General features: G+C 63.8%; 57 protein-coding genes and 2 pseudogenes (1 of these 59 running past the window's edge). 25 read left to right on the top strand and 34 right to left on the bottom strand.

Features of this window, described 5'->3' with window-relative positions:
* Positions 1–1,535, top strand: partial view of a glycerol-3-phosphate dehydrogenase/oxidase gene (locus tag CH273_RS14135; protein WP_032395443.1) — the 3' portion only. The gene continues 172 nt to the left of window position 1, outside the view; 1,535 of the gene's 1,707 nt are visible here — the last part of the coding sequence; its start codon lies beyond the left edge, outside the window; its stop codon occupies positions 1,533–1,535.
* A 5-nt stretch (positions 1,536–1,540) separates the two neighbouring features.
* Here the strand turns inward: CH273_RS14135 and CH273_RS14130 are convergent, their stop codons facing one another.
* A complete protein-coding gene (locus tag CH273_RS14130) occupies positions 1,541–2,101 on the bottom strand; it encodes a TetR/AcrR family transcriptional regulator (RefSeq protein ID WP_032395442.1) in 561 nt (186 codons plus the stop codon).
* Positions 2,102–2,223: 122 nt separating this feature from the next.
* On the opposite strand from CH273_RS14130, the gene CH273_RS14125 reads away from it, so the two are divergent.
* Positions 2,224–3,657 (top strand): FAD-dependent oxidoreductase, encoded by a 1,434-nt coding sequence (locus tag CH273_RS14125; protein WP_032395441.1) that lies wholly within the window; start codon positions 2,224–2,226, stop codon positions 3,655–3,657.
* Here the strand turns inward: CH273_RS14125 and glgX are convergent.
* Complete coding sequence (gene glgX, locus CH273_RS14120; RefSeq protein ID WP_032395440.1) at positions 3,638–5,680, bottom strand: glycogen debranching protein GlgX; 2,043 nt, start codon at positions 5,678–5,680, stop codon at positions 3,638–3,640. The genes CH273_RS14125 and glgX overlap by 20 nt on opposite strands.
* Before the next feature lie 122 nt (positions 5,681–5,802).
* Between glgX and CH273_RS14115 the strand changes: the two genes are divergently transcribed.
* Positions 5,803–8,184, top strand: a complete 2,382-nt coding sequence (locus CH273_RS14115; RefSeq protein WP_032395439.1) for a response regulator — start codon at positions 5,803–5,805, stop codon at positions 8,182–8,184.
* Here CH273_RS14115 and CH273_RS14110 read toward each other — a convergent pair.
* Both CH273_RS14110 and CH273_RS14105 read right to left on the bottom strand, forming a co-directional pair.
* A complete protein-coding gene (locus CH273_RS14110; protein WP_032395438.1) occupies positions 8,178–8,564 on the bottom strand; it encodes a DUF5313 family protein in 387 nt (128 codons plus the stop codon). The two genes, CH273_RS14115 and CH273_RS14110, sit on opposite strands and share 7 nt — an antisense overlap.
* Entirely contained in the window at positions 8,561–9,013 is a 453-nt protein-coding gene (locus CH273_RS14105) for a MarR family winged helix-turn-helix transcriptional regulator (protein ID WP_032395437.1), read from the bottom strand. The genes CH273_RS14110 and CH273_RS14105 overlap by 4 nt, the downstream gene beginning before the upstream one ends.
* A gap of 261 nt (positions 9,014–9,274) precedes the next feature.
* Between CH273_RS14105 and CH273_RS14100 the strand changes: the two genes are divergently transcribed.
* On the top strand, positions 9,275–10,252 hold the full coding sequence (locus CH273_RS14100) for an alpha/beta hydrolase (RefSeq protein WP_032395613.1): 978 nt from the start codon (positions 9,275–9,277) through the stop codon (positions 10,250–10,252).
* Between the two features lie 6 nt (positions 10,253–10,258).
* Here the strand turns inward: CH273_RS14100 and CH273_RS14095 are convergent, their stop codons facing one another.
* Complete coding sequence (locus tag CH273_RS14095) at positions 10,259–10,372, bottom strand: helix-turn-helix domain-containing protein (RefSeq protein ID WP_082322475.1); 114 nt, start codon at positions 10,370–10,372, stop codon at positions 10,259–10,261.
* A 356-nt stretch (positions 10,373–10,728) separates the two neighbouring features.
* Between CH273_RS14095 and styD the strand changes: the two genes are divergently transcribed.
* The 7 genes from styD to CH273_RS14060 all read left to right on the top strand — a co-directional run bounded on the left by styD (position 10,729) and on the right by CH273_RS14060 (position 20,350).
* Complete coding sequence (gene styD / locus CH273_RS14090; protein WP_032395436.1) at positions 10,729–12,213, top strand: phenylacetaldehyde dehydrogenase StyD; 1,485 nt, start codon at positions 10,729–10,731, stop codon at positions 12,211–12,213.
* A 254-nt stretch (positions 12,214–12,467) separates the two neighbouring features.
* Positions 12,468–13,037: a TetR/AcrR family transcriptional regulator gene (locus CH273_RS14085; protein ID WP_082322493.1), complete on the top strand. Its 570-nt coding sequence runs from the start codon at positions 12,468–12,470 to the stop codon at positions 13,035–13,037.
* Between the two features lie 97 nt (positions 13,038–13,134).
* Positions 13,135–15,081 carry a primary-amine oxidase gene (locus CH273_RS14080; RefSeq protein WP_032395434.1) on the top strand — a complete coding sequence of 649 codons (1,947 nt, stop codon included), beginning with the start codon at positions 13,135–13,137 and terminating at the stop codon, positions 15,079–15,081.
* The gene (locus CH273_RS14075; protein ID WP_032395433.1) at positions 15,074–16,489 is read left to right on the top strand and encodes an APC family permease; all 1,416 of its coding nucleotides are present in this window, start codon (positions 15,074–15,076) and stop codon (positions 16,487–16,489) included. Before CH273_RS14080 ends, CH273_RS14075 begins: the two co-directional genes overlap by 8 nt.
* Positions 16,490–16,500: 11 nt before the next feature.
* Positions 16,501–16,986: a hypothetical protein gene (locus CH273_RS14070; RefSeq protein ID WP_143546234.1), complete on the top strand. Its 486-nt coding sequence runs from the start codon at positions 16,501–16,503 to the stop codon at positions 16,984–16,986.
* A 22-nt stretch (positions 16,987–17,008) separates the two neighbouring features.
* The gene (locus CH273_RS14065) at positions 17,009–18,718 is read left to right on the top strand and encodes an amidohydrolase (RefSeq protein ID WP_032395431.1); all 1,710 of its coding nucleotides are present in this window, start codon (positions 17,009–17,011) and stop codon (positions 18,716–18,718) included.
* A gap of 102 nt (positions 18,719–18,820) precedes the next feature.
* Positions 18,821–20,350: a GMC family oxidoreductase gene (locus CH273_RS14060; protein WP_032395430.1), complete on the top strand. Its 1,530-nt coding sequence runs from the start codon at positions 18,821–18,823 to the stop codon at positions 20,348–20,350.
* Positions 20,351–20,390: 40 nt separating this feature from the next.
* Here CH273_RS14060 and CH273_RS14055 read toward each other — a convergent pair whose 3' ends face one another.
* The 11 genes from CH273_RS14055 to CH273_RS14005 form a co-directional block, all read right to left on the bottom strand.
* Positions 20,391–21,296, bottom strand: coding sequence for an AraC-like ligand-binding domain-containing protein (locus CH273_RS14055; RefSeq protein WP_032395429.1), 906 nt, complete (start codon positions 21,294–21,296; stop codon positions 20,391–20,393).
* 1 nt (position 21,297) lies between these two features.
* Positions 21,298–22,605, bottom strand: a complete 1,308-nt coding sequence (gene paaK / locus CH273_RS14050; RefSeq protein WP_032395428.1) for a phenylacetate--CoA ligase PaaK — start codon at positions 22,603–22,605, stop codon at positions 21,298–21,300.
* A gap of 18 nt (positions 22,606–22,623) precedes the next feature.
* Complete coding sequence (gene paaE, locus CH273_RS14045) at positions 22,624–23,718, bottom strand: 1,2-phenylacetyl-CoA epoxidase subunit PaaE (RefSeq protein ID WP_032395427.1); 1,095 nt, start codon at positions 23,716–23,718, stop codon at positions 22,624–22,626.
* Positions 23,718–24,179: a 1,2-phenylacetyl-CoA epoxidase subunit PaaD gene (gene paaD, locus CH273_RS14040; protein ID WP_052049558.1), complete on the bottom strand. Its 462-nt coding sequence runs from the start codon at positions 24,177–24,179 to the stop codon at positions 23,718–23,720. The genes paaE and paaD overlap by 1 nt, the downstream gene beginning before the upstream one ends.
* A gap of 41 nt (positions 24,180–24,220) precedes the next feature.
* Positions 24,221–25,138: a 1,2-phenylacetyl-CoA epoxidase subunit PaaC gene (gene paaC / locus CH273_RS14035; RefSeq protein ID WP_032395425.1), complete on the bottom strand. Its 918-nt coding sequence runs from the start codon at positions 25,136–25,138 to the stop codon at positions 24,221–24,223.
* Positions 25,139–25,166: 28 nt separating this feature from the next.
* Entirely contained in the window at positions 25,167–25,529 is a 363-nt protein-coding gene (gene paaB, locus CH273_RS14030) for a 1,2-phenylacetyl-CoA epoxidase subunit PaaB (protein ID WP_032392874.1), read from the bottom strand.
* Complete coding sequence (gene paaA / locus CH273_RS14025) at positions 25,526–26,470, bottom strand: 1,2-phenylacetyl-CoA epoxidase subunit PaaA (protein ID WP_032395424.1); 945 nt, start codon at positions 26,468–26,470, stop codon at positions 25,526–25,528. The genes paaB and paaA overlap by 4 nt, the downstream gene beginning before the upstream one ends.
* Before the next feature lie 129 nt (positions 26,471–26,599).
* A complete protein-coding gene (locus tag CH273_RS14020) occupies positions 26,600–27,370 on the bottom strand; it encodes an enoyl-CoA hydratase-related protein (RefSeq protein WP_032395423.1) in 771 nt (256 codons plus the stop codon).
* On the bottom strand, positions 27,367–28,218 hold the full coding sequence (locus CH273_RS14015) for a 3-hydroxyacyl-CoA dehydrogenase family protein (protein WP_032395422.1): 852 nt from the start codon (positions 28,216–28,218) through the stop codon (positions 27,367–27,369). Before CH273_RS14015 ends, CH273_RS14020 begins: the two co-directional genes overlap by 4 nt.
* Complete coding sequence (locus CH273_RS14010; RefSeq protein ID WP_032395421.1) at positions 28,215–28,937, bottom strand: enoyl-CoA hydratase/isomerase family protein; 723 nt, start codon at positions 28,935–28,937, stop codon at positions 28,215–28,217. Before CH273_RS14010 ends, CH273_RS14015 begins: the two co-directional genes overlap by 4 nt.
* Entirely contained in the window at positions 28,934–30,133 is a 1,200-nt protein-coding gene (locus CH273_RS14005) for a thiolase family protein (RefSeq protein ID WP_032395420.1), read from the bottom strand. The genes CH273_RS14010 and CH273_RS14005 overlap by 4 nt, the downstream gene beginning before the upstream one ends.
* A gap of 110 nt (positions 30,134–30,243) precedes the next feature.
* Here CH273_RS14005 and CH273_RS14000 point away from each other — a divergent pair, with 110 nt between their 5' ends.
* The 5 genes from CH273_RS14000 to CH273_RS13980 all read left to right on the top strand — a co-directional run bounded on the left by CH273_RS14000 (position 30,244) and on the right by CH273_RS13980 (position 34,808).
* A complete protein-coding gene (locus CH273_RS14000) occupies positions 30,244–30,855 on the top strand; it encodes a TetR/AcrR family transcriptional regulator (RefSeq protein WP_032395612.1) in 612 nt (203 codons plus the stop codon).
* Between the two features lie 76 nt (positions 30,856–30,931).
* Entirely contained in the window at positions 30,932–32,959 is a 2,028-nt protein-coding gene (gene paaZ / locus CH273_RS13995) for a phenylacetic acid degradation bifunctional protein PaaZ (RefSeq protein WP_032395419.1), read from the top strand.
* Complete coding sequence (locus CH273_RS13990) at positions 32,956–33,273, top strand: EthD family reductase (protein ID WP_032395418.1); 318 nt, start codon at positions 32,956–32,958, stop codon at positions 33,271–33,273. Before paaZ ends, CH273_RS13990 begins: the two co-directional genes overlap by 4 nt.
* 23 nt (positions 33,274–33,296) lie before the next feature.
* Positions 33,297–33,665, top strand: a complete 369-nt coding sequence (gene paaI, locus CH273_RS13985; RefSeq protein WP_082074055.1) for a hydroxyphenylacetyl-CoA thioesterase PaaI — start codon at positions 33,297–33,299, stop codon at positions 33,663–33,665.
* A gap of 30 nt (positions 33,666–33,695) precedes the next feature.
* The gene (locus CH273_RS13980; protein WP_032395416.1) at positions 33,696–34,808 is read left to right on the top strand and encodes a helix-turn-helix domain-containing protein; all 1,113 of its coding nucleotides are present in this window, start codon (positions 33,696–33,698) and stop codon (positions 34,806–34,808) included.
* Here the strand turns inward: CH273_RS13980 and CH273_RS13975 are convergent.
* Positions 34,792–36,195, bottom strand: a complete 1,404-nt coding sequence (locus tag CH273_RS13975) for an FAD-binding oxidoreductase (protein WP_052049516.1) — start codon at positions 36,193–36,195, stop codon at positions 34,792–34,794. The genes CH273_RS13980 and CH273_RS13975 overlap by 17 nt on opposite strands.
* 299 nt (positions 36,196–36,494) lie before the next feature.
* Here CH273_RS13975 and CH273_RS13970 point away from each other — a divergent pair, with 299 nt between their 5' ends.
* Positions 36,495–37,796, top strand: coding sequence for an MFS transporter (locus CH273_RS13970; protein WP_032395610.1), 1,302 nt, complete (start codon positions 36,495–36,497; stop codon positions 37,794–37,796).
* Positions 37,797–37,989: 193 nt separating this feature from the next.
* Here the strand turns inward: CH273_RS13970 and CH273_RS13965 are convergent, their stop codons facing one another.
* The 4 genes and pseudogenes from CH273_RS13965 to CH273_RS13950 form a co-directional block, all read right to left on the bottom strand.
* Entirely contained in the window at positions 37,990–38,670 is a 681-nt protein-coding gene (locus CH273_RS13965; RefSeq protein ID WP_032395415.1) for a hypothetical protein, read from the bottom strand.
* A gap of 88 nt (positions 38,671–38,758) precedes the next feature.
* A complete protein-coding gene (locus tag CH273_RS13960; RefSeq protein ID WP_032395414.1) occupies positions 38,759–39,073 on the bottom strand; it encodes a winged helix-turn-helix transcriptional regulator in 315 nt (104 codons plus the stop codon).
* A complete protein-coding gene (locus CH273_RS13955; RefSeq protein ID WP_032395413.1) occupies positions 39,070–39,474 on the bottom strand; it encodes a VOC family protein in 405 nt (134 codons plus the stop codon). The genes CH273_RS13960 and CH273_RS13955 overlap by 4 nt, the downstream gene beginning before the upstream one ends.
* Positions 39,475–39,528: 54 nt before the next feature.
* Positions 39,529–40,173, bottom strand: a pseudogene (locus CH273_RS13950) (FAD-dependent oxidoreductase); the annotation flags it as partial.
* 9 nt (positions 40,174–40,182) lie between these two features.
* Between CH273_RS13950 and CH273_RS13945 the strand changes: the two are divergent.
* Positions 40,183–40,485 carry a hypothetical protein gene (locus CH273_RS13945; protein ID WP_230596796.1) on the top strand — a complete coding sequence of 101 codons (303 nt, stop codon included), beginning with the start codon at positions 40,183–40,185 and terminating at the stop codon, positions 40,483–40,485.
* Positions 40,486–40,550: 65 nt separating this feature from the next.
* On the opposite strand, the gene CH273_RS27720 is transcribed toward CH273_RS13945, so the two are convergent.
* A complete protein-coding gene (locus CH273_RS27720; RefSeq protein WP_179275475.1) occupies positions 40,551–40,712 on the bottom strand; it encodes a hypothetical protein in 162 nt (53 codons plus the stop codon).
* A gap of 412 nt (positions 40,713–41,124) precedes the next feature.
* Entirely contained in the window at positions 41,125–41,484 is a 360-nt protein-coding gene (locus tag CH273_RS13935) for a histone-like nucleoid-structuring protein Lsr2 (protein ID WP_032395411.1), read from the bottom strand.
* A gap of 225 nt (positions 41,485–41,709) precedes the next feature.
* Here CH273_RS13935 and CH273_RS13930 point away from each other — a divergent pair, with 225 nt between their 5' ends.
* The 5 genes from CH273_RS13930 (at position 41,710) to CH273_RS13910 (ending at position 45,685) form a co-directional block, all read left to right on the top strand.
* Complete coding sequence (locus CH273_RS13930) at positions 41,710–42,045, top strand: hypothetical protein (protein WP_179275482.1); 336 nt, start codon at positions 41,710–41,712, stop codon at positions 42,043–42,045.
* Positions 42,046–42,444: 399 nt separating this feature from the next.
* Positions 42,445–42,927, top strand: a complete 483-nt coding sequence (locus tag CH273_RS13925) for a hypothetical protein (RefSeq protein WP_143546233.1) — start codon at positions 42,445–42,447, stop codon at positions 42,925–42,927.
* A gap of 116 nt (positions 42,928–43,043) precedes the next feature.
* Entirely contained in the window at positions 43,044–43,763 is a 720-nt protein-coding gene (locus CH273_RS13920; protein ID WP_032395409.1) for a DUF6461 domain-containing protein, read from the top strand.
* A gap of 223 nt (positions 43,764–43,986) precedes the next feature.
* Positions 43,987–44,658, top strand: coding sequence for a hypothetical protein (locus tag CH273_RS13915; protein WP_032395408.1), 672 nt, complete (start codon positions 43,987–43,989; stop codon positions 44,656–44,658).
* A gap of 466 nt (positions 44,659–45,124) precedes the next feature.
* Entirely contained in the window at positions 45,125–45,685 is a 561-nt protein-coding gene (locus CH273_RS13910; RefSeq protein WP_032395407.1) for a hypothetical protein, read from the top strand.
* Between the two features lie 49 nt (positions 45,686–45,734).
* Here the strand turns inward: CH273_RS13910 and CH273_RS28465 are convergent, their stop codons facing one another.
* The 5 genes from CH273_RS28465 to CH273_RS13890 all read right to left on the bottom strand — a co-directional run bounded on the left by CH273_RS28465 (position 45,735) and on the right by CH273_RS13890 (position 48,602).
* A complete protein-coding gene (locus tag CH273_RS28465; protein WP_442981392.1) occupies positions 45,735–46,001 on the bottom strand; it encodes an Lsr2 family DNA-binding protein in 267 nt (88 codons plus the stop codon).
* On the bottom strand, positions 45,899–46,123 hold the full coding sequence (locus tag CH273_RS27715; RefSeq protein ID WP_179275474.1) for a hypothetical protein: 225 nt from the start codon (positions 46,121–46,123) through the stop codon (positions 45,899–45,901). Before CH273_RS27715 ends, CH273_RS28465 begins: the two co-directional genes overlap by 103 nt.
* 567 nt (positions 46,124–46,690) lie before the next feature.
* Complete coding sequence (locus CH273_RS13900) at positions 46,691–47,164, bottom strand: nuclear transport factor 2 family protein (RefSeq protein WP_032395405.1); 474 nt, start codon at positions 47,162–47,164, stop codon at positions 46,691–46,693.
* A 56-nt stretch (positions 47,165–47,220) separates the two neighbouring features.
* The gene (locus tag CH273_RS13895) at positions 47,221–48,120 is read right to left on the bottom strand and encodes an SDR family oxidoreductase (protein WP_179275481.1); all 900 of its coding nucleotides are present in this window, start codon (positions 48,118–48,120) and stop codon (positions 47,221–47,223) included.
* Complete coding sequence (locus tag CH273_RS13890; RefSeq protein ID WP_082322473.1) at positions 48,117–48,602, bottom strand: nuclear transport factor 2 family protein; 486 nt, start codon at positions 48,600–48,602, stop codon at positions 48,117–48,119. Before CH273_RS13890 ends, CH273_RS13895 begins: the two co-directional genes overlap by 4 nt.
* Positions 48,603–48,706: 104 nt before the next feature.
* Here CH273_RS13890 and CH273_RS13885 point away from each other — a divergent pair, with 104 nt between their 5' ends.
* Positions 48,707–49,375, top strand: a complete 669-nt coding sequence (locus CH273_RS13885; protein ID WP_032395404.1) for a winged helix-turn-helix transcriptional regulator — start codon at positions 48,707–48,709, stop codon at positions 49,373–49,375.
* Positions 49,376–49,707: 332 nt separating this feature from the next.
* Here CH273_RS13885 and CH273_RS13880 read toward each other — a convergent pair whose 3' ends face one another.
* Together CH273_RS13880 and CH273_RS13875 are read right to left on the bottom strand one after the other, a co-directional pair.
* A complete protein-coding gene (locus CH273_RS13880; RefSeq protein WP_094638012.1) occupies positions 49,708–50,826 on the bottom strand; it encodes a hypothetical protein in 1,119 nt (372 codons plus the stop codon).
* A 239-nt stretch (positions 50,827–51,065) separates the two neighbouring features.
* Positions 51,066–51,482 (bottom strand): PaaI family thioesterase, encoded by a 417-nt coding sequence (locus CH273_RS13875; protein ID WP_032395403.1) that lies wholly within the window; start codon positions 51,480–51,482, stop codon positions 51,066–51,068.
* A 114-nt stretch (positions 51,483–51,596) separates the two neighbouring features.
* Between CH273_RS13875 and CH273_RS13870 the strand changes: the two genes are divergently transcribed.
* Entirely contained in the window at positions 51,597–52,391 is a 795-nt protein-coding gene (locus CH273_RS13870) for a helix-turn-helix domain-containing protein (RefSeq protein WP_052049511.1), read from the top strand.
* 331 nt (positions 52,392–52,722) lie between these two features.
* Here the strand turns inward: CH273_RS13870 and CH273_RS13865 are convergent, their stop codons facing one another.
* The 4 genes and pseudogenes from CH273_RS13865 to CH273_RS13850 all read right to left on the bottom strand — a co-directional run.
* On the bottom strand, positions 52,723–53,196 hold the full coding sequence (locus CH273_RS13865) for a hypothetical protein (RefSeq protein WP_032395401.1): 474 nt from the start codon (positions 53,194–53,196) through the stop codon (positions 52,723–52,725).
* An 85-nt stretch (positions 53,197–53,281) separates the two neighbouring features.
* Positions 53,282–53,677, bottom strand: a complete 396-nt coding sequence (locus CH273_RS13860; protein WP_143546230.1) for a hypothetical protein — start codon at positions 53,675–53,677, stop codon at positions 53,282–53,284.
* 92 nt (positions 53,678–53,769) lie between these two features.
* Positions 53,770–55,155 (bottom strand): SMI1/KNR4 family protein, encoded by a 1,386-nt coding sequence (locus CH273_RS13855; protein ID WP_082322472.1) that lies wholly within the window; start codon positions 55,153–55,155, stop codon positions 53,770–53,772.
* Between the two features lie 523 nt (positions 55,156–55,678).
* Positions 55,679–56,166, bottom strand: a pseudogene (locus tag CH273_RS13850) (FAD-dependent oxidoreductase); the annotation flags it as partial.
* Positions 56,167–56,419 lie beyond the last annotated feature (253 nt).

The following is a 56,419-nucleotide window of genomic DNA, read 5'->3' as shown; positions in this document are numbered from 1 at the left end:
ACGCGGCCGGCACGTCCAGCCGCTCGAGCAAGCTCTTCCACGGCGGTCTGCGCTACCTCGAGCAGTTCAACTTCGCCTTGGTGTTCGAGGCGCTCAAGGAGCGTTCGCTGGTACTGAACAAGCTCTGCCCGCATCTCGCTCGTCCGGTGCCGTTCATCTATCCGCTGGAGAAGGTGATCGACCGCCCGTACGTCGGGCTCGGCATCGGCGTCTACGACGTCATGGGTGCCGGACGCGGCGTGCCGAGCCATCACAAGCACCTCGGCAAGAAGAAGACACTCGAGTCCTTCCCGTCCGGCAAGCGCTCGGCGATCCGCGGTGCGGTGAAGTTCTACGAGGGTCAGGTCGACGATGCTCGGCACACGATGATGCTCGCCCGTACGGCGGCCGCCTACGGTGCGTTGTGCGCCAACAGCACTCGCGTCACGGGCTTCCTGAGGGAGGACGACAAGGTCGTCGGCGTCGTGGCGAGCGATCTCGAAACGGGCCGCTCCTTCGAGGTACGGGCCAAGCAGGTCATCAATGCTGCCGGTGTCTGGACCGACGAGGTGCAGCAGATGGTCGGTGGGCGTGGACAATTCCAGGTTCGCGCGTCCAAGGGTGTGCACCTGGTGGTGCCGCGCAATCGCATCAACAGTGCCACGGGCATCATCACGCGAACCGAGAAGAGTCTGCTGTTCGTCATCCCGTGGGGAAGTCATTGGATCATCGGTACGACCGATACCGACTGGAAGCTCGATCTGGCTCACCCGGCCGCGAGCCAGAGCGACATCGACTACATCCTGGGCCACGTGAACAAGCTGCTCGCCGATCCGTTGGACCGAACCGACGTCGTCGGTGTGTACGCGGGACTGCGACCGTTGCTGTTCGGTGAATCCGATTCCACCAGCACACTCTCGCGTGAGCACGCGGTGTCCAGTCCGGTGCGCGGACTGACGGTGATCGCGGGTGGCAAGTACACCACCTATCGCGTGATGGCCAAGGACGCAGTCGATTCCGCAGTGCACGGGCTCGAGCGGACGGTACCGAAGTGCGTCACCGAGGACATTCCGCTCGTCGGTGCCGATGGCTACCTCGGGGCGTTCAACTCCCGTGCCCTGACGGCCGAGCGCACCGGTATGCGTGTCTCACGCGTCGAGCATCTGCTGGGTCGGTACGGCACTCTGATGGGTGAGTTGTTGGACTTGATCGACGGCAATCCCGAGCTCGGCGAGCCTCTCGAGAGTGCGCCGGAGTACCTGAAGGCCGAGGCCGTTTATGCCGCGAGTCACGAAGGCGCGCGGCACCTCGAAGATATTCTGACGCGTCGTACCCGCATCTCCATCGAGGTTCCCGATCGTGGTGAAGCGGCGGCCGACGAGGTGGCCCGGTTGGTGGCACCCATCCTGGGATGGGACGACCAGCACGTTGCCGAAGAGATCGAGCACTATCGGCTTCGGGTTCTGGCAGAACGGGATTCGCAGCAACAGCCCGATGACGACACTGCTGATGCAGCCCGTCTCGGGGCACCGGACGTGCGTGCCGGGGTGAGCTGACCTACTCAGTCGAGTGGTTCGGTGAGGTAGCGCCGCAGCGTCGGTCCTACCCACCGAACCAACTGCTCGTGGGTCATCTCGGCCAATGGAGGTACTGTGAGGATGTAGCGTGCGAACACCAGACCGAGTACCTGGGTTCCCACTAGGGCAGCCCGCTCCGCATACCGATCTGGCGAGACTGCGGCCAGCGCCGGCGCGACCTGGGTGGCGAACACCTGCTGCATGGTCGTTGCCGCCGCGGCATTGGTAGCCGCAGCGCGCATCAGGGCGAGGAACGTTCCGTCTTCCTCCCAGACCTGGAAGAACCTGGGCATCAACACTTCTGCGATGCGCTCGGGTTGGACGTGGGTCAGATCCGGAATGTCGAGTTCGAACGTGGCGGCCTCGGCGAACAACGCTTCCTTGGTTCGGAAGTACCTGACGACCATCGCCGCGTCGACGCCCGCGGTGGCGGCGACGGATCGCATGGTGGTGCGGTCGTAGCCGTCGGCCCCGAATTGGGCGCGGGCTGCGTCGAGAATGCGAGCCCGGGTGGCGGTCGCGGATCGAGGTTGTCGTTCGGTCATCTCCGTAGCCTAAGTCAACAACCGTTGACCACGGTGCTCGGTGGGTCTATCGTCGGAAGTCAACAGTCGTTGACCAAGAATTCGCTGACCCAGGAATTCGCTGACCACAGTGGGAGTGCGTCATGAACCATTCGGACGTGATCGTCGTCGGTGCAGGTCCGGCAGGCTGCATGCTGGCGGGGGAACTCGCGCGTGCCGGCCGCTCGGTGACGGTGCTCGAGAAACACGATGCACCATCACCGCTGTCGCGAGCTTTCGGAGTACATGCCCGCACGCTGGAGATTCTCGACAGTCGTGGTCTGGCCGAGGACCTGCTCTCCACCGGAGCGCACGCGCCGGGACTGAAACTCTGGAACGGACTGTCCCTCGACCTCGGCGCACTACCGTCGCAGTTTCCGTATCTGCTGGTCACGCCACAGACCAACGTGGACTCTCGACTCGAGGAGTACGCGCGGGCGTCCGGTGCGCGGATTCTGCGCGGGGTCGAGGTCACCGGTCTCGAGCAGAATGCCGACGGAGTAGTGGTGCGCGGGACGGTGGCCGACGGCAGCGCGCAGGAGTGGACGGCGTCGTATGCGGCCGGAACCGACGGAGTGCACAGTATCGTCCGCACGTCGATCGGACTCGACTTCCCCGGCAGGGAATTGCTGCGGTCGATCATGCTCGCGGATGTACGGTTGGTTGATCCGCCCAACGGTCTGATCAACATCGGCGCAGGCGAGGACTGCTTTGCGTTCGTCGCGCCGTTCGGCGACGGGTGGTTTCGAGTGATCGCCTGCGACCGTACCGACACCGCAGACGTAGCTGCGTCCGTCGACGAGACGCGGCTTCGTGACGTGGTGCGCCGCGCAATCGGAACCGACTACGGCTGGACCGACGTGCGATGGAGTTCGCGCTTCTCCTGCGACGAGAGGCAAGTCCGGCGCTACCGAGTGGGCCGGGTATTCCTGGCCGGCGATGCGGCGCACGTACATTCGCCTGCCGGGGGACAGGGCATGAACACCGGAATCCAGGACGCGATGAACCTCGGCTGGAAGCTGGCAGCCGTCCTCGGCGGTGCCGACGAGAAGATCCTCGACACCTATCACGACGAGCGGCATCCAGTGGGAAAGCTGGTGTTGCGCAGTAGCGGCGCGACGATTCGCATGTTGTTGCTGCGCTCGGTGGTAGCGCGGACGTTGCGCAACATCGTCTCCGCACGGGTGCTTCGTAGACAACGTGCCGTCGGCAGGATAGCCGGGATGTTTTCCGGTATTTCGATCTCGTATGCTCGCCGACGTGGCGAGCACCCGCTGGTTGGCCGGCGCGCCGTGCAGATACCCCTCATCGACGGCACCGTCACCACGGCGCTGCGCGACACCACTTTTCTGATGATCGGCGAGAACGATTGCAGCCGAACGGATATCCCCCGCCGAGCCGACCACGGTCCGGCAGTCCTCGTCCGGCCCGATGGATACATCGCATGGGCCGGACGATCGGACTCGAATCAATGGCAGGCTGTTCGAGACCGGTGGACAGCAGAGTGTTCCGCCTCGATCAGCCCTGCAGCAACGTGAACGAGTGCTCTCGGATCAGGATGGACGGGCCGCCGGCCTCGTAGTCCTGATCCGGGTCGCTCGAGATCGTCTGAGTCCAGGTGCCCTTCGGCAGAGTGAATTCCACGGCTCCGGGTGAGGCGTTGACCATCCACGCGAACGAGGCATCACTTTCCCCGGCGCGCATGAGGACCAGAATGCTGTGGGCGTTGCCGTCGGACCAATCCTCGTCGGACAGCTTCTCGCCGTCGGCGCGATAGAAGTCGACGGTGTCCGGGCCGGCTCCCTCCTCGTCGGAATCGCTGTCGTGCCGGAACCAGGTGGGGCGCAGTGCCGGGTGCTCGGTGCGAAGCGCGATGAGGTGCGTGGTGAAGTCGATGAGGTCCTGATCGGCTGTGCTCCAGTCGAACCAGGAGACCTCGTTGTCCTGGCAGTAGGCATTGTTGTTGCCGTTCTGCGTCCGGCCGAGCTCGTCGCCGCCGAGGATCATCGGCACACCGGCCGAGAGCAGCAGCGTCGCAAGGTGATTGCGTTGCTGGCGAGCTCGCAATGCGTTGACACCCTCGTCGTCGGTCGGGCCCTCGGCACCGCAACCCCACGAGCGGTTGTCGGATTCGCCGTCCTGGCTGTCCTCGCCGTTCTCCTCGTTGTGTTTGTCGTCGTAGGAGTTCAGGTCGGCCAACGTGAAGCCGTCGTGCGCGGTGATGAAGTTGACGCTCGCCAACGTGGGACGACGGGTGCTCTCGTAGACGTCCGGGCTGCCGGTGACACGTTGCGCCAGTGCAGGCAGCGCCCCGCTCTCGCCGCGCCAGAAATCGCGAACGTCGTCGCGGAACTTGCCGTTCCACTCCGACCAGCGCGCCGGGAAGCCGCCCACCTGGTAGCCCTGGGTGTCCCACGGTTCGGCGATGAGCTTGACCGGCGCGAGCGTCGGATCCTGATGCACGAGGCTGAGGAACGCACTGTGCACGTCGAGGTCCGAGTCCTGACGAGTCAGGGTGCTGGCCAGGTCGAAGCGGAAGCCGTCGACGTGCATCTCGGTCACCCAGTAGCGCAGTGAGTCGAGGATGAGTGCCAGGGCGGCGGGGTGACCGACGTTGAGGCTGTTGCCGGTACCGGTGGTGTCGTAGTACGCGCTCCGGTCGTCGTCGACGAGTCGGTAGTGCGAGCCGTTGTCGATTCCCTTGAGCGAGAGGGTCGGTCCGAGATGGTTGCCCTCGGCGGTGTGGTTGTAGACGACGTCGAGAATGACCTCGATGCCGTTGTCGTGCATGGCTTTGACCAGGGCCTTGAACTCGTCCACCTGGCCGCCGGTGTCGCCGGTGCTGCTGTACTCGTTGTGCGGGGCGAAGAAGCCGATGGAGTTGTAGCCCCAGTAATTGCGACGGCCCTCCTCCAGCAGATGCGAATCCTGAACGAACTGGTGGATCGGCAGCAGTTCCACTGCCGTGACGCCGATTCGCTTCAGATGTGCGATGGCTGCGGGGTGTGCCAGTCCGGCATAGGTGCCGCGAATGTCCTCGGGCACATCGGGATTGGTGGCGGTGAATCCCTTGACGTGCACCTCGTAGACGACCGTCTTGTCCAACGGTGTGTGCGGTGACTCGTCTCCCGACCAATCGAAGTTCGATTGCACAGCAACGGAGTACGGCATGTACGGTGCCGAATCCTCGTCGTTGCGGGTCTCCGGTTCCTCGTGCAGATGCGAGAAGACCGACTCGTTCCAGTCGACCTGACCGGTGATGGCGGTGGCGTACGGGTCGAGGAGCAACTTCGCCGAGTTGTGCCGCAGCCCCGACGCGGGGTCCCACGGACCGTCGACGCGCAGACCGTACCGCGCTCCCGGGGTGACGTCGGGAACCAGATCGTGAAAGACGTGACCGGTGCGCTGCGTCAAAAGCGTTGTACTGCGCTCTGTTCCGTCGTCGTTCAATACGACCACAGAGACCGAGTCCGCTGTTTCGGAGTAGACGGCAAGGTTGGCACCGTCGTTCGACAGACGTGAGACGCCCAAGGGGTACGGGAGACTGAATGAGGAGGGCATGGTCGCGGCAGTACCCCCGTAAGGCTCGAGCGAAACGCCTGCATACCGAGCGTTCGGCTAGTATCGACGGCGAGATTGCGGCCGCCGAGCACCAGCGGGCGCAAGTTACGAAGGACGATGCGATGAATTGCCCACGACCCGATGCCGGTTCGGCCCGCCTGGACGAGCTGTTTCCGGGTGACAACGCGACCGACGCCAGGTTTCGGGAACTGGACTGGGCGGCGACCGAGTTGGGGCCGGTGGACCAGTGGCCGCAAGAGTTGATCACCGCGATTCGCACCGTCATGCCGTCGACGATTCCGATGCTGATCTGGTGGGGTCCTCACCTGGTGCAGATCTTCAACCACACGTACACCGACTTCCTCGGGGACAAGTTCCCCGCGGCCGCAGCGCAGCCGGCCAAGGTCTGTTGGGCGGAGATCTGGGACGAGATCGGAGAGTTGGCCCGACAGGTCGTCGACGGCGGCACGGCAGTGCACGGTGCTCGCCAACGGTTCATGATGAACCGGTACGGATTCCTCGAAGAGACGTACTTCACTTTCTCCTACAGCCCGATCCACGGTCCCGGGCGCGCGGTCCTCGGCGTGTTCGTCGCCACGTCGGAGGTCACCCAGCAGGTGCTCGGTGACCGTCGTATGCAGGCGTTGTTGAGCCTGGGGACGCTGACAGGCATCGACACCGACGGTGCCGAGGACATCTGCCGGGCGGCCGTGGGCGCGCTCGCGGCCGAAGCATCGGAGTTTCCGCTCGTCTCCGGTTACCTCCGCGAAGGCATGAATGCGGACGGCCGCGTCGAGTGTGTCGTGACCGGCGGCGACGTCGGCTACGAGCGCTCGACGTGGGAGTGCGCCGATCTCGCCCGGGTCGCCGACGGCGCAGTGGCCGTGGCGACGGTCGGCGTGGACGGCAACGTTCCTCGGGCCGTCGTCGTGCCGTTGACGATGGCAGGCCGTGTGCAGCCGGTCGGTGCGCTGCTGATCGGGGTGAGCAGCCACCGAGTGATCGACGATGCCTTCACCTCGTTCTGTGGCGTCGTGGCCGAACGCGTATCGACTGCGCTGACCGCCTCCCAGGCCTTCGAGATGGAGCGGCAACGCGTCGTGGCGCTGGCCGAGGCCGATGCGGCGAAGACGCGACTGCTCGAAACCGTTGGGCACGAATTCCGAACACCGCTGACCCTTCTCGCCGGTCCGCTGGACTCGGTACGCGAGAGTGCTTCCTCGCAGTTGAGCGAACCCGATCGGCACTCTCTCGACGTGGTCCATCGCGCATCGGTACGACTACGCCGACTCGTCGACGATCTGATGGATGCCGTCAGCGCCGACGCGGGCCGACTCGAGGCCCGTCTCGAACCCACCGATCTCACGGCGGTGACGCGTGACTGCGCGACGCTGTTCGCGACGGTGGCGTCGGACCGCGGTCTCGACCTGGAAGTCGATACGTCCGAGGACGTCGTCGTGCTCAGCGACGGCGAGATGTGGTCGAAGATCGTGTTCAACCTCGTCGCGAACGCCATCAAGTACACCCCCACGGGCCGGGTGTCGGTGCGTCTGAGGGCCGAGACCGACACCGTTCGGCTCGTGATCGCCGATACCGGGCTCGGAATCCCCGAAGACGATCTGTCGCGCATCTTCGATCGATTCCACCGGGTCGAGCACGCGGGAGCGCGCAGTATCGAAGGGTTCGGCATCGGGCTCGCGCTGGTATCGGACCTGCTCACAGCCCTGAACGGGCATGTGGATGTCGCCAGCGAGGTGGGCATCGGGAGCACGTTCACCGTGGTCGTGCCCCGGGTGCCGGTCGAGGCCGCGGTGCCTGTCGACCGTCCGGCAACACCGACCGATTCGGTGTCGGCGATCTTCGTGGCCCACGAATCGACGCAGGCGACGCCCGATCGAGCGGACATTCTGCTCGTCGAGGACAACGTCGACATGCGCAACTACCTGCTGAGGCTGCTGACCGAGGAAGGGTGGTCGGTCGCCACCGCAGGCGACATCGAGACCGCACTCGATCTGGCACGGTCGACGCCGCCGGGCATCGTGCTCACCGACGTCATGCTCCCCGGGCGCAGCGGACTGGACCTGGTCGACGAGATCCGCCGCGACACCGGTCTGCAGCGTGTGCCCGTGATACTGCTGACCGCGCGAGCGGGAACGGACTTCGTGCTCGACGGCCTGGGCCGCGGGGCCGACGACTACATCGTCAAACCGTTCCACGATCGAGAACTCGTGGCCCGTGTGCGGGTACACCACGAACTCTCCCGTATGCGCGAACAGATCCTCGCCGAAAGTGACAACCAGGCCTCGACGCTGCGCACTGCCCTCGACACCCGCGGAACGATCGGCCGGGCAGTGGGAATTCTGATGTCGGTCTACCGCATCGACGAAGATGCCGCGTTCACCCAGCTGACCGAACTGTCGCAGAACTCCAACCGAAAGACCCGCGACCTGGCAACCATGATCGTCGACGACTTCACCGCCGGGCTCGACCGAGAGCGTCAGTGATTGCGGCGGTAATTCTCGCGTTCCCGTTCCATTTCGGCTGTCTTCTTCTCGCTCTTCAGATCGGCCGGGAGCCCGTGGATTTCCAGGCGTCGGGCACGGTTCTGGTCCATGTACGCCGCCGTGTAGAACAGCGCGAGCAGCAGGCTGAGCAACACCATCGAGGCGCGTAGCCAGATCGCTCCTGGGAACAGGACGAAAAATCCGATGAAGATCGGCAGGAACGGAATCATCGAGCGCAGGATGTGACGCGGCGTCGCTCCCGGACCGACGAGATCGCGTCGGACCCAGCCCTGGAACTCGTCGGGGAGTTTGCGGCCGAGGACGGCGTAGCCCAGCCATTGGCCGAGGGGCGGACGGGTGCGGGTCGGGCGAGCGTTCACGACAGTGCTCCTGCTGCGATGGCCGCGTCGTTGACGCGGGTGAGGACGCGTCGCAGTTCGTCGAGCTCGGCGAGTGACGCGCCGAGCTTCGCCACGACGGCGGGTGGAATTCTCTCGGCCTTCTTGCGGAGTGCGGCCCCGGCCGGGGTGAGCGCGACGAGCAGAACGCGCTCGTCCTCGACGCTTCGATTGCGGGTGAGCAACCCCATCGACTCCAGACGCTTGAGAAGCGGCGACAGGGTGGGGGAGTCGAGCTGCAGTGCCGATCCGATGGCTTTGACCGACATCGGCGACTCGCCCCACAGTGCCAGCATCACCAGATATTGCGGATGCGTCAGCCCCATCGGCTCGAGCAGGGGCCGATACACCGACAGCACGGCACGGTTGGCGACGGCGAGTGCAAAGCAGACCTGTCGATCGAGTGCGAGTGGATCTTCGGCGGTGGCCACGGTCCCAGGCTACCAGAATTGAGTAGTGCACTAACCATTAGTGGGCGATGCGATATCGAAAGTCGGTACTCGATGCCCGAAAGATGTTGCAAAGAAGGGCAAATGCTCGCGCGGCGAGGTGTTGCCAGAGTCCCGGTCGGTCCGAATCGGGCGGATCGACGTTCGGCATTCCATCCGGTCGGTTGCTGTGCAATGCTCCATGCAATTCGCCATTTCGTTGTGATAAATCCCGCCCTGCTGACACCTCCCGAGAGGATCGCCATGCGTCGTCGACGCATCTTCACCACGTTCGTCGTCGCCGCAGCTCTGTCGGTGTCCTCGGTAGGCGTCGCGACGGCCGATCCCATCGGGCCGGTCGCGCGGATCGTCGACACGTCCATCGCGTCGCAGACCCTGCGCACGCTGAGCGTGGAATCGCCAGCGATGGGGGCGGTCGTCGAGGTGCAGGTGCTCACCCCGGCAGCACGGTCCGGCTCGCGGCCGACGCTGTACATGCTCAGCGGCATCGGAGAAGAGGACCCCAACAACAGCATGTGGCTCCGCAAGGGCGGCGCGGCCGAATTCTTCGCCGACAAGAACGTCAACGTCGTCCTACCGTTGGCAGGCCCCGGCAGCTTCTACACCGACTGGCAACGGGACGATCCGAAACTCGGCCGATACCAATGGGAGACGTTCCTGACCGAGGAACTCCCCCCGTTGATCGACGCAGCCGTGGACGGCAACGGACGCAACGCGATCGCAGGGCTGTCCATGGGTGCGCAGTCCGCCATGATGCTGGCCGCACGTCACCCCGACCTCTACTCCGGGGTGGCGTCGTACAGTGGTTGTTTCGCCTCCTCGGAGCCGATGGGGCAGGCGAGCATTCGCGCGATCGTCGGAGCGTTCGGCGGTAATGCCGACAACATGTGGGGCGGACCTCTCGATCCTGCCTGGGTGCAACACGATTCGGTTGTCAACGCCGAAAGTCTGCGCGGCACCGACGTGTACGTGTCGGTGGGAACGGGAGCGCCGGGGCCGCACGAAAGCTTCGACAGCGCAGCGGCACTGGATGTGGTGGTGGTCGGCGGCCTCATCGAAGTGGGCGCGAACTACTGCACCCATCGACTGGCGGACCGACTCGGCCAGCTGAACATCCCGGCGACATTCGACTTCACCGAGACCGGAACTCATTCGTGGCCGTACTGGGTGGAGCAGCTGCCCAAGAGTTGGCCGACGCTGGCCGGGTCGCTCGGGATCTGAGCCGACTCAGCCGCGGTTGGTGTCGCGAAAGTCCTTGGGGGTGCAGCCGAAGCGCGCACGAAACGCGCGGCTGAAATGCGCGGGGTCGGTGAATCCCCACGATGCCGCCAACGCGCCGATGGTGGTGCGGGCATTCTGCGATGATCCACTGGGCGATACGGAGGCTTGCCTTTTATCGCTCGCTCAGGCCCATCAAGACCATGATGTGGTTGTCCTTGGCGGCCGTGCAAGTCGAGCTGCTCGTGGAGTTCCGTACTCGAGCGAGTTGTCGAAGTAGCGGTCGGACATCGAAAGATGGCGGTAACCGGGACTTCGTGTGTGGACACACGATCGTCACGCGTGGAGCTCGATGGGCGGTGCGCATCTGCCGCACAATGTGTGCGCGATCACACAAGACCTTCTCGTAGGCCCGGGCGCAATCTGGAGCAGACACGCCACAGGTGCCGCGATCGGCGCCCGAGAAGGAGCCAAGAAACATGACTGCAGTACAGGAATCGGCCGCACCGTCGTTGCCGACCGGAACCGCCACCGAGCTCTACATCGCCGGGCAGTGGCACGGCGCATCCGACGGTGGCACCTTCACCGACATCAACCCCACGACGGAACAGCCCCTGGCCGAGGTTGCTGCGGCTACCGCGTCGGACGTCGATGCAGCGGTGCGCGCCGCCCGTGCCCAACTCGGCGGCGAGTGGGGCGCGACCCCAGGTGCGGCCCGGGGAAAGTTGCTGAACCGGATCGCCGATCTGATCGAGCGCGACGGCGACCTGCTCGCTCGACTCGAGGCCCTCGACGTCGGCAAGCCGGTGGGTCAACCGGCGATGCTCGACATTCCCAATGCAGCAGCCACTTTCCGGCACTTCGCCGGCTGGGCAGACAAGATCACCGGCAGCTCCATTCCCACTGCGGGATACTTCGGGCAGCCGACGCACTCGTACACCGTTCGCGAGCCCGTCGGCGTGATCGGCATGATCGTTCCCTGGAACACCCCGTTGATGATCGCCGGATGGAAGCTCGCGCCCGCACTGGCCGCAGGAAACACCGTAGTGATCAAGCCGCCGGAGGACGCACCGCTGTCGATCCTGCACCTGGCTCGACTGATCGACGAAGCGGGCGTACCCGCCGGAGTGGTCAATGTCGTTCCGGGACTGGGTGAAGTGACGGGCGACGCCTTGGTCGGGCATCCGGACGTCGACAAGATCAGCTTCACCGGCAGCCCGCGAGTCGGCAAGCTCATCGCCAAGAAGGCTGCCGACACGTTCAAGCGGACCACCCTCGAGCTCGGCGGCAAGTCGCCGCAGATCATCCTCGAGGACGCGGACCTCGAGGCAGCGATCAACGGAACCGCGATGGGCCTGTTCTTCAACCAGGGCCAGGTGTGTGCGGCCGGCACCCGAGTGTTGGTGCATCGCTCGCTGTACTCGCAGGTGGTCGACGGTCTGGCCGCTGCGGCGTCGGCTCAGGTGGTGGGCGATCCCTTCGATCCGTCGACGACCATGGGCGCACTCGTCAACGCCACGCAGCGCGACAGCGTGCTGGGGTACATCCAGGCCGGACGCGACGGCGGTGCCCGAGTGGCGGCCGGAGGTGGCCGTCCCGACGGGGCCGGGTATTTCGTCGAGCCGACCATCTTCGCCGACGCCGACAACGGCATGAAGATCGCCCAGGAGGAGATCTTCGGGCCCGTCGGTACGGTGATTCCGTTCGATACCGCGGACGAAGCGATCCGCATCGCCAACGACACCGTGTACGGACTGGCCGCCTCGATCTGGACCCGCGACGTGTCGAGGGCGCACACCCTGGCCGCGCAGGTCCGCTCCGGCGCGGTATGGGTGAACGGTTGGGCGGCAATCGATCCCGCACTCCCGTGGGGCGGCATGAAGTCCAGTGGCACGGGCCGTGAGCTCGGGTGGGCAGGCATCGAGGCCAATACCGAGGAGAAGGTCGTGACGATCGTTCTGTAGAGCCCCCGCAGGTGAGCGGGAGTGGAGCCTGCGGAACGACCCATGTGAGTGGAACTTCGTAGCAGGGGTCGAAGTTCCACTCACCTGGGGTAACGCGGTGTTTACCGAAGGAAACTCGATTCGTAACGAGTAGGCCTCAAGCTTTGATTCAACGGACGTAGAACAACGTGCGAACGGATCGGAAGGCGATGATGACGATGCCCGAACCCTAGGTCCGAGCAGGGAGCCGCTACCGTAGGGCTGTGCCCAAGCTCGTGGATCACGACGAACGCCGCCGCGCGATCACCGCGGCAACGTGGCGTCTGATCGCTGCCAAGGGGATCGATGCCGCGAACATGCGGGACATCGCGACCGAGGCGGGATACACGAACGGCGCGCTGAGCCACTACTTCGCGGGTAAGGACGAGATTCTCCGAACCGCGTTCGAGCACGTCTTCGAGGCTACGAACCGACGGATCGACGAAGCTCTCGGCGACGCAACAGGATTCGATGCCCTCCGCATCTTCTGCCGAGAAGTGATGCCGACGACCGAAGAGACTCTGCTCGAGGCGAGAATTGCAGTCTCGCTGTGGCAGCGCGCGATGTACGACGAGCACATGGACGACACGAACCGTCGATCCCTGGTGTCGTGGCGGGCGCGGATGGCGGAGTTTCTCGAGCAGGCTCGCGCAGAAGGCGACGCCGGCGACTTCGATGTCGATCTCGCCGTCGAAATGTTGCTCAACATGATGATGGGCATGCAGATTCTCGGCGTGCTCACCCCCGATGACACCACTGCCGACCGGCAGTTCGAGATGCTCGACCGGTTCATAACTCAGCTGTAGCCACCCTGTGTGTGGGCGACCTGTGTCCTCTCGCACGCCTTCGTTATTCAACGTCTGTAGAACCAAGTCCCAGAATCACTCGACCCGAGGAACACCGATGCCAACCCTCACGCCCCACGCAATCGACCACGCATTGTCGTTGCCGACCGAAGACGAGATCGCACAGGTTCGAGACATCGTCGACACCGCCGGATTCGTCACGGCCGCAACGCGATTCGTCTACGTCGGACTGGACGAACCGGACAAGGCCGAGTTGTACGTCTCCGAACCGACCACCCGACGGACCTTCCGGGTGCTGTTGCACGACATTTCGACGCCCGATGCCGTCGACCTTCTGGTCTCCCTCGACGAGCGACGGGTGATCGGCTCCACCCGCCTCGACGCCATCCGTGACGGCCAGATGCCGGTTCTCGACGAGGAATTCGAGCTCGTCGAGAATGTGCTCTCCACCGACCCGGACTGGCTCGCCGCACTGGCCGCGCGCGGACTCGACGTAGCCGACGTTCGAGTGGCACCCCTGTCGGCAGGCGTGTTCGACTACCCGGGCGAGCATGGCCGACGCATACTGCGTGGCCTGGCTTTTCGGCAGGACCACCCCGCCGATCACGCGTGGGCCCATCCCATAGACGGGCTGGTCGCGTTCGTGGACGTGATGAATCGGACGGTGGACAAGGTTGTCGACCTGGGTGTGGTTCCCATCCCGGAAGAGTCGGGAAACTTCGACGATCCGGCCGTCACCGGTCCGGTGCGCACCACGCAGAAGCCGATCGAGATCACTCAACCCGAGGGTCCGAGCTTCACGGTTCGAGGCAATCGCGTCGACTGGGAGAAGTGGTCCTTCCGAGTCGGCTTCGATGTGCGTGAAGGTCTGGTTCTGCACCAGATCGGGTTCGAGGACGACGGTATCGTCCGGCCGATCATCCACCGCGCTTCGATCGCCGAAATGGTTGTGCCCTATGGGGACCCATCCCCGGTGCGGTCGTGGCAGAACTACTTCGACACCGGTGAGTATCTGGTGGGACGGTACGCGAATTCACTCGAACTCGGCTGTGACTGCGTCGGGGACATCACGTATTTCGATGCTGTGATCGCGGATGAATTCGGCAATCCGAAGACGCTGCCGAATGCCGTGTGCATGCATGAGGAGGACTTCGGGGTGTTGTGGAAGCACACCGATCTGTGGTCGGGTTCGCAGGAGACCCGGCGTCAGCGACGTCTCGTGATCTCCTTCTTCACCACCATCGGCAACTACGACTACGGATTCTTCTGGTACCTGTATCTCGACGGCAGCATCGAATTCGAGGTCAAGGCAACAGGAATCGTCTTCACCTCCGGGCATCCCGGTGGCGACTACCCCTACGCGACAGAGATCGCCCCGGGGCTCGGTGCGCCGTGCCACCAGCACCTGTTCAGTGCGCGACTGGACATGATGGTCGACGGCATCGGCAACTCCGTCGAGCAGATCGAGACCCGCCGAGTACCGATGGGCCCGGACAACCTGCACGGCAATGCCTTTGCTCTGCAACACACCCCGCTGGCCACGGAATCGGAGGCCCAACGCGTCGCCGACGGCAGGGTCGGCCGCGTCTGGCACGTCACCAATCCCACCTCCTCGAGCCGGCTCGGAAAGCCCGTCGGATATACATTGCATCCCGAGGGGCAGCCGCTGCTGTTGGCCGACGACAACTCGTCGATCGCGCGACGAGCCACGTTCGCCACCAAGCATCTCTGGGTGACGCAGTTCGACCGAAGCGAACGGTATGCCGCAGGTGATTTCGTCAATCAGCACCACGGGGGAGCGGGCCTGCCGGCCTTCGTCGCCTCGAACCGTAGCCTCGTCGACGAGGACATCGTGCTGTGGCACACCTTCGGGCTGACCCACTTCCCGAGGCCCGAGGATTGGCCGATCATGCCGGTGGACTACACCGGCTTCAAACTGAAGCCAGCGGGATTCTTCGACCGCAACCCCACCCTCGACGTGCCCCGCTCGAGTTCTTCGCACTGCGCCGCATCGAGCTGCGAGGGCGGCGAGCAGAATGTCTGATACACAGTCGAGTTCGGCAGGCGTACTGCGCGGTTCCATCGGCGTCGTCGGGATCGTGTTCCTGGTCATCGCCGCTGCGGCGCCGCTGACCGCCATCGGTGGAGCCTTACCGGTCATGATCGCGACCGGCAACGGAGCGGGCGCTCCACTCGCCTACATAGTCGCGGCGATCGTCCTGCTGATCTTCAGCGTCGGATACGCGGCCATGAGCAGACACATGGTGGACACGGGCGCGTTCTTCGCGTACGTGGAGAAGGGGCTCGGGAGAACCATGGGCCTCGGCGCCGCGGGTCTGGCGCTGCTGACGTACACGGCTGTTCAGGCGGGGATCTATGGCCTCGCTGCATCGACCGTCGACAGCCTGGTGGTGAAGTACGGGGGTCCCGACCTGCCGTGGTGGGTCTGGGCGCTCGGCCTCCTCGCGATCGTCGCGACGCTCGGGTACCGCAGCATCGATCTCGGTGCCAAGGTCCTCGGGGTACTGCTGGTGCTCGAGATCGGCATCATCGTGATGCTGTCGGTCGCGGTGTTCGCCAAGGGTGGTGCCGCCGGCATCGACGTCGAATCCTTCACTCCCTCGGCCTTCTTCAGTGGATCCCCGGGAATCGCCCTGATGTTCGCCATTGCGTCGTTCATCGGCTTCGAGGCCACCGCGATCTACGGCGAGGAAGCCCGCAACCCCACCCGGACGGTTCCGATCGCGACCTACGCCGCGGTCGTCACCATCGGTCTGGTGTATGCGGTCTCGAGTTGGGCGGTGGTGCTTGCCTTCGGCAGTTCGTCCGTCGCGCAGGCCGCAACCGACGACACGGCAGGGCTGACCTTCGCCGCTGCCGCCCAGTACCTGGGCCCGATGGCGGCGGACATCATGGAAATCATGCTGGTCACCAGCCTCTTCGCTGCCCTGCTTGCGTTCCACAACGCGATCGGACGGTACGTGTTCGCGCTGGCTCGCAAGGGTGTCGCCCCGTCGATGTTGGCGCGCACCCACTCTCGGCACGGCTCCCCGCACCTGGGATCACTGTTCCAGACCGTCTCGGCGGCAGTGGTTCTCGTGGTCTTCGCGGCAGCAGGCGCCGACCCGGTGCTGGAACTGTTCACGTGGATGTCCGGACTCGCCACCGTGAGCATCCTGGTTCTGATGATCCTCACCGGAGGCGCGATCATCGCGTTCTTCCGTCGATCGACCGTCGATACGCGTACCTGGCACACCGTTGTCGCCCCGGCGCTCGGAACCGTTGGGTTGGTGGGGATTCTCGGTCTGGTGCTGGACAATTTCACACTGCTCATCGGCGGTTCAGGGGTGCTCGCCGCGCTGCTGTTGGTCGTCGTGGCGGTGTTCTTCGCGGCGGGAACGGTCACGGCGCGGATGACTCGGCGGCGCACTCCCGAATCCACGGCGGTCTGAGACCCGTGCTCATGACAGGGGCGATGATTCTCGGAGCGATCGGTGCGGTGCTGCCGGTCGTCGGACATCGAAGCCGTACCGGACGGATTCGTGTCGCACACCTGTGCATGGGCGTCGTGATGCTGGTGATGGCGATGTTCGGCATGGACGCCGCCATCTCGATTCCGGCGGGCCTCGCGCTCGTCGTCGCGGCTCTGTATGTGACCGGCAGTATTTCACCGACGTCGCCGTCCGGTCCGTGCGTCGTGGACCTGACCTGCATGGCGGTCCTACTGCTGCTGATGCCCTCGCTCCATACCCATTCGGCAACCGATGCAGGCTCCGCCGCGCCGATGCACCGGCACGGAGCCGGTCTCGATCCGAGGATCGCAGTTCTGGTTCTGCTGGTTGCATGGATCGCTCTGACAATCACCATGTTTCACCGGAGATGCTCGGAACGACCGGTGGCGGCCGGCTCCCTTCTCATGATCTTCGGAATGGCACCCGTAGCTTTCTGATTCCACTATCCAGGAGACAACAATGACTACAGCAGACATCGTCTATCGCAACGGCGCAGTGTTCGTCGTGGACTCGGAGTTCACGATCGCGAGTGCGATCGCTATCGCCGACGGCGTGATCCTGGCCACCGGAACCGACGAGGACATGGACAAGTTCGTCGGGCCGCGCACCGTGACAATCGATCTCGCAGGTAAGACAGTTCTGCCGGGCATCAACGATTCGCACCTGCATGCGGTGGCCTTCGGATTGGACACACCGCCGCTGTCGCTGGACCTGAGCTTTCCGACCGTCCGATCCATCGCCGACGTGGTCGACGCGGTGGCCGGTTCGGTGGCTAAGGCGGAGCCCGGTGAGTGGATCGTCGGAACAGGTTGGGACGAGGGATATCTGGACGAGTGCGTGTCCGATCCGGCGGTTCGACCGACTCGGTTCGATCTGGATGCCGTTTCGCCCGACAATCCGGTGTTCCTGCAGGACTTCTCCCGCCATGTCTCGTGGGTGAACTCTGCCGCGCTCGAGCGGGCCGGCGTCGACGAGAAGACGGTGGTGCCGGACGGTGGAGTGATGCCGACGGAGCCGTCCGGCCGCCTGATCGGCATCCTGCAGGAGGGCGCCCAGATTCTCGTCCAGTCTGCTCTGCCGAAGCTCACACGCGAAAGGCGAACGGAAGCAGTGCGGTCCGCGATCTCCATCCTGCAGCGAGAAGGAATCACCAGTTTCACCGACCCGGCACTCGGGCCGGGCGGCGAAGATCTGGCCGGCGGTGCGATGGGTGAGGAGGGCCTGTCCATCTACGCCGACCTCGCCGCGTCGGGGGAGCTCGGGATTCGAGTCTCGGCCCTGATGCTTCCCACCGGAATGAGCGGAACAGCCGCGGAATTCGACCGCAACCTCAGCGCGATGGAGCCGCCGTCGACCGTGGATCCGCGCATGTTCAGGATCCTCGGCGTGAAGGTATTCGCCGACGGTATTCCGCCCAGCAAGACGGCATGGATGCACCAGGAGTATGTCGGCGGCGGCTGCGGGTCACTGTGCGTGGGCGGTGACACCGACGAGCGTCGGGTACACGAGGTGACCGAGATGATTCGGGTCGGACACGAAGCGGGGCATCAGATCGGCGTGCACGTCACCGGTGATCGAGCCATCGATACGGTTGCCGACGCGTTGATCGCGGCACAGACGTCCCATCCGCGTGACGATGCGCGGCACTACCTCATTCACGGAGACTTCATCAGTGCGCAGACACTCGCGCTCCTGGCCGAGCACAATATCGGCGTCAACATGAACCCCACGATCAAGTGGACGATCGCCGATCTCGAAGAGGGTGTCGTCGGTGTCGAGAGAGCGGCGTACGAGTGGCCGTACCGAAGTGCCGTCGAGTCGGGAGTGGCACTGATGAGCTCGTCCGATGCGCCGGTCACCACACCGGACTGGAGGCAAGGCATCTCGACGATGATGCTGCGGGAGAGCCGGGCGTCGGGCAGAGTCAGCGGGCCGGAGCAGACCATAGGTTTGGCCGACGCGATCCGCACGTACACGATCAACGCAGCGTGGCAGGACTTCGCCGAGGATTGGAAGGGCTCGCTCGAGCCGGGAAAGGTGGCCGACCTGTGCATTCTCGACGGTGACCTCGCTGCGATGGATCCGCACGACATTCCGTCGGTCGCCGTTGTCTCGACCGTGGTCGGGGGTGTGGAGGTCTACAGCGCCTCCACGTGGGTTCGCCACTGAACGAGGGCGCGTCTGCCCCAGAATGTGTGCGCTCAGTGACATGTTTCCGTCGCGATGATCGACCACTGTTGTGTCGACGGTCACAACAGAAAGAAGTAGCGCATGTCGACGAATTCGACGGATTACATCGTGGTGGGAGCAGGATCAGCGGGAAGTGTCATCGCCAGGAGGCTGCTCGATGCCGGTCACACCGTGCACGTGATCGAGGCCGGACCTGTGGATACCGATCCGGCGATCCACTCACCGCAGGGCTGGCCGACGCTGTTGGGAGGCTCGCAGGACTGGGGACTGTTCACCACTCCGCAGAAGCACGCCAACGATCGACGGATCTTCTGGCCGCGCGGACGCGTACTCGGCGGCAGCTCGTCCCTCAACGGAATGATCTACGTGCGAGGGCATTCCAGCGACTACGACGGGTGGGCGTCCGCAACCGGCGATGCCGGGTGGGCCTGGGAGAACGTGCTGCCGCTGTTCAAGCGTTCGGAGTCGCACGAACTCGGGGCCAACGAGTTCCACGGCGGCGACGGGCCACTGCCGGTGTCCATCATGGGTACCCCGCATCCACTGGCGGCCGCCTTCGTCGACGCGGCCGTCGAACACGGGCACAAGCTGATCGACGACTTCAACGCCGACGAGATGGTGGGTGCCGGCTACAACCACACCACTACTCGCGACGGCGAACGGATGAGTGCGTGGAAGAGCTTCGTAGGCCCGGTGATCGGGCATCCTGACCTGACTGTCACCACCGGGGCACTCGTTCACCGGGTGGTTCTCGAGAACGGCCGTGCGGTGGGAATCGAGTACAGCCGCGGGGGTTCCGAGGTGGAGCGCTCGTTCGCGGATCACGAGGTGATCCTCTGCGGTGGAGCTCTCGGATCACCGAAGGCGTTGTTGCTCAGTGGAATCGGACCCGCCGCGCACTTGGCCGAACTCGGGATCGACACGGTCGTGGACCTGCCGGGTGTTGGCGAGAATCTGCACGACCACCTGCTGCTGAGCAACATCTACGAGTCCCTCGAGCCGCTCGCAGCCGGTACGAACAATCTGCTCGAGGCGCAGCTCTACGCCCGCAGCAATGGATGGGCCGGCGCTGCACCGGATCTGCAGCCCCTGTTCATGCACATTCCGTACCCGGCAGACGGATACCCGGTGCCCGAGAACGGTTACACCATCGCACCCGGCATCGTCGCTCCCCGCTCGCGCGGGACGTTGCGGTTGGCGTCCTCGGACCCGAGTGAACTGCCACTGGCGGATCCGAACATTCTGGCCGACCCGTACGACCTCGAAGCGATGGTCGACGCGGTGGAGATCTGCCGTGAGATCGGTGCCTCCGACGCGTTCGCGCCGTGGCGGAAGGCCGAGGTGGTTCCGGGGCCGAGTGCGCGCACACGCGACGACCTGCGGGCCTATGTTCGACAGACCGCAGGCACGTACCACCATCAGGTCGGCACCTGCAAGATGGGTGCGGACTCGGATCCCAATGCTGTTGTTGGAGCAAATCTTCGAGTGCGTGGCGTCGAAGGGCTGCGGGTCGCGGACGCGTCGATCATGCCCGCCGTGCCGTCGGGCAACACCAACGCGCCGTCGATCATGGTGGGTGAGCGGGCCTCGGATCTGATTCTGGGGAGCTAGACCGTACGGGCGGGGCCTGCGGAGGATGCGCCGGCCCCGCTCAGCCGGTGCGGTACTCCCGCGGCGACATCCCGTACGTCTCCTTGAACAGTTTCGAGAAGTTCGAGGAATCGATCAAACCGTGACGCGCACAGATGGTTCCGATGCTGTCCGCGGCGAATCGAGGGTCGCGGAGATCGCGATGGCAGCGATCGAGCCGCCTGGATCTGATCCAGCCCGCCACCGTGCGACCGTCGGACTCGAAGAGTTTCTGTAGGTAGCGCGTCGAAATATGCAGGCGCGCAGCGAGAGAGGCCGTGGACAGCGAGGGGTCGGACAGGTGCGATTCGACGAGGCCCTTGGCCTCGATCAGCAGTGTCGAACCCGGAGCCTCGTGGGGTGCTGCGTCGTCGAGAGCGGCACCGAGAAGATCGAGTACCGCGTGCTCGAGCATCGGCGTGGTGGGCAGAGTGCCGTCGAGGGCGTTGCGGCGCAGGGTATGCAGAAACGGCGACACCAACGCGCCGACGCCGCGGGCACCCTCGATGCACCGCGCCGCCACAGTGGTCAGTTCACGAGAGTCGATACGCAGTTCTCGACGCGGGAACATCACGACGAACATCTCGAAATTGCCGGCGAAATGCAGCTCGTACGGGGCGCTGGTGTCGTACACCGCGAAGTCACCCGGGTTCAGTACTGCCTCGCGCTCGTTCTGAACGATCGTGCCGCGCCCCGTCAGCTGCAGACCCACCTTGATCAAGCCCGGATCGGACCGCCGGATGGTCGCGCGGGTCCGCCGGACGTCGACCTCGCGGCCGGTCACCTCGCTCAGTTGCAAGGCCCCCAGCGTCGACGACACCAGTGTGCCCTCGAACGACGACGGCCCGGTGGACACAGCGTCCAGCGGCACGAACGCCGTCGAGACGTTCTCGCGCCATTGCTCGAAACTCTGTGCCACCGGGCTCATGTCATACGGCTGGACGGTTGTCGATCAGACGGCGAGCCTTGCCGATCGAACGCTCGAGGGCAGCCGGTGCGACGACATCGACTCCAACACTGACTCCGATGCGATCCTTGACCAGCTTCTTCAACGTCGCCGCCGCCATCGGATGCGCGTCGAGCGGGGCGTCGGGGCGGGCCTCGACGAGGACGGTCAGGGTGTCCATGCGTCCGGCGCGTTCGAGCACACACTGGAACTGCGGGGCCAGGGCGGGAACCGTCAGAATCAGCTCCTCGATCTGTGTCGGGAACAGGTTGACTCCACGCAGGATGATCATGTCGTCGGTACGGCCGGTGACCTTCTGCATCCGACGCATCGTGCGAGCCGTGCCTGGCAGCAGTCGCGTCAGATCGCGGGTGCGGTAACGGATGATCGGCATCGCTTCCTTGGACAACGACGTGAACACCAACTCACCCTCCTCGCCATCGGGCAGCACTTCGCCGGTCACCGGGTCGATGACCTCCGGGTAGAAATGATCCTCCCAGATGTGGAGTCCGTCCTTGGTTTCGACGCATTCCATCGCGACACCCGGCCCCATCACCTCGGACAGGCCGTAGATGTCGACGGCATCCATGTCGAGAGTCTTCTCGATCTCCTTGCGCATCTCCTCGGTCCAGGGTTCCGCGCCGAAGACGCCGGTCTTCAGCGAGGTCTTGGCCGGGTCGATGCCCTTCTTGACCATCGCGTCCACGATCGTGAGCATGTAGGACGGCGTGACCATGATGGCGTCGGGCTCGAAGTCCTCGATGAGCTGGATCTGACGATCGGTCATACCACCCGACATCGGAATCACCGTGCAGCCCAGTCGTTCTGCACCGTAGTGCGCGCCGAGACCGCCGGTGAAGAGGCCGTAGCCGTAGGCCACGTGCACCTTGTCGGAGGGCTTCACACCACCTGCGCGAAGGCTGCGCGCGATGAGGTCCGCCCAATTGCCGATGTCGTTCGCGGTGTACCCGACGACGGTGGGTCGGCCGGTGGTTCCCGAGGACGCGTGAATGCGCGAGACCTGGTTCTGCGGGACGGCGAACATGCCGAACGGGTAGTTCTGCCGCAGATCGGCCTTGGCGGTGAACGGGAACTTCGCGAGATCCGACAGGTCCTTCAGATCGGTCGGGTGCACCCCCGCGTCGTCGAAGGCCTTCTTGTAGTGCGCGACGTTGTCGTAGGCGTGCTGCAGTGACCACTGCAGGCGCTCCAACTGGAGAGTGGAGATTCGATCCCGGGACGCGAATTCGATGTCGGGGGTGTCTGTGGGGGCGGACAGCACACTGGTCATGATTGCTCTCTCGTGGTCTCAGGCGTCGAAGTCGACGGTGACGGTGTCGCTGAGTGGGTAGGTCTGGCAGGTGAGCACAAAGCCGGCATCGACTTCGTTGTCTTCCAATGCGTAGTTGCGCCGCATATCCGTCTCGCCGAATGTGATTCTCGCGCGGCAGGTGCCGCACACCCCGCCCTTGCACGCGAAGGGAAGATCGGAGCGCAGTTGCTCGGCCGAATCGAGGATCGACTCGTCCTGCGGCAGTGCACCTGTCACCTCACGGCCGTCGAGGATGATCGTGACCTCGCTGCTCGGTCCGGTGATGCCCGGTTCGCGATGCTTCTCCTGCGGCGGGGGCACGTCGTCGACATAGAACAGCTCGGCGTGGATGCTGGTCTTCGCCACACCGAGGTCTCCGAGAACCTGTTGGGCATCGGTGACCATCCCGAACGGGCCACACAACCAGAAATGATCGATATCCGGTGTGGCGACGACCGTGTCGAGTATCTCGCGCAGTCGCTGCGCGTCGAGTCTTCCGCTGAACAGTTCGACCTCACGCGGTTCCCTGGACAGCACATGAATGACGTCGAATCGGCTGCCGTACTGGTCCTTCAGGTCCGCGATCTCCTCGGCGAACATCACCGATCTGGTACGCCGATTGCCGTACAGCAGAACGACTTCGGCGTCGGGGTTCGCCAACACCGAAGCGGCGATCGAGAGCATCGGTGTGATCCCGGAGCCGGCTGCGATGAGTACGTGTCGGCCGCCTGCGGCCGGGTCGGCGTGAAAACTACCGCTCGGGCCCTGGACGTCGATACGGTCGCCGGGCTTGACCTCGTGGACGAGCCACGAGGAGAACAGGCCGTCGCTCACCTCTCGTACGCCGACGCGTGGACGCGCGCCCACCGGTGCGCAGATGGAGTAGGAGCGGCGATGCTCGACGCCGTCGACCGTACGACTGAGCATCAGCGATTGACCGGGGCGAAAGTCGAACTCCTCGCGCAGGTCCTCGGGGACGTCGAAGGTGACGGCCACGGCGTCGTCGCAGAGCGATTCGACGTCGGCGACGGTCAGTGTGTGGAATGGCTTGTTGCGCAGGTTCTTCAGTTCCGGCTCGGCAGTGACGGTCATCAGATTTCCTTCACGTGGTCGAAGGGCTCCAGGCAGTCGTCGCACCGGTACTGGGCTTTGCAGAGGGTGGCACCGAACTCGGACGTGAGCCGGGTGTGGAAGGAACTGCACTGGGGACAGGCGATCTGCCGCGGCTTCACGGTGAGCGTCAACGGGACCGGTCCGGACGTTCGGGCCGGGGCAGGCCCTGGTACGGAGTAGCCGGATTCACGGAGCTTGCGCAGGCCTTCCTCGGAGATCCAGTCGGTGCTCCACGCGGGGGAGAGACTGGTGACGATCTCGACGTCGAAGTAGCCGTGATCGTGCAGTTTGTGCGCGATGTCGTCGCGCATCGTCGCCATCGCCGGGCATCCCGAGTACGTCGGGGTGATGGTGACGAGCACGCTTCCGTTCTCGCGTACCTCGACGTCACGCAGGACTCCGAGGTCGTCGAGGGTGAGCAGCGGCATCTCGGGATCCATGACGGTGGCTGCGATCTCACGCGCTGCTCGTTCGAGAGTGGTCACCAGACTCCCTCCGGATGCGCTCTCGCCACGACCTGCATCTCGGCGACGAGGGGGCCGAAGGCCTCGGTGTGGATTCCGCGCCTACCGCCGCGGCCGCCGATGGTGCCGACCGACTTGCCCTCGGGGGCCTCGAGTTCGGCTGCGTGCAGTACCTGCGCGAGAACGGAATCGAATTCTTCGCCGACAGTGCGAGGGTCGACGCCGACCCCGACCTTCGCCAGAGCGATCTCCTCGTCGGTCGGGACGAACAGTTCGGAGACGTAGGGCCAGATACGGGTGACTGCCTCGCGGACGCGTCGCTTCGATTCGTCGGTTCCGCACCCCAGGGTGACGACCCAGCGTGCTGCGTAATCACGATGGTAGGTCAGCTCTTTGACTCCCTTGTTCGCGACAGCGGCGAGCACGGGGTCGCGGGAGTCGGTCAGCCGTGCGAACACCGCGAGCCGCCACGTCGAGAACACCAGAAGGCGAACCTGAGATTTGGCGAAGTCGCCGTTGTCGAGTTCGGTGAGCCGCACGTTCCGGAAATCGGCTTCGTCTCGGAAGAACGAGAGTGCATCCTCGGCCGGTGCGGGGGAGGTGTCCGAAATGAACGGCACGACAGTGGGATCGGCCTTGGCTGCGCGGGCCAGTAGCAGTCTGGCCTGGCCGAGGAGGTCGAGTCCGACGTTGGCCAGAGCGACTTCTTCTTCGAGTTCGGGCGCGCGGGTGCTCCACTGAGCGAGACGCTGTGAGCTGATCAGCGCGTCGTCGCCGAGCATGAGGCAGTACGCGGCAAGAGCTTTCGGGTCGACGTCGTCCGGGATGGTGGTATCGACCCCGGCAAGTGGGTCGTCGAAACTTGTTCCGAAGGCCCACTGCCCGTGCGAATTCTCGTCGACGAGGCCCTCGTAGGCGTTGTCGTGATCGGTCATGAGTGCTTGTCCTCTTGCAGAGTGGGTCTCACATGTGGGGAACGTTGTCGGGGATCTCGTAGAACGTGGGGTGGCGGTACACCTTGTCGCCACTCGGCGCGAAGAACGGATCCTTCTCCGACGGCGACGACGCAACGATCGAGTTGGACGGAACCACCCAGATGCTGACGCCTTCGTTGCGACGGGTGTAGACGTCGCGCGCGTGTCGCAGCGCCATGTGGTCGTCGGCGGCGTGGAGCGATCCGACGTGCACGTGGTTCAGGCCGCGCTTGCCGCGTAGGAACACCTCGTACAGCGGCCAATCGGCTTTGACTACTTCTCTTTTCGGTTCGACCGGCACATTGTCGGTGGGTACTGCGCCGTGTCCGCCCTCTGCGGTGAATTCCGTCATGATGCGTTCCTTGCTGCGAATGCGGTTGCGGCCTCGCGAACCCAGGCGCCGTCCTCGTGCGCTGCGCGGCGGTTTGCGATGCGCTCGACGTTGGAGGCACCGTTGCCCTTGATCACCTGCATGAACTCGGACCAGTCGGGCTCGCCGAAATCGTGCGACTTGCGTTCTTCGTTCCACTTCAGGTCCGGGTCGGGGAACGTGACTCCGAGGGCCTTCGCCTGCGGGATCGACATGTCGACGAAGCGTTGGCGCAGTTCGTCGTTGGTGTGACGCTTGATGCCCCACTTCATGGACTGCTCGGTGTTGGGGGACTCGTCGTCCGGCGGGCCGAACATCATCAGTGCCGGCCACCACCAGCGGTTCACCGATTCCTGAACCATGGCGCGCTGTTCGTCGGTTCCGCGCATCATCGTCGCGAGCAGTTCGTAACCCTGTCGCTGGTGGAAGGACTCTTCCTTGCAGACGCGGATCATCGCGCGCGCATACGGCCCGAAACTGCTGCGGCACAAGGGAACCTGGTTGCAGATCGCTGCGCCGTCGACGAGCCAGCCGATGGTGCCCACGTCGGCGTACGTCAGGGTGGGGTAATTGAAGATCGAGGAGTACTTCTGCTTGCCCTCGATGAGCTTGACCGTCAGGTCGGCGCGGTCCGCTCCGAGCGTCTCCGCCGCGGAGTAGAGGTAGAGGCCGTGACCGGCTTCGTCCTGCACCTTGGCCATCAGGATCGCCTTGCGGCGCAGTGAGGGTGCGCGGGTGAGCCAGTTTCCCTCCGGCTGCATTCCGATGATCTCGGAGTGCGCATGCTGAGCGATCTGGCGAATGAGCGACTTGCGATAGCCGTCGGGCATCCAGTCACGTGGCTCGACGCGCTGTTCGCGGGCGACGGTGTCGTCGAATTCATCCTGCAGCGTCTCGGTCGACAAGGTGTTTGACGTGGTCATAAGTCCTACTTTCATTACCGAATGATCGGTTGGTAACCAGTATGCATCGAAGTGACCCCCGGCACAAGTGCGGTGAGAGCGGCTTCGCCGCACGTGCACGGAAATTCGTAGCAGGGGTCGAACTTCCGCTCACATGCCGACGAAGGAGGCTCTCGTCTTGTTCAGGAACGCGTCCACGGCGGCCTTGTGGTCGGCGGTCTGGCCCAGGGCGGTCTGTGCCTGCGCCTCGCGGTCCAGTGCGTCGGACAGTCCGGAGCGCGCGATCAGCGACTTGACCTGCTTGTAGGCCTGGGTCGGTCCGGCTGCGAGTGACGCCGCCAGCGTGCGGGCTGTCTCGAGAACGTCGGCGTCATCGACGACGCGATGTATCAGGCCCCAGTCGAGGGCCTGCGCGGCGGTGACCTTGTCGCCGAGCAGCATCAGACCCGCGGCCCGGCTAGATCCGAGTGCCTCGACCAGAGTGAAACTCAATCCCGAGTCACTGGCCAAGCCGATGCCGGTGAACGCCGTCGCGAACGTCGACTTGGTGCCCGCGACCCGAATATCTCCTGCGAGCGCGATTCCGAGACCGGCGCCGACGCAGGCACCGGGGATCGCCACGACGATCGGCACGTCGAGCGCTGCGAGCCCTCGGATGACCGGGTTGTAGTGCTCACCGACGGTATCCATCGCCGTGGCCGGATCGGCCTCGAGCGCGGTGACATGCTCACCCAGATCCTGGCCGACGCAGAAGTTCTTGCCCTCGGCGCTGATCAATACGGCACGCACCTCGGGTGCGGCGGCGTTCTGAACGGCCTCCGCCAGCGCGAGCTTCGTCACGACATCGAGGGCGTTGTGTGCCTCGGAGCGAGCGAGGGTGATGGTCGCCAGGCCGTCGGTGATGTCGAACCGTACCGTCATGCGTTCGTCCAATCGTGAAAGCCGCGACCGGACTTGCGTCCGATATCGCCGCGAGCAACCATGTCTCGCAACAACTGCGGGGGAGTGAACCTGTCGCCGAGGGTCGACGCCAGGTGTTCTGCGATCGCGAGCCGAACGTCCAACCCCACGAGGTCGGTCGACCGCAGCGGGCCCATCGGGTGCTTGTAACCGAGTTCCATGGCGCGGTCGATGGATTCGGCGTCGGCGACGCCTTCCTCCAGCATCCGAATGGCTTCGAGCCCCAGGCAAACCCCGAGCCGTGACGTCGCGAATCCGGGGGAGTCGTTGACGAGCACCTCGGTCTTGCCCAGCAGCGACACCCACTGCCGTACTCGCTCCACCACGTCCGCGGCGGTGGCCGGCGCGCGCACGATCTCGACGAGAGTCGACGCCGGAACCGGATTGAAGAAGTGCATCCCGACGAAGCGACTCGGATCACTCAGCGCCGCACCGAGTTCGGCGATGGAGATCGAGCTCGTGTTCGACGCGATGACGGTCTCGGGCCCGGCGATCTTGTCGACGAGGACGAGCACCTCGATCTTGAGCGACGGGATCTCGGGCACCGCTTCGACAATCAGGTCGAGCTCGGCAGGCAGGTCGGACGGCCCCGCGACCGTGGAGACCCGGGCGAGAATGGCCAACGGGTCCTCGCTGAGCTTGCCGCGCTCGTGCGCCCGAGCCAAGCCCGTCTCGACTCGACCGAGAGCGGCCTGCTGATCGGCGGCTTCGGCGATGACGACGGTGGATCCGAGCGCCGCGAAGACCTGCGCGATCCCTGCACCCATCCGTCCTCCGCCGACGACAGCCACTTTCACGGGAGCGGTCATTTTTTCTTCTCCAGAAATGCCGTCATCCGGCGTTGTTTGTCTTCGGTCTCGAACAGCACGGCCTGCGCGATGTCGTCGGCCCACGGGTGCGAACCGGGTGCATCGAGGATCTTCTTGGTCAGCGTCAGCGCCAGGGGTGCTTGCTTGGCGATGCGATCAGCCAGGGCATGGGCGGCAGCCAACGGCTCGTCGACGACGTCCAGCACCAGGCCGGAGCGGAGTGCCACCTCTGCGTCCAGCGTCCGGCCACCGAGGAGAACCTGCTTCGCGACGGACACTCCCACCAGCGTCGGTAACCGGTAGCTGGCCCCGGCGGCAGCCATGATGCCCAGGCCCGGTTCGGGATTACCGAACACGGCCGTCGACGACGCGATCCGGATGTCGCACGCGTAGGACAGTTCAGCTCCACCGCCGAGGGCGTAGCCGCGGACGGCAGCGATCGTCGGCAACGGGAGTGCGGCGATGCGGTCGAACAGGTTTCGGTTGATGCCGCGCAGTGCGTCGTCGCGGGTGCGGGCCCGCAGCTGATTGATGTCGGCACCGCCGGCGAAGTGCTCGCCCGCTCCGGTCAGGATGACGATTCTCGGATTCTGTTCCACGAGCCCGCACACCTCGTGCAGCTCGCCGATCATCTCGGAATCGATTGCGTTGCGCTGCTTCTCGCGATTCAGAGTGACGACAACGCGGTCCGTCAGCTCCTCGACAACAAGCGCGTTCACGGTGCCTCGATCAACATCGACACGCCTAGCCCGACGCCGACGCACAGGGTCGCGAGTCCGCGGGTGGCCTTCTCGCGTTCCATCCGGCCCAGCAGCGTCAACAGGATTCGAGCACCGGAGGAACCTAGGGGGTGGCCGAGGGCGATGGCACCGCCGTCGGCGTTGACGATGTCCTCGTTCAGTTTCAACTGACGGATGACGCCGAGCGACTGTGCCGCGAAAGCCTCGTTGAGTTCGACGGCACCGAGGTCGTCGGCCGACCACCCGGCGCGAGCGAGCGCCTTCTGTGTCGACGGCACCGGCCCGAGCCCCATGATGTGCGGTGCGATACCGGCGCTGGCGCTGGTGACGATGCGGCCACGAACCTCGAGGCCGTACTTGTTCACGGCTTCCTCCGACGCCACCACCAGCGCCGACGCACCGTCGGTGAACGGCGACGAAGTGCCCGCAGTGACGATGCCGTCCTTGCGGAACACGGTCTTCAGCGTGCCGAGTTTCTCCAATGTGGTTTCGCGCCGCGGTGTCTCGTCCTGGGTTACGTCTCCGTTCTTGGTCGAGACGGGCACGATCTCGTCCGCGAAGCGTCCGGCATCCTGAGCAGCGATGGCACGCTGCTGGCTGCGGAAGGCGAAGGCGTCGGACTCGGCGCGGGTGATGCCCTCGCTGAGCGCGACCTCCTCGGCCGTCTCGCCCATCGATAGGGTGATCTTGGGGTCGGTCCCCGCGTCGTGCGCAGCGAAGGTCGGATTGGTGAATCGCCAGCCGAGGGCGGTGTCGAAGATGTCTCCGGGCTTGGCCCACGCCGTCCCAGGCTTCGCCATGACCCAGGGCGCGCGGGTCATGGACTCGACGCCACCGGCGACGATGATGTCGGCCTCACCGCTGTAAATGGTGCTCGCGGCGTTGGCCACTGCCGTCAGTCCGCTCGCGCACAGTCGGTTGACGGTGTAGCCCGGCACCGTGTGGGGGAGTCCTGCGAGCAGAACTGCCATTCTCGCCACGTCACGATTGTCCTCGCCCGCCTGGTTCGCGGCACCGAGAATCACCTCGTCGATTCGATCGACGGGCACGCCGGCTCGGCGGACGGCCTCGGCGACCACGATCCCCGCCAGGTCGTCGGGACGCACGGTCGACAGTGCGCCGCCGTAGCGTCCGTGCGGCGTGCGCGCACCGGCCACGAGAAATACTTCGCCCACTGGGAACTCCTTCGTACGGTTGCGTCATTAATAACCGAACATTCGGTCGTTTGGCAAGGGCTGCTGCCCATGGTGCTGTGGAATCGGCCTTTGGCTGAGAAGATGTGGACATGACAACCGCACGCGCGCCGCGCAAGACCGGCATGCCGGGCCGGCCCGGATACGATCTGGATTCACTGCTGGCCGTGGCGGTCAAGGTCTTCAACGACCGTGGGTACGACGGCACCAGCATGGAGGTTCTGGCGAAGCGGCTCGGTATCACCAAGTCCTCGATCTACCACCATGTATCGGGCAAGTCGGAGCTTCTCGAACTCGCCCTGTCGCGGGCTCTCAACGCGCTGTTCGCCGTGACGACCGAGGATCGGGCCACGACCGGGCGGTACATCGACCGGCTCGAATACCTGGTGCGTCGCAGCGTGGACATCCTGTGTGCAGAGCTGCCCTACGTCACGCTGCTTCTGCGCGTCCGCGGCAACACCGATGTCGAGCGTCGAGCGCTCGCCCGTCGCCGCGAGTTCGATTCGTTCGTCACCGGACTCGTGGTCGCCGCCGCCGAAGAGGGCGACCTGCGTCCAGGGGTGGATCCGGCTCTGGCGTCCAAGCTCGTGTTCGGCACGGTCAACTCGCTCATCGAGTGGTATCGCCCGCGCACCGGCGGATCCGTCGAAGAACTGGCCGACGCCGTGGTCGCGCTGACCTTCGACGGACTGCGCCGCACGTAGCAACGCAAGTCTTGACTTCTCGGCGTTCGACGGCGATGGTAATTACCGACCGAACGTACGGTGAGATGGAGGCGTTGTGAGCAGACTTCTGGAAAGCTATGCCCAGGGCACGTGGTATTCCGCGACCGACGAGGGAACGCCGCTGCTGAGCGCAGTCGACGGCAGTGAGATCGCCCGGGTGTCGTCCAGCGGTCTCGATGTCGCGGGCATGGTCGATTACGCCCGCACCGTCGGAGGGTCCGCGCTCGCTGCCCTGACGTTCCACGAGCGTGCGGCGCTGCTCAAGCAACTGGGTCTGACGTTGCTGGCCGGGAAAGAGGAGTTCTACCAACTTTCCCGGCACACCGGAGCCACCACTCGCGATTCCGGCGTCGACATCGACGGCGGTTTCGGAACCGTGCTGAGCTATGCGAGCAAGGCTCGACGCGAACTCCCCAACGAGACGGTCTACCTCGACGGCGCCATCGAACAGCTCGGCAAGAAGGGCACCTTCCTCGGTCAGCACATCTACACCTCGCGGCGCGGTGTCGCCGTGCAGATCAATGCGTTCAACTTCCCCGTCTGGGGCTTCCTCGAAAAGTTGGCACCCGCGTTCATCGCCGGAGTGCCGTCGATCGTCAAGCCCGCCAGCCAAACTGCATACCTCACCGAGCTGGTGTTCCGCCGCATCATCGAGTCGGGCCTGCTGCCCGAGGGTTCGGTACAGCTGCTCTGCGGCAGTGCGCGCGGCGTGCTCGACCACCTCGGTGGTCAGGACTCGGTGGCCTTCACCGGATCGGCCGACACCGCAGCGACCCTGCGCTCACACCCCAACGTCGTCGGTGAGGGACTGCACTTCACGGCCGAGGCGGACTCTCTGAACGCATCCATCCTGGGTTCGGATGTGACACAGGATGATCCGGAATTCGACCTGTTCGTCAAGGGTGTCTTCACCGAGATGACGGCCAAGGCCGGTCAGAAGTGCACGGCTATTCGCCGCGTGTTGGTGCCGCAGGACTCGGTCGAGCCCGTCATCGAGGCGCTGAAGGCCAAGCTGGAGAAGGTCGTCGTCGGTGATCCGGCAGACGACGGTGTCACCATGGGTGCACTCGCCAGCATCGACCAGCGCGACGAAGTCCTCAAATCCATTCGCGGACTGACCAAGTCCGCCACTGTGGTGTTCGGTGACCCGGAGACGGTGGATCAGCGAGCGGGTGCGTTCATGGCACCGGTGTTGCTGAAGGCCGGTGACAAAGCCGCCACCGAACCGCACGAGATCGAGGCCTTCGGTCCCGTCTCGACCGTCATCGGATACGACAGCACTGCAGACCTGCTCGATCTGGTGGCCCGCGGAAAGGGTTCTCTGGTCGCATCTCTGGTGACCAAGGACGCTGCGATCGCCCGCGAGGTCGTGCTGGGCAGTGCGCCGTACCACGGCCGCATCCTGGTCCTGAACTCCGAGGACGCCAAGGAATCCACAGGCCACGGCTCGCCACTACCGGTACTGGTGCACGGCGGTCCGGGCCGAGCGGGCGGCGGTGAAGAACTCGGTGGTATCCGCGGCGTACTGCATCACATGCAGCGCACCGCAATTCAGGGAACCCCTGATGTCCTGACGGCCATCGGCAACAAATGGGTCACTGGGGCGAAGCAGACGACCGGGGACGTCCACCCGTTCCGCAAGAACCTGGGCGAGCTGACACTGGGCGACACCATCATTGGTGGGCCCCGGCAGGTCACCCGCGCCGACATCGATCACTTCGCCGAGTTCACCGGCGACACGTTCTACGCACACACCGATCCCGAAGCTGCAGCGGCCAATCCGTTGTTCGGTGGAATCGTCGCGCACGGCTACCTGGTGGTCTCGCTGGCAGCCGGTTTGTTCGTCGACCCGGCACCGGGCCCCGTCCTGGCGAACTTCGGCGTCGACAGCCTGCGCTTCCTGACGCCGGTCAAGGCCGAGGATTCGTTGACGGTGACACTGACCGCCAAATTGATCACTCCGCGTCAGAGTGCCGATTACGGTGAGGTGCGTTGGGACGCAGTGGTCGTCAACCAAGACGGTGACCCGGTCGCCACGTACGACGTGCTCACTCTCGTCGCGAAGCCCGAGGCCGCATCATGAGCATGCGAGTCGCGGTCTGTTACGGAATGCCCGAGGATACTGACGCATTCGATCGTCACTACTCCGAGGTGCACGTGCCCCTCGCTCGGGCAGTCCCCGGTCTGATCGACTTCACCTGGGGCACGCTCGACTCACTCGACGATTCACCGCCGCCGTACTACGCGATCGCCAGCCTGTACTTCGCGGACGAGGCATCGCTGAAGACCGGCTTGGCCTCGCCCGAGATGAAGGCGGCAGGCAAGGATCTGCGCAACTTCGCGACCGGTGGCGTCACGATGTTCACCCAGAACGAGCGATCGGTGTTGCAGCCGTGACGGATTCGAAGATCGCTCGAGAGATGTTCGAGGTCGATGCCGCATCGCGCAAGCTCGGGATCGAGCTGATCGAGCTGTCACCCGGGCATGCCAGGATGTCGATGGTCGTCACCGAGGACATGGTCAACGGATACGCCATCACCCACGGCGGCTACGTGTTCCTGTTGGCGGACACCACGTTCGCGATGGCCTGCAACTCCCACGAGGACTCGGCCGTCGCAGCCCGCTGCGACATTCGTTACCTGCGTCCGACGAAGACCGGCGACGTCCTGGTCGCGGACGCCGTCGAGCGTGCGAGGTTCGGCCGCAACGGGCTGTACGACGTGTCGGTGTCGTGTCGAGGTGAGCTGGTCGCAGAGTTCCGAGGCGACAGTCGCACGATAGCGCGGTAGCGATCGAACCCGTGGAAGTACTGTGAGTCGGTGACCACTGCGGACCTCTCGGCGCTGGCAGACGCAACCGCCGCAGCTGTGGGCGGTGCCGTGTCGGTGATGGACCCGCAGGGCTACGTGGTTGCGTACTCGTCGGTTCCAGGGCAGCCGATCGACGACGTACGGCGCGACGGCATCCTGGGCAAGCAGGTTCCGGCCCGATACATGGTGCATCACATCGATCCGGATTTCCGGCGTAGTTCGACGGTCCATGTGGTCGACGTGGCGGGAGCGTTGCCGCGTCTGGCAGTGGCGGTCTCGGCGGACGGGGAGTACCTCGGCTCGATCTGGTGCATCGTGTCCACACTTCCCTCCGGTCCACCCGATCGAGGTGTGGTGACCGCATTGACGCGCGCTGCGGCTGCCGCGGCACCGCTGCTCCTCGCTCGGCTCCGTCCGACCGGACCCGGTAACCCCAGGGCCCGTGCGTTGTTGACCGATCCCGCCGTCGTCACCTCGCCGGGTAGCCGATTCGCGGTTGTGGCGGCGACGGTCGACTCGGCGCAGCACGGTTCCCTGTTGGTGCGGCTCGGGGGTCTGTTGGAGCTCACATTCGGCGGAGATGCGGATTCCGGTTTCATCGTCGACGAGCACGTCGTGTTCTTCGTCATGGCAAGGGACGACGACCGCGGTGTCGCCGAGGAGGCCGAGGAGGTGCGGCACCGGGCACAGGGTGCATTCGGTGTTCCGGTGACCTTCGCGATCGGTGGGCCGCATGCCCGGCCCGCGGTGGCGCGTGCCCACGCGCACTGGACGCTGGGAGCGATCGAGACAGGTTCATACACCACGACATTCGCGCAGAGTCGGGTGCCGGTCACCCTGAAGAGGGCGTCCGATGCGCTCTCGGACGTGCCGCTGGCGATTCCGGCCGTGGAACGAATGCTCACCTACGACGCTGCCGAAGGGACCGACTACGGCGCGACGGTGCTGGCGCTACTCGCGCACGAATCCAACGTCGCCGCAGCATCGGCATCGCTGTACCTGCACGCCAATACCTTTCGCTATCGGCTGAGGCGGACGAGGGAACTCTTCGATCTCGATCTCGATGATCCCGATACCCGATTGCTCGTATGGATGTCGCTGCGGCTCAGGGCCGGACGCTGAGCACCTTGCCTGGGTTGAGCAGATAATGCGGGTCCAGTAGTTCCTTGATGCCCCGCTGCAGTTCGGCTGCGACAGGGTCGAGTTCGGTTTCGAGGAGGTCCCGTTTGAGCAGCCCGACTCCGTGCTCGCCGGTGATGGTTCCGCCGAGTGAGAGAGCGAAGGCCGCGATCTCGTCGAACGCTCGGTGAGCCTTGGCCAACGATGCCGGAACGCTGGGGTCGACGATGACCGTCGGATGAATGTTTCCGTCACCGGCGTGGCCGACGACTCCGATGACGATGCCCAGCCGGTCCGCCACCCGACCCACCTCGTCGATCATCGTCGCAAGTTGTGAAATGGGTACGGACACATCGTCGACCAACGGTGAACCCAGGCGCTCCAGCGCGGGATACGCCAGGCGACGGGCCTGGACGAGTTGCTCCGACTCGACCTCGTCCTCGGCGACTGCCACATCGGTGGCACCGGATTCGGTACACAGCGCGGCGATCGCCTCGAGTTGCTGCACTGCACCGTCGCCGATGTCGGACTGCGCGATCAGCACTGCCGCCGCGTCGGTTCCGAAGTCCATCCGTGCGTAGGCGTCGATCGCGGCAATGGTGGTGCGGTCCAACAGCTCGAACAGGCTCGGGGTGATACCTGCCGCACGGATCTGTGTGACGGCTTCGCCGGCGGCAACGGTCGACGGGAAAGTCGCGGCCATGGTCAGCGGAGTAGCGCTGGGGAAGTCGAGGCCGACGGTGACCTCGGTGATGATGCCGAGGGTTCCTTCCGATCCGACGAACAGGTCCGCGAGGGAGAGGCCCGCAACACCTTTGACGGTGCGGCGACCGACGAATGTCGCTCGGCCGTCGGCAAGCACCACGCGCAATCCCCGCACGAACCGAGCTGTCACGCCGTACTTCACGCAGCACAGGCCGCCCGCATTGGTGGCAACGTTGCCCCCGATCGTCGACGCCTCCCAACTGGACGGGTCGGGCAGGTACGTCAAACCCTGTTCACGGGCAGCGTCTTTCAATTCCTTGTTCGTCACGCCGGGTTGAACGACGGCAACGCGGTCGACGACGTCCAGCTCGATGATCTCGTTCATGCGGCGAGTGTTGAGTGCGATGGCTCCGTGGCTGGAGTTCGCAGCGCCCGCCAGGCCCGTCAGTGCACCCTGAGGTACCACTGGAATGCGGTGTGTCGATGCAATTCTCATGATCGCCTGGACGTCGGACTCGGTGGTCGGCAGTACCGCGACGAGCGGAAGTGCGGATTCACAGAGGGCTGCCGCGTCGCGTCGATGGCTTTCGAGGATGTCCGGATCGGTCACCACCGCGTCGGAGCCGAGCGCGAGTATCAGCTCTCCGACGGCTGCGGAATCGACCGTCGACGTTGGTGCAGTCATGAGTCCGAGTATGACCCTCCGGCACTGGCGGCGTCTGCGTCGTTTCGGACCAACATCAGCGCGTTGATCGGTGGATTTCGACGAATGTGCAGGCATCCACGCTCGGCATCGTCTGTGCCACCTTGACAAATCATCGTGTCGGCGGTCACAGTGATTACCGACCGAATGGACGGTGAGTTATATCCGGTTTTCGGTCGCCGAGATTGTTCGTGTTCGATCCCTTTCACCCTGCCTCACGACACTCCGAATCGCCGCTTCAGTATCCGAGCGCCGGAGCCCGAACGAAACGAGACAAGTCGATGTCAACACAGGTCGAGACGCCCACCGGGGTGTCGCGCGAGCACCGCCGCGCCGCGATGGCCAGCATGGTCGGAACCACGGTCGAGTGGTACGACTTCTTCATCTACGCGCAGGCGGCGTCGCTGATCTTCGCCCAACTGTTCTTCGCGCCCATGGGCTCGTCCGGGCAGCTCGTCGCCTACGTGACCATCGGCATCAGCTTCGTCTTCCGGCCTCTCGGGGCCATCGTTGCGGGGTACTTCGGTGACAAGATCGGTCGCAAGAAGGTCCTCATCGCGACCCTCACCCTGATGGGTGCGGCGACCGTCGGTATGGGACTGCTGCCGACCTACGCGACCATCGGCATCTGGGCCCCGATCATCCTGATCGTGCTGCGCATCCTTCAGGGATTCTCCACCGGCGGCGAGTGGGGCGGCGCGGCGCTGATGGCCGTCGAACATGCCCCGAAGGGCAAGCGCGGAATCTACGGTGCCGCAACCCAGATGGGCGTTCCGCTCGGCATGCTCATCGCGGTAGGAACGTTGGCATTGTGCACCGGCTTGCTCAGTGAGGAGCAGTTCGAGGTCTGGGGCTGGCGCATCCCGTTCCTGATCAGCTTCGTGCTCATCCTCGTCGGTTTCTACATCCGACGCCGCGTCGAGGAGACTCCGGTGTTCAAGGAGCTCGCAGAACGCAAGGAGCGCAACCACACTCCGGTTCGTGCACTGTGGCGCACCAACAAGAAACAGGTCATGCTCGCTGCGCTGTCGTTCATCGGCACCAACGGAAACGGCTACATCATCGTCGGCGGTTTCATCGTGGCGTACTCGACGCGCGAACACGGACTCGCTCGCGTGGATGTGTTGGTGGCCAGCTTGTTCGCGGCCATCGTCTGGGGTGTGTTCACTCTGCTCGGCGCACATCTGTCCGATCGCTACGCCCGGACCACGATCATGAACCTCGGCAACGCGGCAATGGTGTTGTGCGCCAATCCGTTCTTCCTTCTCGTCGACACCGGTGAGTTGCACTGGATCTACGTCGCCCTCGGGCTGTTCGCCGTCGGACTCGGACTGTCGTACGGACCGCAGCCGGCGCTGTATGCTGAGATGTTCCCTGCTGCAGTCCGATTCAGCGGTGCATCCATCGGCTACGCCATCGGCACGGTGCTCGGTGGAGCCTTCGTTCCGACGATCTCCGAGGCACTGTTCAAGGGAACCGGCACCTCGATGTCCATCTCGATCTACCTGATGATCCTGGCGGCGATCTCCTTCGTGGCAACCTCGCGCATCAAGAACCGTCGAGACGAGGATCTGAACGTCTGACGCACCTGCTCGAAAGCCCCGAAACCATCACGGTTTCGGGGCTTTCGTTGTATGTACGCAAGACCGACCGCGACGGCTGAATCGACACGGACCAACGCGCACGCTCGTTGCCATCTGCGCCCGACCGCCTGCAGGTCGCAGGATGAGGCGGGCCCGGGTTTCTCGATCATGCCGACCGATCGCGGCCCCGGATTCACTCGCTCGCGCATTGTTCGTGTTGACGTGGCATGTGGCGTCGGCGATCGGCGCGGATCGCTGCGGTGACCAGAGTGACTGTCGCGGCGACAACGCACAGCCAGCTGAGCCAGAGCAGACCGCCGATCGAGGTGGTCACGCCAGCACCCCCGAAGGCGACCGCGCCCGCGACCAGACGGTTGAGGTGACGTTTTCCCGGTTGCCGGACGACGCTTGCGACGAGACCCAGCCCGATGACGGCGAGGGCGAAGCCAACGATGATGTAGACGTGCGGCCGATCGCTTCGAGTTGTCAGAAAGATCAGTTCGTCCGGGTTGGTCATCTGGAAGAGGGTCACTGCTACGCCCGTCGCAGCAGCAATCCCGCAGGCCGTGCAAGCGTTACGGATCGCTGTCCCGCTTCGCAGCCACACAGCCACGATCGCGAAGGGCGTCACCCATACAGTCAACGCGAGATAGACCGGCCACAGTTCAGACGGTGCGACCGAGGCCGCAGGCTCGTACAGACTTCGGTCCGGAAGTATCCATGCTCCGACGAGCGTCAGCCAGGCGGCGGGGACGGTCCATGCAACCGCAGCCACCCAGGACAGCGCACCCCGTTTGCCGACGATCGCCGCGACCGCCGACACTCCGACCCAGATCGCGATGTAGAACACGATCAAGGATTGTCCTGTATCCACGTATCTCCACAGCCCTCTCACGCAGTTGTCCGGTGTTGTCCCGCGCGTGCGATCACTCCCATGAGGTCGCCGACGATGAGGGTGCCGGTCAGGTCGCGCTCACGTCGGAATCACGAACTGGTGGTGCAGCTTCTTTGCCCCAGCGCTGGAGTGCGCCGACTGCGTCACGCAACGCGAGACCTCTCTCGGTCAGCGCATACGCCCGAGTGTTGTGCCGGAGGGGGAGGCGAGTCAACACGCCTGCCGCTTCGAGTTCGCGTAGCCGGGTAGCCAGCATGTTCGTCGGAACGCCCAGTTCGCGCTGCAGGTCGCCGTACCGTTGCGGCTCCTCGAGCAGCCGCTCGACGATGAGCAGCGCCCAACGAGCGCCGACTACGTCGAGGGCGTCGGCCAGGTCACTCATTCGGCCGAATCGGTATCCGGCTTCATCCAGAACGGCGAGTAGTGGTAGCCGTCCGGGTCGTCGAACTGGCGTTGGTACATGAAGGCGTAGTCATCGGTGTCTCCGATTCGTCCACCGGCAGCGCCGGCGCGCTCGGTCAACTCGTCGACTGCCTCTCGGCTACCGAGGTCGAACGAGACCGTGACCTTCGACGGGGTGTCGGGACCGCCGATCAGCTCCTCGGTGCCGCCCACGCTCGCGTACATCTCGCGACTGCCGAGCATGACGTACTGCCCCGGTGTGATGGCGAAGCACGACACGTTGTGATCGGACATCTCGGTGTTCAGGGTCCAACCGAGCGCAGTGTAGAAGGCGGTCGCGCGTTCCACGCTCCCGACGGGGCAGGTGATGAACAGGCTCATGCCCTCGATGCTTGCAAAATGCAAGTGCGGCGTCAAGGGGTCAATTCGACGTCCTTACCTGTGCGCGTGCAACGCTCGTCCCGACAGCGCCATCATCGCCTCACCCAGTGCCTCGTTCTGCGTGGGATGGGCGTGCACGAAACTTCCGACTTCCGAGGGCAGTGCTTCCCATGCCACGGCGAGTTGCGCTTCGCCGATCAGTTCGCCCACGCGGTCGCCGACGAGGTGAACACCGACAACCGGGCCGTCGTCACGGGCTCGAATCACTTTGACTCCGCCGGCGGTGGACAGGATGCGGCTCTTGCCGTTGCCGCCGAGGTCGTAGACAACGGAGGTCACTGTGCCGTATTTCTGCTCCGCGGCCTTTTCGGTGAGTCCCACCGACGCGACCTCCGGATGTGAATAGGTCACCCGCGGAATGAGATCGCCGTCGATGCGTGCCGGTGCGAGCCCGGCGATGTGCTCGGCGACGAACATGCCGTGCTGAAAACCGCGGTGCGCCAACTGATACCCCGCCACGATGTCGCCGACGGCATAGACGCCGTCCACGGTGGTGAGCAGACTGTCGTCGACAGTGACGAAGCCGCGTTCGGTGGCGATGCCCTGTTCGGCCAGACCCAGGCCGTCGGTGCGAGGTCCGCGTCCGACAGACACTAGTACGAGATCGGCGTCGAGGGTGTCCCCGGAGGACAGTGATACAGAGGCTGCGTGGTAGGAGTCCTCACCGAAAAACCCTCCGCAGCAAGTAACTTCGCCGCAGCACTGGGCGGTATGAGTGGCACGTTCGAGGGCGCGGAGTGCGTCATCGTCCACGCTCGCGGCCACCTGCTGGAATTGAAGGACCCCGCCGCGATGGTGCCCGCGCCTCTCACCGACAAGTACAAGAGCTGGGAGCTCGAGCATCTCCCGTGGAACGCCGACGACTTTCGCTGGGAGCGAGAGATCCGACGCCGGGTGGCCGGCGGCAAGCTGGTCACCGATCCGGACGCGAAAGCCTGCTCCACGAACTGAAGACGACCCTCTCGGGCTGCGAGAGCATCTGCAATGCAGCCGACCTCGACCCGACCGGTGAAGGCTCACTCCTCGGCTGGGAGATCCACGCAGCCGATCCCGGCGTCGGCGCCCACAGCCCGGTCGGTCACCCGATCGAGTAGTTGATCGATCTTGTCGATCACCACCTGCGCAAGCTCGTCGAGCACGCGCTCAGGCATCGTGGCCACGGACTCGGTGTCGCTCACACCCGACACTGTAGAGCCGGGCACCGACGAATATGCCGCAGAACAACCAATACTTCTCCGTAAGCTGATGCCCAATGTAGAGAGGGAGGTCTGTTGCCGTCACCATATTCGCGGGAGCGACTTGCCGGCGTCGAGTCCCTGTTGTGGGCCATCGAGCACAGGGTGGAACTCCAGGAACTCGCTGTCCAATCCGCTGACAGGGGCGAGCTGGAGGAGTCGTTGAAGCGGCTTCACCAGTTCGATGACAGTCAATGCAATTTCGTGATGTCTCTGTCCGTCAGCCACATGACGCGTGAGCAACAGGCCTACCTCGAGGAGGAACGCGACCAGCTCCGGAGGGAGCTCGGGCTCGACGGGTACTAGAGGGAGGCTGCTGCTCGGACGCAGATGCGCGTCGCCCCCTGAATTCAGGTCAGTGAGCGGCGTTGTACGCCTCAGCGATGTCGGCCGGAATCCGGCCACGTTCGCTGATCTCGTAGCCCTGGTCGAACGCCCACTGCCGGATCGCGCGCGTCTGCTCTGGATCACGCTTGACCGATCCGCCGGCCGCCGTCGCGGTAGCGGGGGAGGGCTTACGCTTACGGCCACCGACCCGCGTCGCATGCTCGGTGTAGTGGTCGAGCTTCTTGTGAAACTCAATGGCGTTCTTCGCTTTCAAGTCGATCGAGTACTCGACACCGTTGACCGCGAATTCGATCGTCTCGCCGGATTCGTCGTCGATGACCGACCCGTCGATATCGTCCACCAATTGGGTTGTCACTCGTTTGGCCACAGCCGGAAAACCTTTCGATCACACACAATGTCTAGGACTCGGTAGCGGCCAGCCTAGCCAACAAACGAGTTGCCGAGCTACAAACCCTTTTCACCGGCGGAGGGGCGCGCCGCAATGTCAGTTCGGATATCAGAAACACACGCTGAGCGATCAATACGAGCGGCGATATTATCGCCCAATCCGAAGCAACTCATACGACGTGCGACTCGCCGGAGGGGATCTGAAATGTCCGAACCTGCAACTCCATCGGCCGACAGCGACTGGCTCACGAAGGAGCTACAGAGGGTCCAGGACGAATACGTTCCTAACCCTAGAGACGACTGGTACACAGAGAACGACCTGGTGGAAAGTGGATACCGTCGCGAAGCCCTGGTCGATCTGTTCGGAAAACCGATTCCAGGACACGACGGGATCATCGGATGGACCGTCTCATCGGTAGCAAAGATCGAGCAGACCCAGTTTGCCCCTGCCTACGAGCTGCTCCGGTCGGCTTTCGGCGCGTTCAACGACAAGGCCGACACCATGACCACCCGCGTGATGTACAGCTCGTTCGATTCATAACGTGTCCGAGCATCCGCTCCACGTCGGGACGTAGAACCACATCGCGCCGAAGTTGCGTCCAACTTGATATGATCGAAATACGTTGTCCCGCAGCACCTTCAAACCCCTACTGGTAACCCTGCATATCAAGAGTAGTCGTATTGCTCCACGACCCGACGCAGGGTATGCGCGGGCAGTCGCTGACACAGTTTCCCTGAGGGCGCGCCGCTGCCCGTCTTATGCTGCGAGCATGTCGATCGACCTCGAACACCTTCTACAGCTCGAAAGACCAGACACCCGATAGCAAGTCTTCGACGAGGATGGAACCAACAGATGCTCGAAATGCACGGAACGGTCACAGCCGTGTACAGGTCGATCTGCCTTGTAGACGACCCAGCGTCCGATCCAGAGTATCCCGACGTGGAAGTGGGGGCAGAAGATGTCGACGACTACCTCCCGCCCCCGGACCCGCCGGAAGGTTTCGACCTACTGATCGCCGCGCCAGGGGTCGTGACCGTCACGACCGGCGCGATACGTGGCAAAGTCGACCTCACGATCCGCGTACTCGACGACGAACCATCTGCACTCGCGCCGGGTATTTGGGACACCGTCGAGGAGATCGGATTCCGCGCCCTCAGCAAGTACACGATGCCCGCGTCGGGCGAGTACTACCCCTTCTCCGCCGACGGCTCGGGCACGTTTCCGTCGTCCGTCACAGCGAAAGGCCCTGGTTTCTATCGAGTGCGCGCTTACGAGCGCAATCGAAAACTGACGATGGACGTCATTCGGGAGAACGACGATCTCCCTACACAAGAAACGTATTTGCTGGAAGTATGGGCCACGGACGTCGAAGACGAAGGTCGGCGACGGCTCCGAGGACCGCACCCGACGTTGCTGCGTTAATTGGTTGGTGGTTCACGCCGCGCGTGCCGCAAAACTGATGGCCGATCGGTGTCTGCCAGGCTGCGCCGGGACGTTACTGCTTCCCAGGTCTCGACGTTGGCCGTAGCGTCGTCGCGGTGAGCTCACAGCACCCACCCGGATCCGCGCACGAGCCCAGTGCCGAGATCGCCGGCCCACAGTCCATCGTCGACCACCTGCAGGGAGACGCGCCGGACCTACACGCCTTCGACTGGGTTCACGACAGTGAAGCCAACGGCTACATGTTCTCCGCATACTGCCTGACCCTGATGCCGCAACTCACCATCGCCGAGCTCGTCGAGCTGCTACCCGTCTCACCCACGATCGTGGGCGAGTGCGACTACCCAACCCTCGAAGACCGCGGTCTGGACATCTTCAACGCCTCCGGCGGCGTTGGTCTCCTCGAGGTTGAGAACGGTGTGGTCATGTTCGAACCCAACGGCTATGTCGGCGTCAGCCCTCCGGTCATGGGGCCGGTCTCGGCCGGCCGGACAGCAGTGAGTCACTACCGGGGTGGCCATGGAGTCACGAACTTTCACTGGTACGTCAATGGCGAGGTCGCAACGGACTTCGAACCGTTCCAGCCGAGCGGCCGCGGTGGTACCCATCCCGACGTGCTGGTTCCTCTGATGCAGTCCATCGGCGGCTTCGCCCTCAACCCCGACGACTGGGCCAATGGAGACGACAGCTGGCTCGACCTCCCACACGATCGAGCAGCGTTCGCCCTCGCTGAAGCCCTCACCGGAATCCCGATCACGCTCGACTTGCTGCGCCAATCCACCTATCTCAGCATCCACGTCCCGATTCCCGAAGCGTAATGAACCCGGACTCGCCAGGATTCACTCCGCCGCTCTAAACCGTTGTCTAGCAGCCGCTTCCGGCTTGTACTGGTAACCCTGCATATCAAGACTGGTCGTATAGCTCACCCGTTCGCACAGCCAGAAGCAGTTCTACTGTCCCGTACTTTCAAGGCTGGCGGAGCTCGCGTGCGATAACTTGGTTTGCGGCTGCACGCTAATCGGGCCGACGGTGGAGGCGGGTATGGAGTTCGTAGAAGGCATCGATCCGGACGAGCCCGGAGTCCGTCGCGTCCCTTGGAGCAGCGTGGGTGAAAATCCCCCCGAGGTGCGCGCACACATCGCTCGCAAGGAAGCCATCCGCGAGCGGACGGCCAACCGGCGTGAGGTTGATCCCCAACGGAAGCCACCCCTCGAAGACGAGGGCCTACTGGTCGAACCCACTGAGCGGTATCCGTTCTCGCTCGATGCCGCGCTTGTCCGCGGAGTCCAGATGCAGATCGATCGGCTGCGCATCTTCCGAACAGGTCTCCAGTTCGACCTTTCGGCAACATCCGTTCACGATGGCGGTGGGTTGTTGGGTGACCGTCTCAACCTGACACATCGCGTGCGTCCTCCCGCGAGGCACCGGACATATCTAGGTCTCGTGCTTCCCACAGGCAAGGTGGTATCCAACAAGAAGAGCTTCGCGTGGGATACCCCCGAGGACGACGACGCAACGACCCCATGGCTGCACGGGGGACGAAGCTACAGCCGTCCAACGGAGACCGGTGCAACGTATTTTCTCAGCCCCCTCCCCGAACCCGGACCGATCACGTTTTCCATCGCCTACGAGGAACTCGGACTGAACACCGCCGCGAGCGTGTCGATCGACCTCGAACTCCTTCTACAGGTCGAAGGACCCGGCACCCGATAGCAAGCTTCTGCCGAGGACGGCTCGAAATGCGCGGAACGGTCACTGCCGCGTACAGGTCGATCTGTCTGGCTCGATCCGCCCTCGCTAGTTCCTGGTATATCTGAAAAGCAGGGTGCTGCGACAATATGCAGCACTTCACTGGTAGCCCTGCATATCAAGAGTGTTCGTAATGCTCCGCGCTCCGTGCAGTTGGGAACAGCTGCGGTCAGAATCCCGTGACGGCGACGTAGCTTGTTGGGGCGGACTGGTTCTCGGCCCTGGTCGGGGCATAAGGATAGACGTGCCGCCGCCGACCACTGACCGTCACGTTGTTCAGACATCGTCATCTCGTCGACGAGATGGCCCTGCCCTCGGTCTACGTCGATCCCACACTGGCGCAGTCATTTCCGATAGCCTCAGGAATGAGCAAACCCCTTTCCAAGGGGGCGCGTATTGACATCTGTCTACGACGAGAGCAGGAGTAGGAATGCGGTTCGATTACTCGTCCATGAGCGAAGGGTTTCGCAGTGAGCGACCGATCCCTCTACCGAGCCCTCCGGAGCTGAACAGGACCGGTAGCGCGGTCATATGGCTGTCCAGCGTCGCGGTCTACTCGTTCGGAGTGATGTTCTCGGTGTCCGCGTTGACCAGGCAGTCGGATCTGGGCCTGATTCTCGGTGCCGAAGAGCACGTGGACTCCGCGCTCTACGCGTCGATTCTGTTCGGAGTCGAGCTGGGAGACGGAACAAAGCTGACGATCGATCGACGCGCCCCGCGAGGAGTCGTTCTGGAAGTCAGGAGCTCCAACGGCAACCTTGGGTCGCTGCACGGAACCATCTTTCTCGGCCCCGTTCCGCCTCCCGGGCCGGTCCGCATCGTGACTGCGATTCCCCGGCTCGGCGTATCGGAAGCGACCGTCACCGTCGACGGCAATCAGATCATCGATGCGTCCGAACAGGTCGAACGCCTATGGACGGCACCGCCGCCGTCTCAAGGGTTGGGCGGAGCGGGTCTGCGCGGTGGCAGCTGGTTCAGCCGCCTCGACTGACCGGAGAATGCTGCAAGGGCTACTCAAGAGTCCAAGCCTTCCTCGATCGTCAACTGCCGCTACAGCTGGTCTCCAACGAACGCGGACGTACCACTTTTTGACGCCTGTCGGCCGGGATGCGGCCACGCTCTCTGATTTCATAGCCTTGGTCGGATGCCCACTGGCAAATCGCCCGTTTCTGCTCCGCCGTTCGCGTGGCCTGGCCAGCTGCACCTATCCGGAAGACCTCACAAGGCCTTCGACTGTCTCGGGTGCCGGGCCGGTCACCTGGACCATCACCCGTCCGGTCGCTCGGTCGGTCAACGCTGTGGTGCACACTCCGCGGGTAGGCGACGTCAAGATCGTCAGTTCGGATTCGGTGGTGCCGCCTTCAGCATCGAAGTCCTCGGAGTAGACCGGGACTGCTTCCTCTGACTCAGACTCGACAGCTTTCGTCACCAATACTTCCTGTGCGTCACGAGAACCGAATGTGGCGCGGACCGTTGCTGCACCATCGTCACCGCATTCGACAGTGGCAACTATCGCGGCGTCCGAGCCGGATACTGTCGGGACTGCAGTGTCGTCGACCGTGCAACCGGCAACGGACACTACGACGGCGATGAGGCCGACAAGCTCCCACCGCCGATCGCTGGTCTTGTTGATCCATAAGTTGACGATCGCGCACTCCTTAGTCTGGCTCGATGCCCTCTGGGCGGCCTGTCCGTTTGACGTACTTCATACCATTTGTGCGGTTTAAAAAACTCAAACGGCCCAGGGCAGGGTCTAGCCGGCGGCATTCCAGCATGCGCCTCCGTGTTAACCCAAACCTGTAGCACCATGACGTAACTCCGCAGCGAGTGAAAACCCGGAGGACGATTCGCGTTCGAATCGTCGAAAATGTTTGCACAGCAACAACATACAGAGGTTTACTGGCAACCCTGCATATCAAAGCTCGTCGTATTACCCCGGTTCCCGTGTGGAGGAGACCGGTAACCGCGAGGTTCAGACTGCTGGACGGTCAGCCCGCTATCGCGGTCTTCGGGCTCGCTGCCAGGTGAGGGCGAGGACGATGCGCGGTGCGGTTACGGCGAGGCGTAGGCGGGCACGGATAGAAGTATGGTCGCGGACGTCGAGGTGGGCGTGCATCGTGTGGTGGGTGACCAGTCCATCTCGGAACGTCCATATTTCGACGCCGGCTTGATTGAGTTCGTGGCGAAAGCCCCCGGTCCATGTGAGTGCGATCGTGGTGGCATCCGCGCACTGCACAGTTTTCGTTACGCGTAGGTGTTGCCTGCGCCAGAGGGTGGCGAGTTCGGTTGCTGCGGCGGTGATTGCGGTTCGCCCGACTAGGTGTTGTCGGGCTCCGTCGATGATCCATTCGGCGGTGGCGTCTGGGGCGTACAGGGCTGTCCACTCGTGGATGGATGCGGTGTTGGTGATGCGTTCGGCGTTGGTGGCGAACGCATGCCCATCGAGAGGTGGCAGTCCGGTGTTGGTCATCGGTGTTCCTTCGTTCGGTTCGGGTCAGCTGCTGTGGATCGCGACGTAGGTGGTCCTCACCGGCTGTCGTGCTCGGAAGAGGGGTTGTCGACTGCCATTTCGAGGGCAGCCTGCAGGGGGAGGGGTGTGATGTGTGCGAACGGCTGCGCGCGCATGGGGTCGACGACGTAGTCGAATCGGTTGATGCTGGCGAGATGTCGGCTGAAGTGAAACGAGTCATCGGTGAATCGCGAAGTAAGCAATGCGTCGAGCGTGGGCGTACTCCACGGGACTCGAACGATCGGTCTGTGCAGGTTCAGGGCGTCCATGATCGCGCGCACGAGTTGCTCATGTGTGGGTTCGCCCGACGCTGGAATGTCGACGATGCGGCCGATCTGTTCGGGGGTGGTACCGGCGTGGACCAAACAAGCGGTGGTGGTGGCGCTGTCGACGACAGCCATGCGATGTCTACGCCACGGGCCCATCGGGATCAGGGGAGCGCGCCGGATGAGTTGCAGATAGGGCCGCATTCCTCGTGACTGATCGCCGAGAACCATTCCGGCGCGAACGACGATCATCCCGGGCAGAGTGAGGAGTTCCTGCTCGACGGCTAGGCGGTTGCGTTGGTACAGCGGTGCGGGAGCACCGTCGGGGGCGGGGAGGGTGCTGAAGAAGACGCAGCGCCGCGGCGCGCCAGTGTTCGCGGAGTGTGCGAAGTGGCGGGCTGCGGCGAGATCCCGATTGTCCTGGTCGGTCGCATCCAAAGAATGCACGAAGTAGTAGGCCACATCGATACCCGTGAGCGCCTCCGAGAGTCCGACCCCGGTAGCGATGTCTCCGACAACGACGTGGTCCAATCCGGCTGGAGCGCGGGCGGGGTCGCGGACGAATCCGCGCACCCAATGTCCCTGCTGGCGTAGTTGAGCAGCGATGCGACTGCCGTTGTATCCACTGGCACCGACAACGAGAACTCTCACGATGCGCTCCCACGCGCTGACCGGGCGACCACGTACGGCGATGTATGCCCGTATCTCCAAGGTCGGGACCCGCCCGATCGCCACCACGACCGCCACACCGACGGGTGTCGAATCAGCGGCAACACCAGCGGTAGCGGGTCGAAGAAGGCATGACGTTCCGCGGCTCTTCCGTCGCGTAAAAGCAACCGGTCCACACACGGCCACTCGATGTGTCGCCCACCCCAGCTCGCATGCAGCCGCAGCTCGATGAACACCACCTCGGCGTCCCCGTGCCAGCGGACGACCTCGGCCAGCAGGTCCGGCATCCACCCCCATAAACCGTCGAACTCGTATTGAGCAGAACGGATTCCGTCCAAGCGCCTGCTGAGTGGCTGAACAAGGACGACATCGTCATGCAAGATTTCGGTCAGCCTCGCGGATGACGGAGCAGACAGGAAACCGGTGAACGCGTCGACGAAGTTCCGCGCTTCGGTAGTTGCCACCGGATGTCCTTTCGGCAGGGGTTCCGCGTACGACTGTTACATACGATTTAGAAGTAGGCAATGCAAAATCGTACGCTAGCACTTCGGTTATGTAGGCTGGCTGTATGACGCGGCGCAGCTATCAACAGTTCTGCGGGTTGGCCGGCGCGCTGGATGCCGTCGGGGAGCGATGGACTCTGCTGATCGTCCGGGACCTGATGGCAGGTCCGAAGCGCTACACCGACCTGGCAGCGTCGCTGCACGGTATCGGTACGAGCCTGCTCGCGGAGCGCGTCAAACAGCTCGAAGCGGATGGGGTGATCACGCGGCGGGATCTTCCGCCTCCGGCGGCGTCGACGGTCTACGAACTCACCGAAGCGGGGTGGGAACTTGCCGATGCCCTGGTGCCGTTGGCGATCTGGGGAGCCCGACACCAACTCGAATCGGAACGCACCCCTGACCGACGTTTTCAGCCGGAGTGGAGTCTGACCGTGTTCGCCAGGCTCATCGCAACCAGTGAGCCGCAAGGGCGTGGGGTGTATGACTTCACGATCGACGGGGAGAGCGTCCACATCACCCACGTCGGCACGTCGACCACTGTGACCCGAGGCCTCGCGCCCGGTGGTGCCGACGCCGCGGTCATCGGCGATTCGGGAATCGTCGCTGCTCTGGTCGCCGGCCGCCTTGCTATAGCTGACGCATTGGCCACCGGCAGTCTCGCGATCGACGGAACCGACACTGCGTTGCACACTCTCGTCGCCGCACTACCTCCTGCGGCCGATCGCCCGAACTGACCGATAGCCGTCACCTTGTTGACTGTGACGAGTTGCGGCTGTTCGGAGACGTCGTCCTTGACGACTACAGGCGAAAACCATTGCAGCACAACATATACAGCAGTTTGCTGGTAACGCTGCATATCAGAATTGGCCGTATTGCTCCACATCACGCAAGCTGACGTATGAAAACGAGCCTCCAGGTCCCTATTTGGGTGGGCGAAGAACTGGACCGTGATCCAATTATTGGTCGCGCTGACCGCGCTTGCGGATCGAGGCTCAAGTGTTGTGCTGCAACAGTATGCAGTAATTTCAGCTACATAACCAGAACATTTGTTCCGGTGCTGACCGCGTCAGCGACGCCTTTCTGCGGTCCACGCAGGGTGCTCCCCGTCGGTGTCGCACACCCACACCTGGGCTTCATCGCCGTCGGTGGCTGCGGTGTCGGTGAGCCAATAGGTTTCGTCAGGTGCCCATCCCGCCATGACACTCGCTCTGGCGTCGTCCACGGTGATGGCGGTCCCGGCTGCGGCAAGGTACCCGCAGACGGTGAGGTGAATTCCGTCGTAGTGCTCAGCCACCCGTGGCCAGTCGGGAATGACCCATCGGCCGACCCGGCCGGTGGTGGAGTACCAGTCGTACCGCTTCTGCGCGGTCACCTCGACGGGGAACTCCCTGCATAGCTGCGCCCACGCCTGCGCGCCGTCGACCTCGTACACGCGAACACCGCCGAGAACACACATGCGCCGCGAGACCGCCCGCTTCCACCCCGTGCCGTCCTCGACGAACCACAACTCCGCTGGAGTGCCATCGAACAACGAACGAGTCGAACTCCGTGTCGGAGGGAACGACCACCACTCTCCGGAAAAGTCCGCGGTCGGGTCCGCCGGGCGCTCGGTCGCTGCCCATACTTCTTCTTTCACCGTCCGAGCGCTGTAGTTGCGCAACGTCTCCGCGGCTGTTCGGGTGACCGCCGGGGTATCCCGGAACGGCGTGTCTGTGTCGACCCACTCCACGATCCACTGATCAGTCGCAGCCAGGCCCGTTGACCACCACTGTGCGTGCGGCGTCGAGGCGACGTGGTCAGCGATCCGTTCCAGCTCACCTCGAACAGAACCGGCGGCCGCGAGAATGTCCTCACCGCTCGGTGGCTGCCAGTACATCGCGTGATCCACCGCTGCAGCAAGGACCGAGCGCAGCACGGCTGCTGTCACGTCCGGTAGAGGCACCCGAGACAAGCGATCTGCCACATCCTCCGCTGTCACCACGGTCTGCCGCGCTTGTTCCGCACCGGGTCCGAACATCACCACTCCTGCACCCTGATCGACATCCAGGCGGTACGACGCCAGGAACACCGCAGAGCGGAACGACTCCTCGGCATCGACGGCCGAATCCTCCTCCGCGAGCAGTGCGTACTCGAGGAGCAACCGACGACCACGCGGGCCTGCAAGGAACCAGTCGACTGCACTCATTCGTGCACCCTCTCAGACAGTCCTTCAGCAAGCCACCGAATAACAACGTAACGCGCTCACTCAACGGCGTCAGCGCCGTATCAGGACCCCTCGCGTCGATCCGACGACGAGACGTGAGGAAGACGACAAGTGCTGTGCTGCAACAATATGCAGAGCTTTACTGGCAACCCTGCATATCAGAACTGGTCGTATATCTCAGCCTCTCGAACTAACCGCACCGTCCGAGGACCCAGCCAAGGCTAGTGAAAGATGCGGCTCGTGACCTGCCCCCTGGCGACAGTACGGCCCTGAGCATCACTCACCGAGACTTCGGTCAGAGTGGTCGTCCTGGTCCTGTGTACGACCGTCGCGGCCGCTTCGAGATTTGTTCGGGCAGTGGCCAAGTAGGACACAGCGAGGTGGGTTGTCGCTCCTCCGGTGGCCATGTCATCTTCGACAACCCCGGAGGCAGAAGCCGCCGCTCCTGCGGTATCGATGAGGGTGGCCAAGGTACCGCCGTGAATAACGCCTGGCGTGGTTGTGATGTCCTCTGAAAAAGGCATAGTGAGCGTTACCGCGTCGATCTCACTGCTACTGACCGAAAGGCTCAACTTCTTACCTACAGGCGAACCCGTTACCAGCGTGTCGATCCAATGCTGGGCGATGGTGCTGACCATGTGACTATCTCCTCGGCTGCGTTAGTTGTTCCGCCAGTCCACACGCGGAGCGTCAGATAGTCGATGACCTCAGAGGTCATGGTTGCGTGCAGCCCCAGGTACTAGCGTGCAGTCATGCAGGAATCGGCGGGCTCCATGGTTCGACAATGGCGGCTGAGACGACGGCTCTCACAGCTCAAGCTAGCCCATAGCGCCGGCGTCTCACCTCGACACCTCAGCTACATCGAAACTGGACGTTCCAACCCCACCAGCGGCATGCTCCTTCGCCTCTGCGACCAGCTCGAAGTTCCATTGCGGCAGCAAAATCAAATATTGCTGGCCGGTGGGTTTGCGCCAGCCCACCCAGAGCACGGCCTCGGTGACGCTCCACTCGCCGACGTGAATCACGCTTTGGAATCGATCTTGCGGGCCCAACTTCCATCCCCTGCGCTGGTCATAGACCGTCACTGGGATCTCGTGACCGCCAACAACGCGGCCTACTCGCTATTCGACGATGTTGACCCAGCTTTGCTCGAGCCACCGATCAATGTCATCCGGCTGACATTGAGTGCCAACGGACTCGCCCCGAGAATCGTGAACATGGATCAGTGGCGCTCGGCGCTGATGCACCGCATCCGAAGCGAGTACTCGGCAACGGGCGGTACCGATCTCGCGGCGTTGCTCAGCGAGTTCGCACCCTCGCCGTCGAACCCGGTCGTGGAGAAGTACTTTTTCGTCGTACCCCTGCAAATACGGGAAGCTACCGGCACCGTTCTGTCATTCATATCAACGACCACCGTTTTCGGCACACCCCGAGAAGTGACACTGTCGGAATTGGCAATCGAAACCTTCTACCCGGCAGATCAGGCCACCAGACATCACCTCGAAACGAAAGGAACAATCGCGAAGGCTCACAGCGCTGGTAGGTGACGCCGAGTAACGCCCCCACCAATTCCAACCCGCTACGCTGACAGCGTCGGACCCGCACATTTCGAAGACACCGGTCGCCGCCCCAGTCCCATCTTCTTGTGAAACCTATTGCGCCGCACAACATGCAGAGATCTACCGGTAATCCTGCATATCAAGACTGGTCGTATTGCGGGCCAGTCCGGCACTTGCATGGACTGCGCATTCGACGGCCTGCAAGTGCGTGCAATTAGAACTGGTCTGGTGGTCTCGATCTGAACGGCTGGGCCCGGTACGTCGAAGTAAGCCTCGGAACCGCACAACCGAATGGCGCGGAGTACTCGCAATCGGGCGCTCACGTGTTGTCTGCGAGGTCTCCCATTCGTGTGGCGCCGCCGTTCCTGTCGCGCCACACAGCTATCTCGTCAACGAGCTGAGGGCTCATGAACCCTCCAGTATCGCCCCACGGCCACGCAGCTCCTGCCTCGGCTATTGCGTTCTGGACGAGATTCGCCATCGACCACAACGCAGCATCTTCATCGGCGTCGATATGCGCACCGGTGCCGTTGCCGTTCAGGCCGTTGGCTCGCTGACCGGCGATGGTTACCGCGCTCGCCAACCATACTGCTCCGCCGTCTAGGTCGTACTCGGCCACCCATTCGATGTGTTCGATGCTTCCGCAGTACTGGCGTACATGGAGATCTTGGCTGAGTCGGTCGATGGCGCGCAACCACGGGTCGGGCAAATCTGCATGCGTGATCTCGACTCCGCGCGATGGCGTCCATCTCCCGGTCAGCACTTGCTCTCGGTGAGGGACGAAGAGGTTCACGGTGTGAGTATGTCAGCTGTTCACGACGACCTCCACGCTGACAAACCCTCCGAGGAGGCTACGCACGGGCCGGGGTACGTGAAACCTAGACCTCCCCGAAGCGGTCCACTGTTCGGGCGGTGTGGTCAGTCGGAGGAGCAAGCAGGTAGGCGAACAGGTAACTCGACGCCGCTATTGCTGCCAATGCGATCCACCAGGGCGGGGATTCGACCGTGTCGGTAGAGATTTCACCGGCAGCGACGAACAGCCAGCACATGGCAAGCGCAGTCACCAGCGTGACCGCTGCCGCGGTACACGTGGCGAATCGGTGTCGCCAAGTGCGATGTGACCGTGCGGGCCACACGCGATTCGACCACAAGGCGTAGCGGCCACCACCGACTGCGATCACACCGACCAACAGCCCGGCCACCGCACCGCAGAACGCAGGAAACACCAGCAGCGCCAATCGGGACAAGGACCCTTCAACAGCCCAGGGGATCATGACACCCGCACCTGTGCAGGTACCGGTAACAAGGGCGACCCTCAGTTCTTTCTCAACCCAGTCCACAGCTCCATTGGAACAACATTGGGTTGTCAGCAGTCCCACTGCAGACGGCCTTCGACGATGTCGTGACGCCATATGCCGTCGAACGGGGTACCTGCCTCGAGACTTGTTGCAAGATCGCCGAGCAGCGCGCTGATGGAAAGCCACTGCGGCCCAGCATCGTCCGAGTCCACCTTGTCGAATACAGTTACGCAGCCGTTCAACTCGCCCGGGCGGGTATCGACGAACAGAAAGTAGCCGTCCCCTCCCGCTATCGGGATGAACTCGTCGAGGAAGGTCCACGCGGCTTCGCCTGCGGTATTGGAGATCACCCGGTCGGGATCGTTCTCGGCATCGCCGGTCTGCCAGATATCGGTCATCATTTCACGTTCGTCGAGCATCGAGTCGAGACCGAACAACTCGTATTTGGGGAACAATGCCATCCACGGCTCACGTGGGAGACCGTCGACGCAGCGAAAGAGTTCGACGAGCTCGCTCGGCCACTCCACTCCGGTTCGCCTCTGGGCATCGGCAATGCGAGTTTCGTCGGCACCAGTGATGACGTAATTCGGCACCCTCGTCTCGAACCAAGCGGCAATCCGATTCCACTGCCGTGTGACGCTCGACGGTTCCGTCGCATACCGGACGGGAGGTCGTGATGCACGGGTAGCAGCATCAGCCACACGCTCAAGTGCCTGGTGCCGCTCACCCTCGATACCGTCGAGAACTACCTGCGCAAGGTCCGACTTCGACAACGCTCGATCGCCGAAACCCTTGACCCAGGCGAACTCCGTGCCCAAGCACACGAAAATCGGCGACAGTGGCCCGGCGTCGGGTGTTTCGCGTTGCAACAAGCTCAGACCGGCGTCGACCAAGACACGCAACGCCTCGGACCTATTGGCCTCCCGCCCGCTGACGAGAACAGACGAGCCCGGTGTCGACGTCGGGCATGCGACCTGCCATCCCGTGTTGTCGTCGGGGTCCGGCTCAGTGTGCTCGGGTACGTCGATGCGCGCGGGTCGGCCCTTCGGATCGAGCATCATCGCCGGCGTGAGCTCGAAGAGATGCTGCTCCACACCGGTGTCGTCCCGAAACCGTCGAAACATTCGATACGTGATCTCGGAGGGCAGGATGATCTGCGCAAGGTCGGGGAACTCATCGTGCACGACACCGTCAGGGGTCTCCACTTGCAACAGTGTCGCGGCGATGAACGTCCCGGACGCTGCAAGTGCCCACCCCTGCGGAACATGATCGGTCGGCGGACGATACGCGAGGTCGATGCTCACCGCGACCAGGCCTGGACGCGTAGCGCTGACATTGACACCGATATCGGACGCCGCAACCACCGACGCTGGATCGGGAACCGCATGCACGTGGTGTCCAGTCGACACCAGCGAGTACCAACCATCGAGGACATCAACGTTCGCCGTGTTCACACTGCCCAAATCTACTGTGCATCGACTGACTCACTCAGTGAATAGACCCGCAGGCGTCCTCTTCGACCTCAGCGGGGCAAAATCCTCACGACTTGCCCAGCGGCCACGGACCGGCAGTCGGCATGAATGTCAGATCTGCCACGACGGCGTACCGGTGCGAACGGTTCCGCACAACACGCCGAAAGTTCAGCTGAAGGCACATCGATGAGCGGCACACGAATTCATACTGCATCTCTTCTCAAAACTGCTGCAGCACAGCATATGCAAACGTCTACCGGTAGACCGTGTATATCAAAACCCGTTGTATTGCCCACCGTCGACTCTCCTTGCGGTGCAGCTCGGCGGTCGAGACAGACCGAAAGGTCATCGACGGTCACCACCGTCGATGGTGAACGAGATGTGGTCAAGGCTCGGTGTGAGCGAGTGAGGAATCGACATGGAGGGCCTTCACTGGGAGCGTCGGCCAGCCCACAGCACGAAGACACCGACACCGGAAACGTGTTGTGGTGCAGCGCTGTTGGTGCTCCACGGCCTTTTCGGTGAGTCCCACCGACGCGACCTCCGGGTGTGAATAGGTCACGCGCGGAATGAGATCGCCGTCGATGCGTGCCGGTGCGAGGCCGGCGATGTGCTCGGCGACGAACATGCCGTGCTGAAACCGCGGTGCGCCAACTGATATCCCGCCACGATGTCGCCGACGGCATAGACGCCGTTCACGGTGGTGAGCAGATTGTCGTCGACGGTGACGAAGCCGCGTTCGGTGGCGATGCCCTGCTCGATCAGGCCGAGGCCGTCGGTGCGGGGTCCGCGTCCGACGGACACCAGGACGAGGTCGGCCGCGAGGGTGTCCCCGGACGACAGTGACACAGAGACTGCGTCGGGAGATTCGGTGACGGACTCGACCTTGGTGCCGATACGAATGTCGATGCCGCGCTTACGTAGTGCCTTGGTTGCCGCGACGGGTACATCAGCGATATTGCCGCCGAATGGGGATTCAGCTTGCACGCTCAGCTCTCGACCTTGGTTCGCCGACACTACGATCTCACCCCGAGTGAAGTGCGAGATCACCCCGGGCCTCTTCGATTCGTCAGGGAATCGCGCTGACGCCAGGTTCGCGAAAGCTGCTGCGGCGCAGTATATGCAGGGGTTATCTGACGTAGTCGATACTGTCGACGCACAGTACTACTCCAGTTCGACGTCGCCGGCGACTCGATGAGGCCCGTGGCTGACGGCCTGACCGCTGTCGGGGTGCCGAACAGGACGC

Origin of the sequence: Rhodococcus sp. 05-339-2 (assembly GCF_002258965.1) — a bacterium.
Lineage (GTDB): Bacteria > Actinomycetota > Actinomycetes > Mycobacteriales > Mycobacteriaceae > Rhodococcoides.
The sequence above is the reverse complement of the archived record's forward strand: the minus strand, read 5'-3'. Positions and strand labels throughout refer to the sequence as shown.

Excerpts from the sequence above, each read along its gene's own strand:
- CH273_RS13915 (WP_032395408.1), top strand. The coding sequence starts at position 43,987 with ATGGAGTTCGTAGAAGGCATCGATCCGGACGAGCCCGGAGTCCGTCGC.
- CH273_RS13970 (WP_032395610.1), top strand. The coding sequence starts at position 36,495 with ATGTCAACACAGGTCGAGACGCCCACCGGGGTGTCGCGCGAGCACCGC.
- CH273_RS14065 (WP_032395431.1), top strand. The coding sequence starts at position 17,009 with ATGACTACAGCAGACATCGTCTATCGCAACGGCGCAGTGTTCGTCGTG.
- styD (WP_032395436.1), top strand. The coding sequence starts at position 10,729 with ATGACTGCAGTACAGGAATCGGCCGCACCGTCGTTGCCGACCGGAACC.
- CH273_RS13900 (WP_032395405.1), bottom strand. The coding sequence starts at position 47,164 with ATGACCAACACCGGACTGCCACCTCTCGATGGGCATGCGTTCGCCACC.
- CH273_RS14130 (WP_032395442.1), bottom strand. The coding sequence starts at position 2,101 with ATGACCGAACGACAACCTCGATCCGCGACCGCCACCCGGGCTCGCATT.
- paaI (WP_082074055.1), top strand. The coding sequence starts at position 33,297 with ATGTTCGAGGTCGATGCCGCATCGCGCAAGCTCGGGATCGAGCTGATC.
- CH273_RS14000 (WP_032395612.1), top strand. The coding sequence starts at position 30,244 with ATGACAACCGCACGCGCGCCGCGCAAGACCGGCATGCCGGGCCGGCCC.
- CH273_RS14070 (WP_143546234.1), top strand. The coding sequence starts at position 16,501 with ATGACAGGGGCGATGATTCTCGGAGCGATCGGTGCGGTGCTGCCGGTC.
- CH273_RS14020 (WP_032395423.1), bottom strand. The coding sequence starts at position 27,370 with ATGACGGTACGGTTCGACATCACCGACGGCCTGGCGACCATCACCCTC.
- CH273_RS13885 (WP_032395404.1), top strand. The coding sequence starts at position 48,707 with ATGACGCGGCGCAGCTATCAACAGTTCTGCGGGTTGGCCGGCGCGCTG.
- paaE (WP_032395427.1), bottom strand. The coding sequence starts at position 23,718 with ATGACCGTCACTGCCGAGCCGGAACTGAAGAACCTGCGCAACAAGCCA.
- paaA (WP_032395424.1), bottom strand. The coding sequence starts at position 26,470 with ATGACCACGTCAAACACCTTGTCGACCGAGACGCTGCAGGATGAATTC.
- CH273_RS14015 (WP_032395422.1), bottom strand. The coding sequence starts at position 28,218 with ATGACCGCTCCCGTGAAAGTGGCTGTCGTCGGCGGAGGACGGATGGGT.
- CH273_RS13870 (WP_052049511.1), top strand. The coding sequence starts at position 51,597 with ATGCAGGAATCGGCGGGCTCCATGGTTCGACAATGGCGGCTGAGACGA.
- CH273_RS13910 (WP_032395407.1), top strand. The coding sequence starts at position 45,125 with ATGCGGTTCGATTACTCGTCCATGAGCGAAGGGTTTCGCAGTGAGCGA.
- glgX (WP_032395440.1), bottom strand. The coding sequence starts at position 5,680 with ATGCCCTCCTCATTCAGTCTCCCGTACCCCTTGGGCGTCTCACGTCTG.
- CH273_RS14080 (WP_032395434.1), top strand. The coding sequence starts at position 13,135 with ATGCCAACCCTCACGCCCCACGCAATCGACCACGCATTGTCGTTGCCG.
- CH273_RS13875 (WP_032395403.1), bottom strand. The coding sequence starts at position 51,482 with ATGGTCAGCACCATCGCCCAGCATTGGATCGACACGCTGGTAACGGGT.
- CH273_RS14055 (WP_032395429.1), bottom strand. The coding sequence starts at position 21,296 with ATGAGCCCGGTGGCACAGAGTTTCGAGCAATGGCGCGAGAACGTCTCG.
- CH273_RS13960 (WP_032395414.1), bottom strand. The coding sequence starts at position 39,073 with ATGAGTGACCTGGCCGACGCCCTCGACGTAGTCGGCGCTCGTTGGGCG.
- CH273_RS13975 (WP_052049516.1), bottom strand. The coding sequence starts at position 36,195 with ATGACTGCACCAACGTCGACGGTCGATTCCGCAGCCGTCGGAGAGCTG.
- paaK (WP_032395428.1), bottom strand. The coding sequence starts at position 22,605 with ATGACCAGTGTGCTGTCCGCCCCCACAGACACCCCCGACATCGAATTC.
- CH273_RS14125 (WP_032395441.1), top strand. The coding sequence starts at position 2,224 with ATGAACCATTCGGACGTGATCGTCGTCGGTGCAGGTCCGGCAGGCTGC.
- paaC (WP_032395425.1), bottom strand. The coding sequence starts at position 25,138 with ATGACCGATCACGACAACGCCTACGAGGGCCTCGTCGACGAGAATTCG.
- CH273_RS13930 (WP_179275482.1), top strand. The coding sequence starts at position 41,710 with ATGTCCGAACCTGCAACTCCATCGGCCGACAGCGACTGGCTCACGAAG.
- paaB (WP_032392874.1), bottom strand. The coding sequence starts at position 25,529 with ATGACGGAATTCACCGCAGAGGGCGGACACGGCGCAGTACCCACCGAC.
- CH273_RS13990 (WP_032395418.1), top strand. The coding sequence starts at position 32,956 with ATGAGCATGCGAGTCGCGGTCTGTTACGGAATGCCCGAGGATACTGAC.
- CH273_RS13955 (WP_032395413.1), bottom strand. The coding sequence starts at position 39,474 with ATGAGCCTGTTCATCACCTGCCCCGTCGGGAGCGTGGAACGCGCGACC.
- CH273_RS14115 (WP_032395439.1), top strand. The coding sequence starts at position 5,803 with ATGAATTGCCCACGACCCGATGCCGGTTCGGCCCGCCTGGACGAGCTG.
- CH273_RS13880 (WP_094638012.1), bottom strand. The coding sequence starts at position 50,826 with ATGAGTGCAGTCGACTGGTTCCTTGCAGGCCCGCGTGGTCGTCGGTTG.
- CH273_RS14100 (WP_032395613.1), top strand. The coding sequence starts at position 9,275 with ATGCGTCGTCGACGCATCTTCACCACGTTCGTCGTCGCCGCAGCTCTG.
- CH273_RS14060 (WP_032395430.1), top strand. The coding sequence starts at position 18,821 with ATGTCGACGAATTCGACGGATTACATCGTGGTGGGAGCAGGATCAGCG.
- paaD (WP_052049558.1), bottom strand. The coding sequence starts at position 24,179 with ATGGATCCCGAGATGCCGCTGCTCACCCTCGACGACCTCGGAGTCCTG.
- CH273_RS13860 (WP_143546230.1), bottom strand. The coding sequence starts at position 53,677 with ATGATCCCCTGGGCTGTTGAAGGGTCCTTGTCCCGATTGGCGCTGCTG.
- CH273_RS14075 (WP_032395433.1), top strand. The coding sequence starts at position 15,074 with ATGTCTGATACACAGTCGAGTTCGGCAGGCGTACTGCGCGGTTCCATC.